Origin of the sequence: Longibacter sp. (assembly GCF_051155795.1) — a bacterium.
Taxonomy (GTDB): Bacteria; Bacteroidota; Rhodothermia; order Rhodothermales; family Salinibacteraceae; genus Longibacter.
In genome coordinates, this window is the sequence record NZ_DAXETW010000116.1 from 1 (window position 1) to 41,475 (window position 41,475).

Annotated in this window: 31 protein-coding genes and 1 pseudogene; 14 read left to right on the plus strand and 18 right to left on the minus strand. The window is 63.5% G+C overall.

Features of this window, described 5'->3' with window-relative positions; translation table 11 throughout:
• Positions 1–76: 76 nt before the first annotated feature.
• Positions 77–1,050, plus strand: a pseudogene (locus tag ACFCU0_RS11885) (IS3 family transposase); the annotation flags it as partial.
• 550 nt (positions 1,051–1,600) lie between these two features.
• On the opposite strand, the gene pckA reads toward ACFCU0_RS11885, so the two are convergent.
• The 4 genes from pckA to ACFCU0_RS11905 form a co-directional block, all read right to left on the minus strand.
• Positions 1,601–3,199, minus strand: coding sequence for a phosphoenolpyruvate carboxykinase (ATP) (gene pckA, locus ACFCU0_RS11890; RefSeq protein WP_434973893.1), 1,599 nt, complete (start codon positions 3,197–3,199; stop codon positions 1,601–1,603).
• A 385-nt stretch (positions 3,200–3,584) separates the two neighbouring features.
• Positions 3,585–9,272: an MG2 domain-containing protein gene (locus ACFCU0_RS11895; RefSeq protein ID WP_434973894.1), complete on the minus strand. Its 5,688-nt coding sequence runs from the start codon at positions 9,270–9,272 to the stop codon at positions 3,585–3,587.
• A gap of 270 nt (positions 9,273–9,542) precedes the next feature.
• On the minus strand, positions 9,543–12,050 hold the full coding sequence (gene pbpC, locus ACFCU0_RS11900) for a penicillin-binding protein 1C (protein WP_434973923.1): 2,508 nt from the start codon (positions 12,048–12,050) through the stop codon (positions 9,543–9,545).
• Between the two features lie 52 nt (positions 12,051–12,102).
• Positions 12,103–12,936 carry a 7-carboxy-7-deazaguanine synthase QueE gene (locus tag ACFCU0_RS11905; protein ID WP_434973895.1) on the minus strand — a complete coding sequence of 278 codons (834 nt, stop codon included), beginning with the start codon at positions 12,934–12,936 and terminating at the stop codon, positions 12,103–12,105.
• Positions 12,937–13,145: 209 nt separating this feature from the next.
• On the opposite strand from ACFCU0_RS11905, the gene queF reads away from it, so the two are divergent.
• Positions 13,146–13,646, plus strand: coding sequence for a preQ(1) synthase (queF, locus tag ACFCU0_RS11910; RefSeq protein WP_434973896.1), 501 nt, complete (start codon positions 13,146–13,148; stop codon positions 13,644–13,646).
• Positions 13,647–13,685: 39 nt separating this feature from the next.
• On the opposite strand, the gene ACFCU0_RS11915 is transcribed toward queF, so the two are convergent.
• The 5 genes from ACFCU0_RS11915 to ACFCU0_RS11935 all read right to left on the minus strand — a co-directional run bounded on the left by ACFCU0_RS11915 (position 13,686) and on the right by ACFCU0_RS11935 (position 20,758).
• On the minus strand, positions 13,686–14,426 hold the full coding sequence (locus ACFCU0_RS11915) for a hypothetical protein (protein WP_434973897.1): 741 nt from the start codon (positions 14,424–14,426) through the stop codon (positions 13,686–13,688).
• A gap of 109 nt (positions 14,427–14,535) precedes the next feature.
• On the minus strand, positions 14,536–16,377 hold the full coding sequence (locus tag ACFCU0_RS11920) for an FG-GAP repeat domain-containing protein (protein ID WP_434973898.1): 1,842 nt from the start codon (positions 16,375–16,377) through the stop codon (positions 14,536–14,538).
• 49 nt (positions 16,378–16,426) lie between these two features.
• A complete protein-coding gene (locus ACFCU0_RS11925) occupies positions 16,427–17,563 on the minus strand; it encodes a YncE family protein (protein WP_434973899.1) in 1,137 nt (378 codons plus the stop codon).
• Between the two features lie 102 nt (positions 17,564–17,665).
• Positions 17,666–20,032, minus strand: coding sequence for a choice-of-anchor B family protein (locus tag ACFCU0_RS11930; protein ID WP_434973900.1), 2,367 nt, complete (start codon positions 20,030–20,032; stop codon positions 17,666–17,668).
• A gap of 531 nt (positions 20,033–20,563) precedes the next feature.
• Entirely contained in the window at positions 20,564–20,758 is a 195-nt protein-coding gene (locus tag ACFCU0_RS11935) for a type II toxin-antitoxin system Phd/YefM family antitoxin (RefSeq protein ID WP_434973901.1), read from the minus strand.
• A gap of 557 nt (positions 20,759–21,315) precedes the next feature.
• Between ACFCU0_RS11935 and ACFCU0_RS11940 the strand changes: the two genes are divergently transcribed.
• Positions 21,316–21,564: a type II toxin-antitoxin system Phd/YefM family antitoxin gene (locus tag ACFCU0_RS11940; protein ID WP_434973902.1), complete on the plus strand. Its 249-nt coding sequence runs from the start codon at positions 21,316–21,318 to the stop codon at positions 21,562–21,564.
• Positions 21,565–21,687: 123 nt separating this feature from the next.
• On the opposite strand, the gene ACFCU0_RS11945 is transcribed toward ACFCU0_RS11940, so the two are convergent.
• Positions 21,688–21,849: a hypothetical protein gene (locus tag ACFCU0_RS11945; protein ID WP_434973903.1), complete on the minus strand. Its 162-nt coding sequence runs from the start codon at positions 21,847–21,849 to the stop codon at positions 21,688–21,690.
• Between the two features lie 31 nt (positions 21,850–21,880).
• On the opposite strand from ACFCU0_RS11945, the gene ACFCU0_RS11950 reads away from it, so the two are divergent.
• A complete protein-coding gene (locus ACFCU0_RS11950) occupies positions 21,881–23,869 on the plus strand; it encodes a PAS domain S-box protein (protein ID WP_434973904.1) in 1,989 nt (662 codons plus the stop codon).
• 15 nt (positions 23,870–23,884) lie between these two features.
• Here ACFCU0_RS11950 and ACFCU0_RS11955 read toward each other — a convergent pair whose 3' ends face one another.
• From ACFCU0_RS11955 to ACFCU0_RS11970, 4 genes are all read right to left on the minus strand, one after another.
• The gene (locus tag ACFCU0_RS11955) at positions 23,885–24,244 is read right to left on the minus strand and encodes a DoxX family protein (RefSeq protein WP_434973905.1); all 360 of its coding nucleotides are present in this window, start codon (positions 24,242–24,244) and stop codon (positions 23,885–23,887) included.
• Positions 24,245–24,386: 142 nt separating this feature from the next.
• On the minus strand, positions 24,387–25,325 hold the full coding sequence (locus ACFCU0_RS11960; protein ID WP_434973906.1) for a zinc metalloprotease HtpX: 939 nt from the start codon (positions 25,323–25,325) through the stop codon (positions 24,387–24,389).
• Between the two features lie 117 nt (positions 25,326–25,442).
• Positions 25,443–26,126 carry an SAM-dependent methyltransferase gene (locus ACFCU0_RS11965; protein ID WP_434973907.1) on the minus strand — a complete coding sequence of 228 codons (684 nt, stop codon included), beginning with the start codon at positions 26,124–26,126 and terminating at the stop codon, positions 25,443–25,445.
• A 356-nt stretch (positions 26,127–26,482) separates the two neighbouring features.
• Positions 26,483–26,764 (minus strand): hypothetical protein, encoded by a 282-nt coding sequence (locus ACFCU0_RS11970; RefSeq protein ID WP_434973908.1) that lies wholly within the window; start codon positions 26,762–26,764, stop codon positions 26,483–26,485.
• A gap of 224 nt (positions 26,765–26,988) precedes the next feature.
• Between ACFCU0_RS11970 and ACFCU0_RS11975 the strand changes: the two genes are divergently transcribed.
• The gene (locus ACFCU0_RS11975; RefSeq protein WP_434973909.1) at positions 26,989–28,020 is read left to right on the plus strand and encodes a peptidylprolyl isomerase; all 1,032 of its coding nucleotides are present in this window, start codon (positions 26,989–26,991) and stop codon (positions 28,018–28,020) included.
• A gap of 42 nt (positions 28,021–28,062) precedes the next feature.
• Here the strand turns inward: ACFCU0_RS11975 and ACFCU0_RS11980 are convergent, their stop codons facing one another.
• Positions 28,063–28,353: a DUF3817 domain-containing protein gene (locus ACFCU0_RS11980; RefSeq protein WP_434973910.1), complete on the minus strand. Its 291-nt coding sequence runs from the start codon at positions 28,351–28,353 to the stop codon at positions 28,063–28,065.
• A gap of 72 nt (positions 28,354–28,425) precedes the next feature.
• The gene (locus ACFCU0_RS11985) at positions 28,426–29,595 is read right to left on the minus strand and encodes an alkaline phosphatase D family protein (protein WP_434973911.1); all 1,170 of its coding nucleotides are present in this window, start codon (positions 29,593–29,595) and stop codon (positions 28,426–28,428) included.
• A gap of 353 nt (positions 29,596–29,948) precedes the next feature.
• Between ACFCU0_RS11985 and ACFCU0_RS11990 the strand changes: the two genes are divergently transcribed.
• Complete coding sequence (locus ACFCU0_RS11990) at positions 29,949–30,737, plus strand: hypothetical protein (protein ID WP_434973912.1); 789 nt, start codon at positions 29,949–29,951, stop codon at positions 30,735–30,737.
• Positions 30,738–30,891: 154 nt separating this feature from the next.
• Here ACFCU0_RS11990 and ACFCU0_RS11995 read toward each other — a convergent pair whose 3' ends face one another.
• Entirely contained in the window at positions 30,892–31,740 is an 849-nt protein-coding gene (locus tag ACFCU0_RS11995; protein WP_434973913.1) for a hypothetical protein, read from the minus strand.
• Between the two features lie 563 nt (positions 31,741–32,303).
• On the opposite strand from ACFCU0_RS11995, the gene ACFCU0_RS12000 reads away from it, so the two are divergent.
• The 3 genes from ACFCU0_RS12000 (at position 32,304) to ACFCU0_RS12010 (ending at position 35,314) form a co-directional block, all read left to right on the plus strand.
• The gene (locus ACFCU0_RS12000; RefSeq protein WP_434973914.1) at positions 32,304–32,498 is read left to right on the plus strand and encodes a type II toxin-antitoxin system prevent-host-death family antitoxin; all 195 of its coding nucleotides are present in this window, start codon (positions 32,304–32,306) and stop codon (positions 32,496–32,498) included.
• A gap of 401 nt (positions 32,499–32,899) precedes the next feature.
• A complete protein-coding gene (locus ACFCU0_RS12005) occupies positions 32,900–34,909 on the plus strand; it encodes a PAS domain-containing sensor histidine kinase (RefSeq protein WP_434973915.1) in 2,010 nt (669 codons plus the stop codon).
• A gap of 186 nt (positions 34,910–35,095) precedes the next feature.
• The gene (locus tag ACFCU0_RS12010) at positions 35,096–35,314 is read left to right on the plus strand and encodes a hypothetical protein (RefSeq protein WP_434973916.1); all 219 of its coding nucleotides are present in this window, start codon (positions 35,096–35,098) and stop codon (positions 35,312–35,314) included.
• 22 nt (positions 35,315–35,336) lie between these two features.
• Here ACFCU0_RS12010 and ACFCU0_RS12015 read toward each other — a convergent pair whose 3' ends face one another.
• The gene (locus tag ACFCU0_RS12015; RefSeq protein WP_434973917.1) at positions 35,337–36,404 is read right to left on the minus strand and encodes a PA0069 family radical SAM protein; all 1,068 of its coding nucleotides are present in this window, start codon (positions 36,402–36,404) and stop codon (positions 35,337–35,339) included.
• A 296-nt stretch (positions 36,405–36,700) separates the two neighbouring features.
• On the opposite strand from ACFCU0_RS12015, the gene ACFCU0_RS12020 reads away from it, so the two are divergent.
• From ACFCU0_RS12020 to ACFCU0_RS12040, 5 genes are all read left to right on the plus strand, one after another.
• Positions 36,701–37,093 (plus strand): hypothetical protein, encoded by a 393-nt coding sequence (locus tag ACFCU0_RS12020; RefSeq protein WP_434973918.1) that lies wholly within the window; start codon positions 36,701–36,703, stop codon positions 37,091–37,093.
• 82 nt (positions 37,094–37,175) lie between these two features.
• Positions 37,176–38,255: an endonuclease/exonuclease/phosphatase family protein gene (locus ACFCU0_RS12025; RefSeq protein ID WP_434973919.1), complete on the plus strand. Its 1,080-nt coding sequence runs from the start codon at positions 37,176–37,178 to the stop codon at positions 38,253–38,255.
• Positions 38,256–38,347: 92 nt separating this feature from the next.
• Positions 38,348–39,082 (plus strand): hypothetical protein, encoded by a 735-nt coding sequence (locus tag ACFCU0_RS12030; protein WP_434973920.1) that lies wholly within the window; start codon positions 38,348–38,350, stop codon positions 39,080–39,082.
• A 289-nt stretch (positions 39,083–39,371) separates the two neighbouring features.
• A complete protein-coding gene (locus tag ACFCU0_RS12035; RefSeq protein ID WP_434973921.1) occupies positions 39,372–40,115 on the plus strand; it encodes a M48 family metallopeptidase in 744 nt (247 codons plus the stop codon).
• A gap of 283 nt (positions 40,116–40,398) precedes the next feature.
• Positions 40,399–41,475 (plus strand): hypothetical protein (locus tag ACFCU0_RS12040; RefSeq protein ID WP_434973922.1); only part of this gene is annotated, 1,077 nt, incomplete at its 3' end.

Sequence of the window (41,475 nt, forward strand, 5' to 3'; positions counted from 1 at the left end):
GGGGGCGGGTCTGTCATGGTACCGTCCTGAATTAGGTTTACAGGGAGTGAGACGTTAAACCGAACAGGAGACAAAGATGGCTGAGCGTACGTACAGACGGTATTCGTTAGCCTTCAAGCGCGAGATCGTCCGTCGGGTCGAGTCGGGAGAACTGTCCATCGGTCATGCCCGGCGGCGCTACGGCATTGGGGGTTCGTCGACGGTGCAGCGCTGGCTAAAGACGTACGGCACCAGGGAGCAGGGATGAGCCGTCAGGCCTACTACCAGGGCCGAGTGCGACGGCGGGAACGCGATGAGCGAGAGGCGAAGGCGTTGGAAGTGGTTCGCAACGAGCGCCGCCTGCAAAAGCGTCTGGGCACGCGGAAGCTCTATGAGATGTATTATGAGGTCTTTCGAAAGCTGCTGCTCGGCCGAGATGCTCTCTTCGACCTGTTGCGGCGCACGAAGCTGCTTGTGCGGCCGCGCCGGAGGCGCCACAGCACGACCCACTCCGACCATGGGATGAGGGCTGCCCCCAACCTCGTGGCCGGCCACCAGCCGCCGGGACGGCCCAACGAAGTGTGGGCCTCCGACATCACCTACGTTCGCACGGGTGAGCGCCACTGCTACGCGGCCTTGGTTACTGACTGCTACTCGCGCAAGATCGTGGGCTTTGATCTCTCCGATAGCTTATCGGTCGAGGGCAGCCTGCGAGCGCTACGGCAGGCACTGCGGGCCCGCCGAGGGCAGCAAAGCGAGCCACAGCAAAGCGAGCCGATCCGGCCGCTGATTCATCACAGCGACCGGGGCGTACAGTACACCTGTGGCGCCTACACGACCGCCCTGAGCAGAGCCAACACATTGTCCTCGATGACCTCTCGGGGCAATCCATATGAGAATCCGTTGGCAGAGCGGATCAATGGGATTTTAAAGGACGAGTATGGTCTTGGAGACACATTTGCGGACGTAAGGCAAGCGAAGAACGCTCTCCGCGAGGCAGTGCAGCTCTACGACGAGCACCGCCCTCACAACAGTCTCGGCAAGCGAACACCGGCGATGGCCCATGCCGGGGAAACCGGATGCTATACCCCGCCAGAGGCAGAGATTTATGGAAACGCATTTTGGGACTTGACACATATCATATCCGCCGATCAATGCAACAAAAAACGCCCCGCCGACGAGCGTCGGCGAGGCGTTGCATCCCCCCGGCGTCGGATGGTCGCCTGTGTCCCGAAGAACGACAAGCGAGCCAATCCGAGCGCCGGTTTCACCCCCTTCGGTGAAAGTCAATGTTGTGGTTGGCCTGCGTTGAAGGGTGTCAGGGCCACCATGTGTACATCCCCGGGAGCAGTAACGAGACCGTTAGTAGACTACGCTGTAGCATGTAGAAAATCCACGGAGATGTAGAGCGACCGGGGCGGTACGTTCGGACGAGTGGTGCATGCGCCATCGGTGCACGCTGAAGTCCGCGCGTCTGCGTTGCCGGTACACCTGCGGTTCCTCTTAGGGGTGGCGCGTAAGCCCGGGGACGGCGTGAGCGAAAAATGCCCGGCGCCGCCGGAACGGGCGACGCCGGGCACGGGCGATGGGTCGGATCACCGCTGCGTCGTTCGAGCCTTGCTTAGACGCTTGCCGGCTCCAGGGTGGGGCCTGCTGCAGCGATTTCTGCATCGGCGACCTCTTCGTACTGCTTGAAGTGATCCCGGAAGAGCCCGACCAGTTTCTGGGCTTGTTCGTCATAGGCCTCGACGTCGTCCCACGTCTTGCGCGGCTGCAGGATGTTGTCGGGCACGTCAGGGCAATGGAGCGGCACCTGGAAGCCGAAGACCGGGTCCTGCGTCATATCGACGTCCGTCAGCGCACCGTCGTGAATGGCGTCGATGATGGACCGGGTGTGAGGTAGCGGCATCCTGTGGCCAGTCCCATACGGGCCACCGGTGATACCCGTGTTGACGAGCCATGCTTCCGAGCCGTGCTCGCGCATCTTCTCTGCCAGCATCTCTGCGTATACGCTCGGATGCCAGACGAGGAACGCGGCGCCGAACGCAGCGCTGAATGTTGCCTTCGGCTCGGTCACGCCCATTTCCGTGCCCGCCACCTTCGCCGTGTAGCCGCTGATGAAGTGATACATCGCCTGCTCGGGCGTCAGTTTGGCCACTGGCGGCATGACGCCAAACGCGTCGTACGTCAGGAAGATGATGTTGTCCGGGTGGTCGCCCATCGCCGGGATCTTCGCGTTTGGAATGTACTCCAGCGGGTATGACGCCCGCGTGTTCTGTGTAATCGACGTGTCGGAGTAAGCGACCGCGCGCGTCCCCGGGTCGACGACTACGTTTTCCAGGACCGTGCCGTAGCGGATGGCCTGGTAGATCTCCGGCTCCTTCTCCGCCGATAGGTCGATGGCCTTGGCGTAGCAGCCTCCCTCAATGTTGAAGACACCCTCGTCGCTCCAGCAATGTTCGTCGTCACCGATGAGCATCCGGTTCGGGTCGGCCGAGAGAGTTGTTTTTCCCGTGCCCGACAGGCCAAAGAAAAGCGACACGTCGCCGTCGTCGCCCTCGTTGGCGGAGCAGTGCATCGACAGCACACCGCGCTTGGGCATGAGGTAATGCATCACGGTGAAGATGCCTTTCTTCATTTCCCCGGCGTACTCCGTACCGAGAATCACCATCTCGCTGTCTTCAAACGAGACGTCGACGCTTGTTTTCGACGTCATATGCTGCGTTTGCCGGTTGGCGGGAAACTGGCCGGCGTTGTAGATCACGAAGTCCGGCTCGCCGAAGTCGGCCAGTTCCTCCCGGGTCGGGCGGATCAGCATGTTATGCATGAAGAGCGCGTGGTACGGCCGGGAGCAGATGATGCGCGCCTTCAGGCGGTGCTTCGGGTCCCACCCGGCAAACCCGTCGATCACGTATAACCGGTTGCGCGTGTTAAGGTAGTCCTGCGCCCGTTCGCGGTTGATCTGAAACGTGTGGGTGTCGATTTCCATGTTGATCGGCCCCCACCAGATATCGTCTTCGCTTTCCGGGTGGCGAACGATGCGCTTATCGGCGGGACTGCGGCCCGTCTTTTCGCCGGATTCAATGCGAAGCGCCCCGGTCCGCGTAATGCGAGCGGACGGGTCGACACGTACCGCTTCTTCGTAAAGTTCGGCAGGCGTCGCGTTGCGGAGGACGTCGTCGACGTCGATGCCGTGTGCAGAAAGATTAATGTCAGACATAAAGACTGTCCCTGTCAGAAGGGTCGATCGGTCGGGTGGAAACGGTGAGTAATGAGGTCCGTCAGGCGGCGAGCCCGGAGCGGAGAAAGCGGTCAGAGCGGTGAATTGAGGGCGGCATGTAAATAGCGGCGATGCGTGCGGGTTTGTGCAGACCGGTAGATGCAGCGCGGCGTTCGACCCGTTGATCGGGGCTTCGGACGGGCAGCATCCATCTGTCAATATGCGACTCCGAAGGGAAGATCGGCATCGGTTGGCACACGGTATATCGTGTGGGGTCAAGCCCTACAGTGGAGAGTCTAAAATGCGGGCGGAAGTGTCAAGGGTCAGGCCGAGATGCAACGTGCGAAATTAGAGCATGGACGTTCGAATCGCGCGCTTCCGCCGATTACCGTTCGGCCTGCGCAGGTAGGTCGGCCACCGTCATGGTGCTGGTGGCGGTTCGTCCCCGGGTTTCGGGCGCGTACATCATTTCGGCTTCGGCGGGTGGATGCGTGTACGTGCCGCGGGTGGTCGCACGGGCGACGTACGTATAGGCATGTTCGCCCTGGCGGAGATAGTCGGCGAAGAGCAGAACACGATCATCGCGCGTCTCGGTGTGGTTGAACGATCCCCACCAGCGGTCGGTGCCCATCTCTGCATTGTCCGTCACGTCCTCTCGCGTCGTCGCAAAATCGGCGTTGATGGGTTCGAGTCCTGCCGGTAGCGCATCGTCGACGACGACGTAGTTTCTTGCCGTGGGGGTGGTCAGGCGAAGGCGGACCCGGACGAGTTGGCCCGGCGACAGCCTGATGCGGTCGCGGCCGGTGGTCATCCATTCGCCCACGGGCGTCCCGCTGTTGTCCAGCCGCTGGATTCGGCGTTCGACCACCATCCCCTGGTCGCTCGCCTCGACGGGCTCGGCGGTATAGGTCTGCAGCCGGAGCGAGTAGTAGACTCTACCCTCCCCGTCCTTCGCCACGGTGACTGGTACCTCACGGCCGGACGGCATGGCGTCGAGGCCGACCGTATCCGTTGCAACGTCCAGGCTCCGCCCCTGGAAGGATCTCTCGAGGACGGTCTGCCCGGCCAGCTTGACCTGCGCGCTGAAGTCGGGCGTCGTCGTTTCGTACGCGTCGAAGTACACCCGAAGCGCGTCCACGGCCGCCGCATTGTCCTGGGTCGATGCCCAGTGTCCGTTCTGCCGTTCGCGCATCAGGTAGCGAACCATCCGTTCGGCGACCGGCTGGAAATCATCGCTGGCATCGCTTTCGATCAGCGCCGTGAGGCCGAACGCAGTGGCGCGAACATCACTGGAGAAGATCCACCGGTAGTCATCCCGGTCCGGGGCGTCGAGGTAGGCCCGTGTCGCTTCCACGCGAATGCGGTTCCGGAGGCGATCCGCGATCGACGGCTCGAAGCGCGAGAGGGCATCATGGTCGGCCGTTATGATCGCCCGCAACAGGAAGCTGAGCCCCTCCGGCGAGGCGGGTGGATCGGAGGCGAGCGCGTCAATTTCTCCTTCCAGCACTCGTCCGTGCCGGGCAAGCGCGTACAGCATCTGAGCCCGCGTCGTTTTCCACACGGCGGCGGAGTAGTAGTCTGGGCGGTCGCTCGGATTGCGAACGTACTGCTCGACGGCCGCCAGCGTCTTCTCGGTCAGCGACGACGGGGTCCTGTATCCGGCCTCCCGGGCGTCCGCCAGGGCCAGAAGCACGTACCCTGTGACGAACGGGTTGTCGTGCCGGCTTCCTTGCCAGAGCGAAAACCCGTCGCCGGTCCAGAAGGATCGGAGCGACTGGAGCCACGTCTGGATGGCTTCATTGCGGTCGCCATCGACGACGTCCAGGTCGAATGCGTCGACGACATCGTTGGCCAGTAGCAACGGCCGGATACGCGACGTCGTCTGCTCCAGGCAGCCATACGGATAGTCGAAGAGGTGTTCGATGGCTCCGTCCAGGCCGACGAGTGCGGTGCTCGACAGCTTCACGCTGAACTGGCCTGCTCCGGGCAGGGCGTTGGCGGGAAGGACGATCGCCTCATCCTGACGCGTCTCCGTGGAGGAAAACGTCCCATCCGCCAGCTTCGTCCGCGGGAGTTGAATGGGGAGTGTGGTGCGGAAGGCATCCGTCTCGCCGTTCAGCGACGCGCGGAAGCGTACCGAGGCCTGACCGGGATTCCGTGCGGTCCAGTCGAATCGCACTTCGCGGGTGGCACCGGCTGGAAGCTCAACGGTCCGCGTCGCATCCCCGGTGAGCGTGATGCCGCCCTCGGGGTCGGCGGTCACCTCCACGGTCCCGCCGGTGTCGGTTCGGTTGGAGACGAGCACGCCCGCCTCGAAGTCGTCGCCCAACCGGGCAAACCGAGGCATCGCTTGCTTCAACACGAGCGGTTTGGTCACGACGATGTTGGCCTGACCCTTGCCGAACGACTGGTCGCGCGACGCGGCGGCGGCCATCAGGCGGAAGGTGGTCAGGCTCTCCGGCAGATCAAACGTGACCTCCGCGCGGCCGCTGCCGTCCGTCTGGATCGACGGTGCCCAGTGCGCGAGGGGCCGAAAGTCCGTACGAACGACGTTCTGTCCCATGCCGCCGCCCCCGCCGGGGTCTTCAGCTTTCTGTCCATAGTTTCGCTGTTCGACCATCTCAGCGCGGAGCTCGCTCGTGGTTACGTTCAGGGGGCGCGGACCGTAGAACGTCCCGAAGGGATCGGGGAGTGAGTAGCCGATCAGGTCGAGCACACCGGCATCCGCTGCGGAGAATGTGATCTCGCCCGGCACGCCGTTCCCGGAGGCGTCGGTCAACCGGAGGTCCACGGTGATCTCTTCCCCGGGCCGGTACTGCGTTTCCTCTGGCGAGACGTCCACGCGGAGGTGCTTCTCGTCGGCGTCGACGCGAAGGCTTGTGTACCCGATCTTGAACCCGGGCGCGCCGGGGTCGCTCGTCTTCTGCGGGGGCGCCGTTCGCCCGCTCAGGAGGATAACGCTCACGTAAATGTTGGGCAGGTGCGCGTCCGTAATCGGGAGGTCGATTTGCGGCGCCGTCTTGTCGATGTCGATCACGCGGCTGGACAGGATGCCTTCCCGTTCGACCGTCACGAGTGCGCGGGCCTTCTCGTACGGGGACTGGACGAGCAGGCGCGCGGTTTCACCCGGCGTGTAGGTTTCCTTGTCCGGGGTCAAGGTGATGCGATCGTCGTCGTCACGGCGCCAGGCGACGTAGCCCCGGCCCGTGGCGTACGCATGGGTGTCGCTCCGGATCGTGTTGCCGCGCAGGTCCCGAGCACGGGCACGGATCTCGTACCGCCCTCCGCGCGGAAGAACCATGCTCATGCGTCGCGCTTCGGACGCGGAGGTCGTAATGTCGGTGCTGTAGACGACGTTTTCCGTCTTCTCGCTACGCCAGCGAAGACGGCCGTCGGCTCCGACCTCCTGCACGCTGTTCCACTGCACATGTACGACCTCGATCGTGACGTCCTTCCCGCCGACAGGCGAGCCGGCCGGGTCCGTCGTGATGACGTCAACGGAGAAGGTGGTGTCGCGGGAGAGGTCGAGGAAGGTCGTTTCGGGTTTGAGGCCGACGTAAAACAGGCCGGGATGCATCGTCGACGCGGCCTCGGCGCTCATGGTCTGATCCGTCGGGCTCGTCACAGTACCGCTCCACGTCAGGCGCACCGGGCTCCCCTCGCTATTTCCTTCGAGTTGCTTGCGGACGGTGACGACACCGGTCGAGTCGAGCGGCCCTTCCCCTCGGGTGATGGTGCCGTACTGTCGCGCGGCCGTCGGGCCGAACTGATACGCGGGGTAGCCGGGCGGCGTGTAGCGCGTGTCGCTCATCGACAGGCGGTACTCGGCCGGCTGCCCTTCCATGCTGGCCCCGAACAGGTAGCGCCCGGCGATGGTGCCCTCGAAAAAGTCCCCCGCAACGTACTGTAGGGACGACGTTGTGGCATCCACGTCCAGGGTGGCGCGTCGGAAGTCCTCGACGCGGAAGGACCCGTACTCGATCGTCTCGTCGTCGTGCCGGAGGCGAACCGTGTAGCGACCCCTCGGGGCGTCCGGCGGAAGGTCCCACGACAGATCGAACGCACCCATCCGGTCGGGCGTGAACGTCTCCGTCAACACGTCTTCGTTCCGGGGGTCGCTGATCTGCACCTCGATGGCATCCGACAGGTTGGCCCAGGCGCCGTCCGTTTTCTGGCGGGCCATCGCCTTGAGGTGGACGGTCTCTCCGACCTTGTACAGGCCCCGGTCGGAAAAAACGAGCGCCTTCTCCGTTTGTGCGTCCGGGCCGAGGTCGTAGTTGATGCCGAAGCGATACGGCTCCACACCGCTGTCGAATCGGCTGCTGGTCACGGCCACGTCGCCGCCGTGCTCGACGATGACGAACTGCTCCGGTGCACGGTAGTCGGACGACTTCGGGATGCCCAGGGCCCACCATCCCGGTGTCTGTGCCCGCCCGTTTGCGTCCGTCGTACCGCTCCACAGCACGTCGTTGTCCGGCCCGCGGATCTCAACCGATGCACCGCGTATCGGGGTGGCGTCATTCAGTCGCGTGACGAAGATCAGGTTCTGATGCGGGCTGAACTTCCCCGTGACGCCGAGCGAAGTGACCTGAGCAAGGGCTTCGTAATCCATGTCGTAGTCCGAGTCCGGGCGGTCCCAGCGCACGTTGATGCCCACCAGCCCGGTGCTGTCGGCGAGCATGGAGTCGAGACGCATGGGAACCACCGAGGGCGCATTGCGCGGAAGATCGAAGTCCCAGTACCGCGTACGCGGAATGGTTTCCTCGAAGTAGGTTTCCCGTTCACTCCCGTATTGGCGAAACTGGCTCAGGAGGGGCACCACCTCGTCCTTCGAAAACGCCCGCATTCCCACGTCAATGCCGCCGGCGTTCGTGGCGCGGACCGGAATGATCGGGTACTGATCCGATTCGATGACCATCATGCCCTGGTCCATCTGGAGCTGCGGGCGGTACGCACGGGTGCGGAAACGCCGCTGAAACGTGGGCATCTCCTGTCCGAAACCGTCGGTCAGCCCGTCGATCCGGACCTTATAGCTGGTTTCGGCTTCAAACGGCAGCGGCAGCCGGTGAACGGTCGTTTCGTTCTCGGCGCGTGCGTCGAGAGATTCGGGCCAGTCGACCGCCGGCTCAAAGGTGAGGGATTTTTTCAGGTCCCCGAGCGAAACGGGCGTCGAGAAGCCCAGGGTGATGCCGTTGGCTGGATAGAACTGCGCATCAAACCCGCGACCGCCCTGATTCATTTCCGTGATCGATAGGTCGGGGCGAATGCGGAACCGGATGTCTTTCGGTTCAGCGAGCCCGAGCGCCCCGGTCGTCGTCGGCAGTCCCTCGCCGAGCGTGACCTGCACCTCCGTCCCTTTCGGAAGCCGTTGGCCGGGGACGAGGGTGAGCAGCGTGTCGTTGATTTGCTCCAGGCGGTAGGGCGACGGGCGCGTCGAGGTTTCGACGGAAACGAACGGCTCGGCGGCAGACGCGCGGACGGGGAGGGAGAAGGCAAGGTGCACGCTGTCGCCCGGCTCAACGAAGCGCGCTTGATCCCGAGGCCGCGATTCGGTGAGACGCGGCCGCTCCGTTTCGAAGGTCCAGGTGACGGGCGTCCCGAGCGTCTCGTCTTCCAGCGAGGTGATGTCGCCGGCCAGTGTGGCTGTCACCACGGTTGCAGGCGGGAGGTCCTCGGCGGGTTGAAAGACGAGCGTTTGCGTGCCTTCCCAGCGGAGCGAGCCGGGGACGGACGGATCCAGCGTGATGGCGTCGGGGCGAACGTTCGGCTCGGACCCGAGCGCGATCATGGGACGGGAAAACGTGGCGGTGACCGGTGGCCGCGCGGTTGGATTGTGCATGACGCCTGAAGGCGACGTGCTGAGAACGCGGAGCGGTCCGTCCTGCGTAGGCGTGTAGGTCGCGGCCTCGTCCGATCGCGCCGGCATGTCGGCACTCCCCACATCGTACCCCTGCGTCCGGAGGGCCGCCTGCGACACCTCCTCGTTGCTGCCACCGCAGTGCGCAAGCATGAACGCCATCACAAGAACGCAGGCGAAGACGGCGAATCGCGGAAGCACATTCGGGCGCAGCATGGGACACGGGTGAATCGAAAGGGACGGGGAAACCGCACGGCAAACCGTGGGCTGCGCTGCGACGGAAGGGGGTCGCCAATGAGCAACGGACCCGCAGGTAACGTATGAAAACGGGGCCGGTTATCCAACTTGTTGACGCCGATCGTTCGGCAATCGACGGAGCGACGCCCTCCTGCATCGACGCTCCGCCCGCTCGCTGTTCCCCGGCATTTGAACACTCGTGCCTCGCACGAAAACTTCCTATGATCACTATTCCCGGGAGCGCGATTATCAGGGCGCTTCGTTCTGCGCCCAGCCGGCCGTCTCGGGCGTATCGTGAACCGTCACAGCGGCCTGCCGGCTGCGGTATCGCGTCCCGTCGGGGCCGATGGCTCGCAGGTGGATCGTGTGGCGGCCGGGTTCGAGGCGCCACCGGGCGTCCCGGTAATCGCCTTGGATCCGTTCGCCGTCGATGATCCAGTGCACATCGTGCCACGTGCCTGGAGCGGTGCCGCGAAGGTGGACGCGCTGAAAGGAATCGCGGAGGACGGGGTCGAGATGGAAGTTCGCTCCTGAAAGCGGGTAGTGAATGGCAAGGCGGTCGGTGGTGCGCCAGGAAGTTTGTGGAGCCTCACTCCGTGCAGCCTCGTGGGTAATGTCGGGAGGGAGCGGCATCCCGTGTTCGCGCATCCAGGCGTGATATGGCGGCGGATAGACGGTATAGGCGCGTTCACGAAGGTCGTCGGCCGGCGTCGCTTCGGTGGCAAGAAGGCCGGACCGCTCGTCGATGGCGATGCGCCGGTGCACATTGCACGTGTCGCCCGCGGCCGGGGCCGTGCCGGGCAGGAACCATTCGGCGCGCTTCGTTGGGCAGAAGGTGCCGGGACGGCGGCCGCTCGCCGGGCAGATCTCCACGGACTGTAGGCCGGCCGTCGATGGGTCGGGGAAGGCGCCTCCCGGCCCGAGGTGTGACACGACTGCGTGGAAAAGCGGGCCAGCACCCGTAACGCCGCTGATCCGACGCATCGGCGATCCGTCGAAGTTTCCAACCCACACGACGACCGTATAGTCTGGCGTGAAGCCGGCGGTCCAGTTGTCGCGGTAGTCCTTTGAGGTGCCGGTCTTGGCTGCCACGGGAAAGGGGAAGTCGAGCGGTCCGTGGCGGCCGAAGGCTTCGGCGCGGGCGTACGGATCGCTGAGGATGTCTGTGACGATGCGGAGGGCGCCGGGGGAGAGGTTCATCGGACGTGCGGCGTCGCCCGGCACGTGGATCGTGTCTTCATCCGTCGTGCGGGACCACAGCACGGAGCGAAGGCCTGGAAGGGTGCCGCCCCGGGCGATGCCGGCATAGGCACGCGCCAGGTGAAGCGGGCGTACGTCGCCGTTCCCGAGCGTGAGACCGACGCCGTAGTGCTCCGGCTCACGGTCGAGGGAGGTCAGTCCGGCGTTCCGCAGCGTGCGGAGCACGTCTCCCGCACCGAGCTTCTGCGCCACGCGCACCGCGGGGATGTTGTAGCTGTTCGCCAGCGCTTCGCGAAGAGGCGTCGGGCCGTGCAGCGTGCCGTCATAATTGGTCGGCGTAAAGGCACCGCCGGCTCCCGGCACGTTGAGTTCGATGTCTGGGAGGATAGAGGCGGCTGTCTTGAGCCGGGTGTCGAGAGCACGCGCATACACGAACGGCTTCAGCGTGGAGCCCGGCTGGCGGCGCATCCGAACGCCGTCGTTCTGGCCGGCGATGTTGTCGTTCCAGAAATCAGCGCTCCCGACGTATGCGCGGATGGCTCCGGTTCGGTTCTCCAGAATGACGACCGCGGCGTTCGTCACGCGGTCGCCGTCCAGACGCTTCATGTGCGATCGCACCCGCTGCTCCACGGCATGCTGCAGTTTGGCATCGAGCGTGGTGCGGAGTTCGACGGGCGGCGCGCTGCCGGAGCTCGAAGCGCGGCGGTCCGGGTCATCGAGGCCCCGATGCACACGCAGCCATTCGGTGAAGTGCGGAGCGCGAAAGACCTGGCGGGGACGATTCAGATCGAGCGGAAGGGACGCCAGGCGGTCGGCTTCCTCGCGGGTCAGGTCGCCGGCCCGGGCCATGGCATCAAGCACGGACCGCTGGCGCTGGCGGGCCCGATCGAGATGACGAAACGGGTCGTAACGCGACGGGCTCTGGGGAAGGCCGACGAGAAACGCGGATTCAGCCCGCGTCAGGTCGATCGCATGTTTCCCGAAGTAGAGCCGCGCGGCGGACTCGATCCCGTGGGTATGATTCCCATACGACACGCGATTCAGCCATGCGCTCAGAATCCGGTCCTTCGACCATCGAAGGTCAACGCGGACGGCGAGGTGAGCCTCGACGATTTTGTCCCACCATCCTCGCTCCCGGGTGTTGCGGAGGCGTCGGGCAACCTGCATCGTGAGGGTAGATGCCCCGCTGACGACCCGGCCCTCGCGCAGATTCGACCGAAGTGCGCGCAGGACGGCGAGCGGGTCGACGCCGGGATGCCGGTAGAAGCGGCGGTCTTCTGTTGCGATGAGGGCCGCGAGGACGGACGTATCGACGGCGGCGAGCGGCACCGGTCGGCCTCGCCCGTCTGGACGGATCTCGCGGAGTACCTGGCCGGAGCGATCCGTGATCTTGAGACTGACGACCCCGCTCGGGGCATCAGCCGTGGGCGGGAGCGGCCAGGCCAGGGAGAGCATGCCCACAAGCAGGATGCCGAGGACACAGGCTCGGATCGGGTGCCGGCGCAGCGTGTCCCAAGCCTGCCTACTGAGGCGGGGAAAGCGGGCGGCAGCGTCCATCACGAGCGGGATCGGATGTCGATGAGAAAAGGGAAGCTGATGCGTCGCGTGCTCAGTCAACGCCCAGCACCTTGTGAGTTTGCACGCTCACCCGCCAGTTGGGATGGTCGAGTGCGAGGTCGACGGCCAGCTGCATTGCCTCGTCCAGTCGAGGGCCGTCTTCGGGCTGCAACCAGAGAAGCCGTCGCAGCCCGGCGCCCAGTTCGTGACGGGTGGCGCGATCGGCAAACGCTGCGTACGCCTCGGGCCGGTAGTCCGGCACCACCAGCTTTAGCTCGTCGTATCGTTCCACAACCAGCTCATCCTCCGGTAACTTGGGGCTACATACGATCCAGTCCGGCGGGACGACCCGCTGCGCCTCCCCGTCCCAAAACGTATCCTCCAGGCGTATCGTACCGTTCGTCTCGCAGGCGACCTCGAACCCGGCGTCGTGGAGCGCGCGCACGAGCGTCGAATCGAGCTGGAGTAGTGGCTCACCGCCGGTGATGACACAGAAGTCGATGCCGTTCCCGACCGATTGCATTCGGGCGACGAGGTCATCAACCGAATACGTTTCTGCTCCTTCTTTCGTGAAGTCGGTATCGCACCAGAGCGGGCAGTCGGCCCCCGTGCGTTCGGCGTCGCGCTCGCGGTCGTCCTCGTAACCGCTCCACATGTTGCAGCCCACCATCCGCACGAACACGGCCGGCCGGCCCGCCCAGAATCCTTCTCCCTGCACGGTGCGAAAGACTTCCTTGACGTGGTAGGTGGGCGACGGAGTGGTCGAAGAGGACGCGGATGAAGGGGCTACCGCCCCGGATACGACCGGCGCGGTTGATGCCGGCGCGTTTGATCCGGGCACATTGTCGCCTGCCGGCGTGCTGTCGGAGGAGGCGGAAAAGACCATGCGTTGAAGATGGAAGGCGATAGACGAGGTGCGTCGAGCGGCAGCCGCGGTGAAGGGGGACGGAATTCCTTCGCGGCGGCGAACCGGACGGTGCGATCACAGGTTTCTCAACAACATACGTGGATGTCGTCGTAAGATCACGCAGAATGGAGCGTTCCGCCGTCGATGCGCGGCGCCCGTACGTCCTTTCCCGCCAACCCACCGACCCTATGAGTTCCTCGAACGACCGCGATCTGGAAAAGGTCTACCAGGACCTGGAAGAACAGGCCGTCCGGCACACGCGTCTGGCACTCGATCACATGAAGCAATACGGCATCGAGCCGGAAGGGGAGGTGCGACCGTTTCTTCCGCCGTCGGAACGAAATGAGGAGATCAAACGGCTTCCGTACGAGCACGACGCGCGTCAGGTGGTCACGTATGAGACGGAGGCGGGCGAATTTTCTGCGCTCTGCCCGTTCTCCGGACTCCCCGATTTCGGCACGCTCCGCATCGAGTACGTGCCGGGCGACTGGATCGTCGAGCTGAAGAGCCTGAAATACTACATCGTCTCGTGGCGCCAGGTCGGTGCGGCGCAGGAAGACCTGACGCCGATCATTTTCGACGACCTGATGCAACACCTCGACAACCCGGAGTATCTGGTCGTTACCACGGAGTACAACGTGCGCGGGGGCATCAACACCACGTGCACAATCGACTCACGACAGCAATGAGCGGTGTCGCGGACCGGATGCCGCACGCGCGGCATGGCGTTACCACTCCCGCATGTTAGATGCATCCTCAGTGGCTTCCGGTGGAGCGTCCTGCCCCGGGACGGGTTCGTTCGCATCATCCGTCCGGCGAATCACACGGAGGGAACGCCATCCGTTGCCGGTTAGCACAACGGTTTCACGCGCCGTTTCCGTCTGGTTCATCGTCGGGAGAACATCGCGCACGTCCGGGTAATTCTGCTGGATGTCGTCGCGCCGGGCCCAGTCTTCGAGGTCGGTGCGCTGGTAGGCGTACTGAACTTCGGCGAGAGGCTGCTGTGCCGGTTGGCGAAGGGCGAAGATCGTGTCGATGCGCGTAACTTCCGGCGTGGCGTAGCAGAGGGCAGACCGCCATCCCCGAAACTGGTAGACGGTCTGCACCGACTTCTGCCCGTCGTCGGTGAGCGTGAACGTGTTCTTGACGAGCCCGCGGTCGTCGACGACGCGGTTCGAGGCCACGAGGCCGGCGTCTTCCAGCGTTAGAAACTGACGAACGGCTACCGTCGGGCGCGTCGTATCCGGCTCAATGAGCGTGACGGGGAATGTTTCCCCCTGCGACAGCGCCTGTGGATTGATGCACGCGTCGTTGAACGACATCAGTGACTCCTCGATGGCGTCCTCGGCTGCGCTCTCGGACGGCATGGGACGGCCGCTTTCGTCGGTGGTGGTTTCGGCGCCGGAGCAGGCGACGAAGAGACCGGCAAGCAGCACGGCGCAGAACAGCGCGGAGGGGCGAATGATCATAGATCTCGGGGCGTTCGACGGACGAGGGTCTTCTCAAGGGTATCACCACGCCCCGAGAAGAACAAGTCCGGGGAACCGTTCAACGGTCACACGCTCCCCGTTCGGGGAGTCACCGTCCCCGCCAGAAGAGGAGTCCGCCGCCATCCCCGCCGCTCAGAAGGTCCGCCGTGCCGTCGCCGGTGAGGTCTGCCCGGAACGGAGCGGTCAGCTTCGGCGCATCGACCGGCAGCGGTCCATCGTCCCGGAACGTGCCGTCACCCATACCGCGGTAGACGGTGATACCGGCCAGCTCGGAGCCGACCAGCAGATCCAGCCGGCCGTCACCGTCGAGATCCGTCAGGTGCGGAGTGCTGCGCGCCTTGACCGACACGCCGGGGAGGTCTTCCGTGACCAGGACGAAGTTCGGGTCGGACGGCGTGCCCTCGTTCCGGAAGTGGTTAATCGTCCCGGAGCCTTCACCGACGAGCAGGTCCAGATCGCCGTCCCCGTCGAGGTCGCCGAGGGTCGGGACGGCGTTGCTGCCGCGAGGGATGCTGGCGATCGGGCTTTCCCGAATCGAGAAGTTGCCTCCTTCATTTTCGGCGTAAAACAGGTCGCCGGTCCAGGTGCCGAGGACGAGATCGGGATCGCCGTCCCCGTCCAGGTCGCCCAGTGCCGGGGCATACCGGTAGGCGTCCGGCAGGTCGAGCATGCCGCGCATCTGGAACGCGGGGGCCGACGCGGAGCCTACGTTTTCCAGCCTTCGTACCTGCGACGACACGCCGGTCGACGGCTCGATCTTGTTCGAGAGCAGCAGGTCAAGGTCGCCGTCCCCGTCGATGTCCCCGGCCGCCCCGACGCTTTCGTTTCCGACGTCGATGCCGCCGACGTACTGCCGTGACTGCAGGTCGTACCGATCCCCTTCGTGTTCGTAAAAGTACAGGTTGTCGACGAGGGTTGTCGTGGCGTCGTAGGCGCCGCCCAGAACGCCCACCAGCAGGTCGAGGTCGCCGTCGCCCCCGGTATCACCGAGGGTTGGTGCGTTGTAGCCGCTGGTGCTCATCGGGTTTTCCGGGGGGAACGGGCGCGGGGTGCTGCGCAGGTCCGGGGCCTCGCAGACGGCGCCCCGGTTCTCAATCAGCAACAGGCCGGGCTCGAAGAAGTCGCCCCAGAAGAGGTCGAGGTCCCCGTCCTGGTCCGGATCGGCGAAGGCAAGCGTGTTGGCTCCGTGCAGCGTGCCGATCTGGTTGACGATCTCGATGTCCTCGTACTTTTCGGTCACGAGGTCGAATGACGGCATGTTGCCAGGCTGCATCGGTGCGGCGGCCTCGTACCGATCGACCGTCCCATCCAGTCGCCCGAGAAACAGGTCCAGCCGGTCGTTGCAGTCTACGTCCGCGACCGTCGGGATATTCTGCCGGTCAGAGAAGATCGGCTCTCCGTCGGTCGTCTTGAGCGTGTCCGCCACGAGGGAGAAGTCCGGTTGGCCGTCCGTGCCCGTGTTTTCGTACAGCCGGATGTAGCTGAAGGGCTGTTCGGCAAGCAGGTCGTGATCGCCGTCTCCGTCCAGGTCTGCAAAGCGAAACCACTCGCCGATGTCCAGCTCGCGGTAGTGATCCGTGCGCCAGACCAGCCGGGTGCTGTCGCCGTCGACGGCCGTGCGTTCGAAGAACCGCAGTTCGTTGGTGTCCTCCTGAAGGAAGAGGTCCTGGTCGCCGTCGCCGTCGATGTCGACGAGCTGTGGGCGCGGAACGTTCAGGCCGCCCAGGAAGGGATGCGCGATGGCCCGGCCGTTCGTGTCGGCCACCGGAAAGGGCGACACGTCCCGCGTGAACGTCTCGTCCGGCTGCTCGCCGTCCCCGGAGGGGGCGACGCCCTGTGGCCCGCACCCGGCAACCAGCCCGGCAGTGATCAGGATCGAGACGGCGAGCAGGATGGGGCGTGCGGGACGGGGCAATGCCGGGAGCATCATAAACCGGAGAAAGGGGACGGAATCGATCGAGGGAGGCGATGCGGCGCGCTTACGGCGCGACCGGCAGGGAGGAGGCGGTTTGCCCGCCGAATGTGCCGATGCCCGTCGGATTCCGGCCCGTCTCGATCACATTCACAATCTCTCGCGAGTCGGTATCGATAATGACGACGGTGCCGATCTTCGGGTCATCGCCGGTCGGCGTGTAGGCACCGTTCTGATTGTTGTTCGTGACAAAGAGGAAGCGGCCGCCCGGGGAAAGGGCCGAGCCGTGCGGCTGGGAAAGGCCGGTACCGGTGATGCGGTGAATCTCCTCACGCTCTTCGATGTCAATGACCGACACCGCGTCGGCGCCTTTGAGCGGCACGTAGGCCGTCTGGCCGTCCGGCGAAAGGACCGGGTGCCACGGCATGCTGCCAACGTCGAGCGTGTCCGTCACGGTGATGTTCGCCGGGTCGGACGTGTCGAAAAACAAGACCTGTCCGGTTACCTGTCCGCCGCCGATCAGCAGGCTACCGTCGGGGGTGGCGGCGAACTGGACGAGGGTCTGATTGTCGCCGCCGAGACGCGTGAGCGCCACCTCGCGGGAGTCCGCATCCAGCGACAACATCTGATTGGTGGCGAGACTCGCGACGAAGGCGCGTCGACCGTCAGCCGACGTCGTCAGCGCATGCGGGCGGGGGAAGAAGGTGTCCACCATGTCCGTCGTCATATCCGTGCGATTGACGACGCCCAGGCTCTTCGGCGGGTTGACCGCGCTCATCGATCGGCCGACGAAGAGGAGATCCCCCTCCGGTTGGACGGCGAGCATGCCCGGGGTTTCCATCGTCACGCGGCCGACGATCTCATTCTCCGGTGTCAGCTTCAACACGGTATTCTCCGCGATCAGGGACAGGTACCAGAACGATCCGTCCGGTTCGGCGACGGCGTGGTGCGGCTTGGCGTTGGCGGAGAAGCCGAGAGCCTGCAGGTCGACGGTTTCGATAACCTCGCGGGTCGTCGCGTCAATGACCGTTACGGTCGCAGATCCCTGGTTGCAAACGTAGATGCGGGGGCTAACGTCGGTTGCGGCCGCGTCCTCCGCGTCGGGCTGTTGGTCAGCGGTGGAGCTCGGCTGTGCCGTGGCACATCCAACGGCCACGAGAAGAACAGCCATCAGTACGGCGGCAAACGAAAGAAGTCGAGTCATGATCAGAGGAATTCGTCGTGGATGAAACAAAAAATACCGGCGGCAGCGATCATCGCGCCGCCGGCAGGTCCAGCAGGAGAGGTCAGGACCGGAGTGAGGCGATTAAAGACCTTGCTCCGACCGTTTCAGGATGAACAGGCCTTCGTTCATGCTGGTGACGACGATCGTGCCGCTGTCGAAGAACGGGTAATTGCTCCACGACCCGCCGAAGCCGGGGCCGTTGTCCCCGAACGGAACCGTGTCGAAGTGCCCGATCTCCACCGGCTCGGTCCGATTGCTGATGTCGATGAGCCGGAGGCCGCTCTGGTAGTTGGACTGGTACATCACGTCGCCGATGATGTACAGGTTGTGGTCCGACGACCGCTCAGGAAGGAGAAACTCGTTGACGAGTTGCGGGTCGTCGAGGTCCGACACGTCCCAGACGAGGGTCCGTGTGTTGTCGACCAGTCCATTGATCTCGTCCAGCTCATCGTTCACGTAGTAGTACTGGTGCTCGGCGTCGAGCCAGCCCTGGTGGACGTACGCGTGATCGGGGTAGGAGCCGGTCGAGATGGCGGTCGGATCGTCCTTATCGCTCACATCAGCAATGCTGATCGCGGTCTCGTTGGCGCCGAAGCAAATCTCTTTGCCCTGGTGCTCTGAGTCGGGGCCGTTGTAGACGACGCACTGCGCATCGTGGGTGTAACCGGTGCCCGTGCGGCCCGTCGAAGGGTCGGCGAAGCATCCCGCGAAGCTGGGCTCGGCCGGCGTGCGGATGTCGACCATGTGGAGGCCGCCGCCGCACGTTTCTCCGCCACCGCCGGCTCCGACGATGTAGGCAAAGCCCGTGTCTTCGTTGATGATGACGTTGTGCGCGCTGTTGACGTTGTCGTAGTGCGCGGTCTGATCGAAGGTGACCGGCATGTTTTCGGCGGCTACGTCGCGCAGCTGGGTCAGGTCGAAGACCTGCATGCCGTGGTTACCCGCGTTGTCGGCGACGACGTACACGTGGTTCTGGTAGACTTTCATGTCGCGCCACACGTTGGCACGCGAGCCTTCGGTCATCGGCAGGTCGCCCACGTAGACCGGGGCGCCGGGATCGGTCACGTCGACGAACGAGGTGCCGTTGAAGCGACCGACGAGGGCGTACTCGCGGCCGGTCTGCGGGTCGGTCCAACCCCAGATGTCGTTCAGGCCGTTTCCGCGGCCCCCGCCGATCTCGTGGACAGGGAGGAATGCGGACATATCGATCTGCTCGCAACTGAAACGCGCGGCCGTTCCGTCTTCGCACCGGACCCGATCCCCCGTCTGCTGGGAGAGTACGTCATAGGGGCCGGGATCGAGGATGGAGGTCATCGACCACGCTCCGTCGGCACCGGCCGTAAAGACAGCCGCGGTGCCCGACCGGTTCACGTCGCCCGGCTGCCCGGCGATCAGCAGCCCCTCGGACGCTGCAAGGGTGGCGCCGAGGCCGATATTGGGCTTGGCGTCGTTGGCGGCAAACCGGCGGACGGAGCCCCACATGTCGCCGTCGCCCTGTTCGAAGCGGTAGAGCGCGCCGGCCCGATCAGAGGCGCCCGGTGCGCTGATCCAAAGGTCGTTGCCGTCGAAGGCGAGTGCGGTCCCGAACGCGTGCGGACTCTCGCCGTCGAACGGGAGCAGGCGGTCACCGGCACGCCAGGTTTCTGCCTCGGCGTCGTATACGAAGGTGTACGCCGCACCGGTGCGGCGTCCCTCACGGGGAGCGCCAACAAGGAGATGGACGACGTCGTCGGCGCTTCGCTGGATCGCGAGAGAGGCGCCGAACTGTGCACCGCGCTGGATCGCGTCCCGCGTCACCTGTCCCGTTTCATTCCAGGCATTCGCTTCCGCATCATAGCGAAACGCATAGACGGTCCCGCTCTGGCTGGCCGGGGCGCCGACGAGAAGATGATTGCCGTTCAGCGCGACGGCCGCGCCGAATTGCGATCCGTCGCGTGCCTCACTGCCGGTGAGGACAGCCGACTCGGCCCATCCGTCTGCGCCGCGTTCGTAGACGAAGGCGCTGCCCGGACCGGTGCCGGTGGCTGCGGACACGACGGCTCTCGAACCGTCAATCGCAACGCGGGTCCCGTAGCCTTCGGTCGTGTCGGAGGGGGCAAGGCGCGCGGACTGCTGCCACGCGCCGTCATTGCCCCGTTCGAAGATATAAGCGGCCTGGCCGCCGGGAGCACCGACGATGAGGCGGTTCTCGCTAACGTCTACGGATGTGCCGAAGCCATCTTCGAGATCACCGTTCTCGGCGCGAAGGAAGGAGGCACGGCTCCAGGTGCCGTCCTCGTCGCGTGAGAACACGTACACGCGCCCGGAATCATGAGGGTGGGACGGGGCGCCGACGAGAACATCGTCTCCGTGAATGGCGAGGTCTGACGAGAACGGTGTCGAGCGCTGAGCGTGACTTTCCGGCACGAACAGCAGTGCCGCAACGAGGGCGAGTAATAACGTGCGCATAGATCAGGGGCACGGGGTTGGAGGAAGGAAGCGGACGCCGGCGCCGGCTGGCGACGGGCAGGTCATCATGACGATGAACGGTCGAGGCGTCGATTTTCGTACCGGGCCGGTGGGCGAATGCCTTCGTCGACCGACAGATCACGTTTCATTCGGAGCTTGGACCGGTCGGACGGGCACGAGGCACGATACATCACGACGCCGACCAAATGCCTCGTCGAGACGAGGGACGGCGGAAATTGATCGGTACATCAATGTCGACAAAGGTATAGCAACACGGTGCCTCCCGGTTCCGCCGCTCATGACGTCAGAACGCGACTAATGACTAATGACGCGCCCGCACGACCGAAAGGAGCATCGATGAAAACGAGTCAACAAAAAAAGGACGCGCCCCAGTGGGAACGCGCCCCTGACGGGAGCGGCACCGACGGCGTGTCGGTAGCACGTGTACCGGTACATACGCGTCCCTACGCTACACACGCGGTCCAGCAAGTCGTTCGTGCGTGTCCGCAGGCAGCGGAAGCGGGCTGCCATCTACAGTTGGTCCAGATTCACTTCTTCCTTGATGGACTTGTACATCTCCCAGGAAATCAGCACGGCGTGCGGCTCATTGTTTTTCTGAATCAATACGCCGGTCTTGGAGTCCCGGACGTGATCAATCAGATCGGACGTCTCGGCCCGCAGCTCTGTGATCGTTGCGACCGAATCGACGCCTTCAGTATGGTACATATCCCTTGGTGGAGTCTTCTATCTGTGGAAACGTGAGAGGGCTCAGCCCTTTACCTTTGTCAACAAACATACACGTGTCATCCTTAAATCGGCGTTTCATGCAGTGAATACAGTGCAGAAAATCACGGCATGATTTGGGAAGAGACCGTGAATCATTGATTCCGGCTTCTAAAACGGCCGTTTCCGGCGATTCAGGGGCCTGATTGCCGTGATCGGCAAAATCTCCGTTCGGATACGTTGCTGTTCCCTGCCGGTCGGTCGAAGGGCGTGACTACCGCCAGGTCCCGGTGCCGGTCGGCCGTGATCGCGGGAGATCGACCATCCGGTACGCGGGGAAGCACCGGCCCCTGGTCGGACCGTTGGACTCGGGCAGACATCACCTACCCGATGCGGGTCCCGGTAGGCGCTCGCGCCGGTCGGTATGCCTTCCCTTTCTTTCGAACCCGCGCCAGTCACGACGGGGTGGCGTGGCCGACGTCTTACTCGATCATTAACTAAAGGCGTAGTCTATGACGACACAATAAAAGTTGACTCCTCCTGATTATATATCTATATTTATGATATCTAGCGGGGAAGCGCTCGCCATTCTTCCACTCAAGCAGCGGTCGACCATGTACAAGACGGAAGGTGTAGACGCCATTGCGACCATTACCGAGGTTCGGAGCCAGACCTCCGAACTCATTGATCAGGTACAGGGAAGCAAGCGCGGAATCATGATTCAGCGGAATAACGATCCTCAGGCCGTCCTGATCTCGTGGGATCTGTATAAGAAGATAAAGGACCGGGTGGATCTCCAGAATCTCTGATGTACCCGGTAGATCGTCTCGGCCGTGGTGAAGTCCCGTCATCCCGCTCATCCCCGATGGGCGGGATGTCTCAGTTCGTACCGTTTTGGCGGTGTTGAAATCAGAGCGGACGCCTGTTTCTGCTCACCGCCCGTCCTTTCCAGCAATCCGGAACCGTTGTAGCGGTCCCTTCGTCCCGTTTTCATTCCCGTTGAGGATTTTCTGTCCAACCCGTCGGGTGGGTGCGTCTGCAGGCTGCTGCAGCTCCGTGATTCCGTTGCGCGGCTTGTAAGACGAGACTCCCATGACCGGACACGTTTCGACCTGTGATCTCCCGATGGTCTCCAATTTTCCCGACCCATTGGACGATAACTCCCTTTACCGCCTGCAGAGCGCGGCGATGGACCAGGCAGGGGAGGCAATGATCTTGCTGGAAGATCCGTCCAGAGATCGCCGCGGGCGCCGGGTTGTTTCCGTCAATCGGGCCTTCACGGAGATGACCGGGTACGATGCGTCCGAGGTGATCGGCGAAACGCTGTTTCTTCTCAAAGGGCCGGACACGAATCAAGAGGCTCTGGACCGGATTGCGCGGGCAATGGGTCGTGGCGAGCGCGTGACGGAGGACATCCTGAACTACCGACGTGACGGATCGACCTTCTGGGCGCACTGCACCATCGCACCCGTGCAGGTGGCGGCTGCAGGTCCGGCGTACTGGGTGTCCGTGCAACGGGACATTACCTCGGAGCGGGAGGCCCATGCACGCGCACGGAATAGCGAAGCCCGGTACCGGGCGCTCGTGGATAGTTTTCCAAGCGGCGCCATCTTCCTGTTTAACCGCGATCTGACGGTGGAACTCGCCGGTGGCGAGGCGCTTCGCGCTGTGGGCTTGAATCCACCCGACGTCATCGGCCGTCCCGTCCGCCACCTTGCCCCGGATTCCGCAGATGCCGAACTCCGGAAGGCGTACCGGGCTGCTCTGGGCGGCCAAGCAAGCTGTCACGAAATCAAGTACCGGGGACGAATCTACGAAACGCAACTCGTGCCGGTACGGGCCGAGGGCGGTCGGGTAAGCGCCGGGATGGTCGTCTCGGTCGACGTGACGGAGCGACGCCGCGCAAAACGGCAGCTTGAGGATAGCGAGACCCGCTATCGGATGGTGGCGGAGAACATGCGCGATCTCGTATGCCTGCACCGCCTGGACGGTAGCATCGAGTGGGTCAGCCCATCCGTTCACCAGCTCACCGGCTACCCGCCGGCGGACTTCCGGCGGCTCGATCTGAGCGACATCGTTCACCCTGCCGACCTCGACCAGTTATGGACGGAAGCGTACGCGCCGGTCCTGGCCGGCGCCTCCGGGGCGCGCGGTACGTTTCGAATGCAGCGACGCCACGGCGGCTCGATCTGGTTCGAAACGCTGACCCGTCCCGTGACCGACGACGATGGCCGCGTGGTCAAGCTCCTCACCACGTCGCGGGACGTGACGGAACGAAAGTCGTTTGAGGACCGGCTCGTTCGGGCCAAAGAGCACGCGGAAACGATGAATCGCCTCAAATCAGCGTTTCTTGCCAACATGAGCCACGAGATCCGGACGCCCCTCACAAACGTGATCGGATTTGCCGACATCCTGGCCAATGAGGTCCCGGACCCACAGCGCCCCTTCGTGCAGCACATCCAGCGGGGAGGCCGACGGCTTCTCCACACGCTGAATTCCGTCCTGGATCATGCCCAGCTGGAGAGTGAAACCGTTCGCGTCCGTCCGAGCCCCGTCGACGTCGCCGAACTGGTGGAGGAGGCGGCGTCCTTCTTTCGCCCGCAGGCCGAACAGCACGGGCTGAATATCGCGATCGACCTTCCGGATACCTCTATCGTGGTCTACAGTGACCCCGGCGCACTGGAGCGGGTCGTAAACAACCTTCTCTCGAATGCCCTGAAGTTTACTCCGTCCGGGCGAGTGTCCGTTTCCCTTCGCCTTCATGAGGGCTCCGGGAAAACGCGGGACGCACCGCGCGGCCGCAGGCACTCGTCGACCGGGGATGCGGCCGCGAAACGCGACGGGCGCATCACCGCCGGGAGTGCCGATCCGTCGTCGCTCCCGGTCGAGATTGCCGTTCAAGATACCGGCGTCGGGATCGATGAGGCCTTTCTCCCGCACCTCTTTACACCGTTCGAGCAGGAGTCCACTGGCTACAGCCGCTCATTTGAAGGAACGGGCCTCGGTCTGAGCATCTCCGCCCGCCTCGTCGAGATGATCGGCGGCGCCATTACGGTCGACACAGAGAAGGGTGTTGGGAGCACGTTCCGCGTGTTTCTGCCGCGGTCCATGTGATCTGATCGGTCAGCCTCAAGGACGGCAGGCGGCGACGTACACCCATGCGATCAGGACGAATTGAAGCGGCAGCCGCGCCCAGAGGCTCCATTCAGGAATGCGGCCGAAGGCATCCGGGTTGAGCGCCATGTGGATGTTGGCAGGAAAGACGGCCAGAAGCAGGAGGATCAGACCCCATCCTGCCCAGAACCGGACTTGCGGGAACAGCACGCCGATGCCGCCAGCAATTTCAAACGCTCCGCTGATATATACGAGCGCCATCGAGGCCGGCAGGTAGGGTGGAACGATTCTGGCAAACATGGCAGGCCAGATGAAGTGCGCTATCCCCGCGGCGGTGAACATGGCGGCGAGGGCGATAATCGAAAGCGACGGCATGAGTCGAGGGCGGGTGTACGCAGAGGGCGATCATCCACCGCTAACCGATGCACGTCGTCGAGGCTCCGGCTCCCGACCGGTCAACCGCAACACACGGCCAACTGGAGGCAAAAAATGGTGCAGCGACCGATCCCGGGGGTGGCTACGCGACGGACACGCGTCGTCCGGTGGCGCCGTGGGGGGCGCGAGCACGGAGGGCGGCGATCCGCTCGTTCATCGGCGGGTGGGTCGAGAACAGCCGGGTAAACCGCTGGCCTCCGGTGAGCGGGTTGACGATGCAGAGGTGTGCCGTTTCCTGTCGCATGCTACGAGACGGGACGCGCTGTGCCGCAAACTCGAGTCGTTCCAGCGCGCCGATGAGTCCGGCCGGTGAGCCGGTGAGGTCCACGGCGCGACGATCGGCTTCGTACTCCCTGGCGCGGGAGACCGCCATCTGAACCACAGCCGCCGCGATCGGGGTCACCAGTCCCGCTACGAGCAACGGCAGAAGCCCGGGCGCGTCCTCGTCACTGGGGGAAAAAATGGTCGACCATTGCGCCATGTTGATCAATGTCATAATCGCGCCGGCGAGGGAGGCAGTAATCGTCATAGTGAGCGTGTCGCGATGCTTGATGTGCGCGATTTCATGCGCGATCACGGCCTCGATTTCTTGCGGTGAAAGCAGGTCGAGAAGTCCCTGGTTGACGGCGACGACGCCTCGTTCTGGGTTTCGGCCGGTTGCGAACGCGTTGGGCTGGGGATCCCGGATCAGGTACAGTGCGGGAACGGGGATGCCGGCGTTGCGAGCAAGCCGGCGCGTCATCGCGTGCAGGTCGGGTGCCTGGCGGGGATCCAGCGGTTCCGCTCCGGTCATGCGCAGCACGATCCGGTCGCTGAACCAGTAGGAGCCAACATTCATGGCGACGGCAAGGCCGAGAGCGACGATCATTCCGCCGGTTCCGCCGAGCCAGCCGCCAATCGCTACGAAGCAAAGGGTGAGTACGGTCAGTAAAACGCCAACTTTCAGCGTATTCATCGGCATGGAGAAACGGTCGAGGGTCTGCTCGATCGATAGAAGAAACCGGTCAGGGCTCGTTGCCATCACATCAGGGAAATCTATCCGCGGCAGACGTCCCGCTCGGAATGCCCCGTTTTACGCCGGCGGCAGCGGGGGTTTCAGCTCCTCTGCCGGTTCAAAACCGATGTTACAACCGTGAAGCTACCGGCCGGAAGGAGCCGCCCCCGGCTCGGAGGTGGACTCTGACGTCGAAGGCAGCGGAACGGATGTGGAGTCCCGGATCGTCCAGAGGTGAATGACGTGATCCGGGCCGAGGCGCTCGCTTCGGTCCGGCGGCCAGATGGTATCGCCGTAGTTGTGGGAAACGACGCGATCGCCGGGATCCATCTCCCGCCGGATTTTGGGGAGCAGCTTCTCGATTACCTCGGGCAACAGGTAAATGGAAAGGACTGTCGCCTCCCTCAGGTCGGTGTCGAACAAGTTGGCCCGGAAAAAATCGACGCGGTCCGTGACGCCAGCGAGGCGGGCGTAGGAGCGAGATTGCTCGACCAGTTCCGGAACGATCTCAATGCCGACACCGCGTGCCCCGTATTGCTGGGCGGCGGTGATCACCATCCTTCCATCACCGCTGCCGAGATCGTAGACGACGTCATCCTCCCCGACATTCGCCATCTCCAGCATTCGCTCCACGACCTTCTGCGGGGTGGCGACATACGGTACGTCCGTCGTGTAGGGCGTCCCCGGACTGTAGACGGAGTCAACCGGCATCGGGCGATTCGCCTCCTGATCCGCGGTACAGCCGCCGATGGCCGCAAAAATGGTCAGGACGAATGTAGCGAGCGCGAGGGCTGGAATCGCTGATCGGGGTCGGCACGGTCGGGTCATGGGGCAGCGTGGCGGTGAGTGGGGAGGGGCCGGGTTGCAACCGGACGATCAATGGTCAGCGTACGTCGCGGGCCGGCCTCCGTTCGTCGTTTGGCCTGAACCCGTCCGTGATTCCCGAATTCGACGCCCGTGCTGTTCGTCCTGGCGGGCACAACCCCCTTCGGGTGGAATAGGCACGAAGGAGCATGACGCTTGTCGGGTGTCATCCGGAATCGGTAGCATTCAGCGCGACGTGGCGCCCGCGTGGTGGTTAATGACGGATCCGTGGTCGGTGCATGAAAAAAGCCGGCCCGAGACGGCCGGCTTTTCTCTGCTCTCTTGACCGGGGAGGCGGCTCCCGGCGCGCTGCGTTCCTCTCACGAGGGCATCATCTCCGCCTCTTCGGACAGCTCCCGTTCGATGTCCGCACCCGTTTCCCGATCATAGGCCGGTGCGTTAAAGGCGTCGTGACGCGGCGAGGAGAAATCGATATCGTGTGCGGACGGGGGGACAAAGTCCGGAGCGTCCGACGTCGACGCCTCGGAGCGTCCGCGGAGCGCGACGTAGAAGAACGTCGCGAAGAGCCCGGACGTGACGAGGAAACAGACGATTCCAAAGGCCAGCGCAAGCGGATGTAGGTCGTAATCGATTGTAGGCATGGTACCTGCTCGGGTGGTGGGACGAGTCCATGTGGGGAAAATCCGCGTGGGGATAAAACGTAACGCGTGCTCCCGTCCATGAAGTTGCCGGTCTGTCACTGGATTACACCGGATCGGGAGGCCTGGATGACAGAGTGACCATCGAATGCTCCCGGCTGGAGAAACACCGTCGCGCACCTGTCGTGCCACGCGAACCGATGTCTCCACTTGTCTCCCCGCCGATCATGATCCGTTTCGCATCCGTCCCATCCTTTCTCTTCGGCGTTCTCGCCGTCCTCCTGTGTAGCGCCGGTGCAGTCCACGCGCAGACCCCCGGGACGGTCGCTATGGACGGTAACCTGCCGTTTACCGTCGGGGAGCCCGTAGCCGACTCGTCGACCGCACTGATTCTGACGTACGGTGCCGCGACGCGGACGGTCGGTGCGGAGGCCTACGACCGTGCGCTGCAGTCCGTTACGCAGGGACGCCCGATTCCGCCGGGGCAGGAAACGGCGGTGCACCGCCAGGCTGTGCTCGGACAGGCGATCCGAATGACGACGAGCCACGCCGACGAGATTCAGCGCATCAGCGTCGACACCGCAGCGGTAGGCGAACAGTACCGTCAGCAGCAGGCACGATTCGCGGACAGCACCGCCTTTGCGGATGCGCTGTCGCAGGCAGGCCTGTCCCCCGACTCCCTGCGCTCGATGATTGCAGCGAGCCTGCGGATGAGCGCCTATCGCGACTCCGTGTCGCAAACCCTCGACGCGCCTCCGGCCGACACCGTCACGGCCTATGCGCAGGACCAGGGGACGGTTGGAGCGCGACACATCCTGCTTCAGATCGAGCCCGGCGCAACATCGGCGGTCGAAGACTCGCTCCAGTCCCTCGCCGCATCATTGATCGATAGCGTGCAGGCCGGTGCTGACTTTGCGCGACTCGCCGAGACGTACAGCGACGGTCCGACCGGCGCTCGCGGGGGCGACCTCGGCACGTTCACGCGGGACCGGATGGTGGAGCCCTTCGCCGACGCAGCCTTTTCGATGGAAGACAGCTCCGACGTGTATCCGGAGCCGGTCCGGACCGAGTACGGCTTTCACGTCATCCAGCTCACAGAGGCGCCCGCACCGCTGGAAACGGAGGAGGCGAAGACCGCCCTCATGGAGGAGCGCGTGCAGGAGGCGTTTCGGAACGAGATCGAGCGTCTCATGAAAAACGTGACGGTACGCATGAACCCGGAGATCATCCCAATCACAGAAGCTGATCTGCGGCGCTAACGTACAGTCCGCCATAGACCGACTGTCCCGTCGATAATCGTCCTACGCGGGGATGCGCTGGCGGATGTAGTGGTCGAAGACGAACGCGCCGAACGGGATGACCGAGGCGATGAAGGCCATCACGCATTGCTTAAACGTCATCGTGTCGCGCAAATAGACGATCGCCAGCAGCACCATGAAGACGACGAAGAGGAGGCCATGTGCGGAGCCGACGATGCTCACGGCCTCGGGCATGCCGTACATGTATTTCATCGGCATCGCGACGAAAAGGAGCAGGAGGTAGGAAATCCCTTCGATGATGGCGCTCATGCGCCAGGCGAAGAAAAGCGACATGACAGGAGAGGTCGAGAAGGGGCAGGTCGATCGCGAAGATCTTGGGTCGGACACGGGTATAACGACCTGCACTTACCGGGCGGTCCCCTCCTCCGGCGCGTCGCGGGAAATTTTCGCAGCGGGTTCGAAATTCTGACGTTCCCCATCCCCCGTGGCATCCTGCGCGTGCAGGGTGTGGAGGTCGACGCGGTGTTCGAGGAGGACCTCGTTGTCGCGTCCCCGCAGTTCGAGCACGACGTGCGGCGTGGGCGCGTCGAAGGCAACGTCGATCCGGCCGAAGTGGAGCACCTCGACCAGCGAGCCGAGTCGGTGCCGGTTGGTTTCGCCCGGTGCAGGCGTAGCATGGGTCATGCCGCTCGCCGTCAACTCATAGAGCGGATACCCAACGGCGTCGTCATGCCGGGACAGCTCACCGCGGTGGCGATCGCCACTGATGAGGATCACGCCGGGGGTGCCGCTCCGGCGGATCGTGTCGAAGAGCCGCTCCCGCTCGGCCGGCACATCTGCCCATTTTTCCCAGCGATGCTCCGTTCCGACGGCCTGGATGCTGGTACCGATAAGGGTTAGCTCCGCGTCGGAGGTGCGAAGCTCCCGTTCCAGCCACTGCCACTGCTCCTCCCCGAGAAGGCTGGCGGTGGTGTCGGGGAGGTAGAGCCGCTCGGGTGTATTGACCCGGGTCAGCGGATCCCGGTGGTAGCGCGTGTCGAGCAGAATAACCTTCACCCTTTGATCCGGGGGGCCGTACGTGTGCGCAGCGTAAACGCCTGCCCGGTCGCGACGCGGATCGTCGCCCGGCACGTCCAGGAAGTCAAGGAAGAGCTGCTGACTGCTGTCCCGTTTGGCGTAGGTCCGATCCCCGTCGTTCACGCCGTAGTCGTGATCGTCCCACGTGCCGATCACGATCGTCGACTCCCGCAGTGCCGTGTAGCCCGGACGGCGGCGTTGCCGCTCGTAGTCGGAGCGCATCTTCGACATGTCTTCCGTGTCGGCGTAGATGTTGTCGCCAAGCCAGATCCAGAGATCGGGCTTCCCGGCACGGATCGGCTCCCAGAGCAGTTGCGGCCGGTTCTGGTCGTTGCACGATCCGAAGGCGATCCGTTGCACGGTCGGTCCGGCCGTGCTATCATCCGCGGCCTCCGCGGTGGGCTTCTCGGCGGAATCTGGGGACGAGCAGCCGGCGACGCCGATCAGCAGGGAAAGCAGGAGGACGATCAGGACGCGGTACGCCGAAGCAAGGGGCATCGGTCAAGACGTTCGTTCACGATCAAGGCCGGTACGGGGACGCTACGGGTGCCCGGTAAGGTCCGGTGCGATACGGATTTGGTGTGCGAGTGCGTTATCGCAGACGAGCGTATGCTTGCGTTCCATCCCCGATCGACGCCCGGTTTGTCCGCATCGCCCGGGGAAGTACGCTCTTCCTACCGGTCGGGGCAAACACCTAACATGCTATTGTGTACATCGTAGTTGTATACGAGGGCGGTGATGTCCGTGTGCACCGCCTACAAACGACGTGTCCCGGCGCGAGCCGAAGCGCTCCGTGATTCCGATGCGTTTCTCCCTTCCATTGCACCTGCCTTAAGATGACAATCTCAACCATGCGATCCTGGTCTACCACCCTGTTGCGCCGGTCTTTGTTGGTGTTTTTCTGTGCCGGTCTTCTCGTGACCGGCACGACCACGCCCGCGACGGCGCAGGATGCCGCCTCCATTATCAGCGATGTTCGTTCGAACTACATTGAGATGTTCGACGGCGTCGACAATTACGTCATGGAGACGGATATGCACACGACGTATTACAAGCGAGACGCGACCGGCGGCCCGCTCGCGTTTCAGACATCGACGAAGCTGAAGGGACAGTCCACCCCGATGGGCGGACAGAGCGTCCAGAACCAGTACGAGCAACTCGACCGCGTGGCTGAGCACGGTGAGTACGTGGGAACGGAGACGGTCAACGGCGTCGAATGCTACGTCATTCGCGTTGACGATCCGGCGAAGGTCGATCCCAACATGGCGCCGATGAACGAGCTTCGGTATTTCATCGGTGTGGACGACAGTCACATTCACCGCATGAACATGACGGGGGAAGGTGGCCAGCAGGGTCTGCAGGGAATGACGATGAACCTGAAGGACTACCGGACCGCCGACGGTCTGACGATGCCCTGGATCATGGAAATGCAGGCGGAGATGTCCGAGGCTCAGCGGCAGCAGATGCAGCAGTTGAAGCAGCAAATGGAGCAGATGCCCGAGCAGCAGCGCAAACGCATGGAGCAGATGATGGGCGACCAGATGAAGCGAATGGAGGCGATGGCCGGCGGGGAGCCGATGGTCATTCGCGTGCAGAGCATCGCGGTCAACACGGACCTGCCCGACGGCATCTTCGAATAGAGCCATCGGCTCACCAGAGCTGCTCGTCCCGTCCGGGCGAATGTGTCGTCCGGTTTACCAAGACCAACCGCACCCCCTCGTCTCTCACCAGGAGGCGGGGGGGTGCGGTCGTGTACCGGGTGGCGCGCCGGTATTACAGGGGGGCGAGGGCGGGCTAGAAGCGGTACGCGAATCGGAGAACGGGGGCGAGCGAGAGGTCTTCCTCCAGCACTGGATTAAAGAACACATCTGCCTCCACGGCCACGTCGGCGGAGAAACGGTCGCCGTAGAATCGAAAGCCGTTCGTGGTGAGTACGCGCGTCGTCTCGTTTTCGAAGGTGGCGGTCTGTACGCGTCCGGAGGAGGTGAAGCCGAACAGCAGGAAGCGTTCGCGGTAACCCGGCAAGATGTTGGTTTCCGTGATCAACTTCATCCATGGGAACAGGCGGACCTGTCCGGCGGCAAGGATGTCGAGATACGACGTGGTGATGGAATTAACCTCTCCGCCTTCTGCGATGAGCGGAACGCCGAGGCCCGCCGTCAGGCTCGCTCGATCGGATCCGGTCGTGAGAAGCAGCCGCGGGTGCATTTCCAGAGACCAGTCGTGTCCGCCGAAGAAAGCGTCCGATTTCGTAATGACGGCGGTCGCGTCGAGCGACACGTCGACGGATTGCTGCCGGTGAATCCGCAGGCTGGGCCGAATCTGGATGGCGAGATCGGGATAAAAATCCTCGGAGGGGGCCGCGAAGGCACCGATCTCGAGGCTGGCGTCATCCGTCAAGCCGACGCCGACCTGGGGAAAGAGGAGATTCGTCAGGGACACGTACACGTCGCCATCGCCGATCGGCCGGGCCGTGGGGCGGAGGAAGTTACGGTTTACCTGCGGATCGTCAGAGGCGTCGAGCGTATCGGTATTGACAGATGTAGATTGTGCTGCAATCGGTTCAGGATGACCGATGGTTGCAAGCGTCATCAAGGCGGCCAGTAAAACAGGATAGACGGACGTGCGAAAGACGTTGAGCATGTTTGAGTTGTAAAATATAGTTTGACTCCGCGCACATAGATGGCCGCATCTTGACGCCTATGCGTAACACCGGATTCTGATGGATACGAGGTCGCGCCCGGAGGCGGATTCCACCGCGTCCGCGTCGCGCGTCCGTTTACTGTCATAGAATGTCGGGTCGGCCAGCACAGATCGAATGGTCGCACCTGTTGAGGCCGCATCGATCCGCAGGAGGTGGCCTCTCGGTCTCTGCCTGAGGTCTGACCCATGTAAGCCGCACGGGATAGGCACCGGCGATGGCCGGGGATACTGCGCAGGCACGCACTCCGGCGAGATGCGACGGCTCCTTGAGGCGTGATACGGCCATTTATCCCGTCAGCGAAACTTGAATCGTCGTTCGACACGACAAATGAGTAGCGAAATGCGCTCAGGAAGCGGACTGCGCGATCTGTAGAGAGATGTACGTGAAAAATTAAATACTCATGTAGGGTGCGGGGATCAGTGTTTATTTCTTTTTGTCACTTTTTGTATGTTGCCGTCACACGCAGGCACATGCCCCGTTCCCCACATAGAATCCGTATACGATGTACCAGACTGAAGGTGTTGACGCCATCGCTACCGTCACCGAGATCCGCATGGAGACGGCGGCTCTGATTGACGCGGTAAATAAGAGTTCTCGCGGCATCGCGATTCAGCGAAATAATACGCCCGAAGCCGTTCTCATTTCATGGGATCTGTACCGGAAACTTTCGAAGGCCGTCGACTTCGACGAGTTGTAGGCCCACCGGACGTTTCTTCGCGCCGCCTCTGTGCCCTTTCTGTACGTCCGTCCGACTGATTTCGGCCGGGTGTTATGGAAAGGGCACGACTATATCCGGGCGTGATGGCACCGGGACGAGAACACGGGGAGAAGGTGTGCACGAGGCGTTCCCGCTGAACCGGACTCGGTTCACGGAAGGCGAGAGGCGGGATTGTGGCAAGGGCTCTTGTCGCATATTTCTTTTTGGAATGCTTGTTGATGATACAGTCTACAGTATGATCGGCCAGATCCGATCTGCTGCCTCCGACGGCGCTGCTGTGTTCTGTGGATCAAACGCGCGTCCTCGCCCCCGCTTGGAGTAGTACGCGTGACGGTTTTCCCCGCGGCCGTCCATGTGTTGTGCCATCCCCCTTCGATCGTATGGTTTCCGTACCCCCTTCCTCGCCCCCGGCGGGGCCGACACCCTCGGCCCCTGAACCGGTCCGCGATACATCTGCGCCCCCGGATGACCGGTTGCAGCGCGTCGTGCGGCTGGCGGTACACGCCGCCGGAGCGACCGGTGCGGCGCTCGCCGACGGCAACCGGCAGATCGTTGCCTCGCAGGGCATCCCGCCGAATGTCCGATCCCACCTCCCAGAGATGGTTCAGGGCGGCGGACCATGCTACCTGCGTCGAGGGACCGGCGGGGTTACGTCCACCGTCGATGAGTGCACGGATTGTTTGTCCACCATCACGTTGCCGGATGGAGTCGATGCCATGGCGTTCATCCCGATCCCGAGAGACATCCAGTCCGGTCGCGACGGGGAGCTGGCTGGCATGCTTTGCCTCACGTATGAGGCCGTCGGTGACGCGTGGATGGAGCAGGCCGCGCGGGCTGAAGATGTTGCCGCCCTGGCGGGGGCGCCGCTGGCACGCTGCTCTCTGCCGGCCGTGCAGGCAGGCGAATCGCCGACGATCAAGCACGACGACCTGCCGGCCCTCTTCGACGATGCGCCTCTTCTCTGCTGTACGCTTGACGCATCGGGCCACATGCTGCACGTAAACTCGGAGCTGGAGGCCCTCTCCGGCTATCAGCGTGAAGACCTTCCCGATGCACGCGCCTTCGTCGAGGTCCTGTTTCCGGACCCGGCGGTTCGCCAGCGCGCGGTCGACTTCGTGAAGGTCGCGCCCCCCCGGTGGATCACGCTGGAGATGCACACGGCTGCAGGGGAGACCGTTACGACGCAGTGGACGTGCGTCGTGCTTCCTGGAGGACGGCGGCTCGCTCTCGGGTTCGATGATACGGAGCGCGAGTCCTACGAGGAGGCCCTGCGTGCAGAGCGTGACCGCCTGGCAACTCTGTTTCGGAATCTGCCAACGCCGGTCGTGCACGGCATCCCGCAGGAAGACACCTTCGTGGTTCAGACCCTGAATCCGGCGTTCGAAGCGGTCTTCGACATCTCAGCCGAGGAGCTCGAGCAGGGCGACCTTCACGACGCCATCGTTCCGCGGCACGAGCGCGAACACGCCGCGGCGATCAACCGCACCCTCGTCGACGAATCCACCGTCCGCGCGGAGGTGCGCCGCATCGCCGGTGGGGAAGAACGCGACTTTCGGGTCCGGGCCGCCCTTCAGCCGGGGAGCACGGATGCGGAGAGCGAGGCCTACGCCATTTACACGGATATCACCGATCATAAGGCGTATGAACGAAAGCTGCGAGACGCCAAGGAGCGGGCCGAGGAGGCTGCGCGTCTGAAGTCTGCCATGCTGGCGAACATGAGCCACGAGGTTCGAACGCCGCTGACCGCAATCATAGGCTTCGCCGAAATTCTCCGGAACGCGCTCGACGACGAGAATGCTCGATTTGCCGAGACCATTCGTCGGAGCAGCCATCGCCTCATGGAGACGCTGGACTCCGTGCTCGAGTTGTCGAAGCTCGACGCGGGTGCCTACTCGCTCCGCCGCACGGAGGTAAACGTCTCCGATAACGTGCGCGAGACCGTCGAGATGATGACGCCCATGGCCGAGAAGGCCGGCGTGTCGCTGGCCGTCGAAACGCCGGAGGCTGACGTCCGCGGACGGCTGGATCCAGGGGCGATCAACCGGATCGTGACCAATCTTATCAGCAACGCGATCAAGTTTACCCCGGAAGCGGGAGCCGTCGATGTGAGGGTCACCTTCTCGGCGGAGGAGGCCGGTACCTCCGTATCGGCGGTGCACATTACCGTTCGGGACACCGGCGTCGGCATCGACCCGTCGTTCATTCCGCACCTCTTCGACGCGTTTCGGCAGGAATCAGACGGGGTCGGCCGAACCCACGAGGGCGCCGGCCTCGGTCTCGCCATCACGAAGCGGCTCGCAGAGATGATGGGCGGCACGATCGACGTCGAAAGCGAAAAAGGCGTTGGCACACGCTTTACCGTCGTGCTCCCGCTTGCGGAGCGGGTGTAGGTGGTCATGCCGTTCGAGGACGCGGGTGCCGTGTATAGCGCATACGCACCGAATGCGCGTCGTTGACCGTCCATCGGGCCGGGATAGACATACAAACTCGTTCCATCTTGCCGCGCAAACCCCCGAACGACGGTCGGTCACGGGTCGTAGGCGCGGCACATTATCTTCTGGCAAGATAGAGCGCTCGTGATGAAAAAGATCGGCATTGGACTCGTTATCCTCGGCATCGTCGGCTTCCTGCTTTCCAGTGTGTCATTCAGCACGCAGGAAACGGTGGTCGATGCGGGCCCGGTTGAAGTAGAGAAAGAGGAAGAACAGAGCATTCCGGTCCCCTCATATGCGGCCGGTGCACTGGTTGTCGTCGGGGGCGTGTTGATCGTGGTCGACTGGCAACGAAACGGCTGATCGTCGCACATCCGCCGCGGACTCAGGCGTCGAACAGGGACATCTGCCCGCCGGACAGGGGACGAAAGTGCTTCGTGGACAGCGTCGGAAGCCCGTTTTCCAGCCCGGCCGACCGTCGCGCGCTATGGAAGAGCTGGCGCAAGACCGACGCCCATTCCCCCTGTCCGCGGAAGCGGCGGCCGAAGGTCGAGTCGTTCAGTTTGCCGTCGCGCAACTCTCGCAGGCGCCCGAGGATGCGGGACTTCCGTTCGGGGACGTGTTCATCGATCCAGTCCTCGAATACCTCGGCAACGGCTCCTGGCAGCCGGAGAAGGACATAGCTCGCCGATCGGGCCCCGTTCTCCGAAGCCGCAGACAGAATCCGTGGCATCTCTTCGTCGTTCAACCCGGGAATCACCGGAGCGAGCAGAATGCCGACGGGCACGCCTGCCTCGGACAGCGTGCGAATGGTTTTGAGCCGAAGCGACGGGCGGGCCGCACGCGGCTCGAGGTTGCCGGAAAGCGCGTCGTCAACGCTGGTAAGCGAAATCGCGACGTTGACCAGATTGCGCTCCGCCAGTTGGGAGAGCAAGTCGACGTCCCGCCGGATGAGCGCGGACTTGGTGACGATCGAGACCGGATGTCTATGACGCAGGAAAATGTTCAGGCATTCGCGCGTGATCTCAAGGTCTCGCTCGACCGGCTGGTACGGATCCGTGTTGCCGGAGAGAGAAACGGGTTGCGGCGTCCACGATGGCTTCTGAAAGGTCTCCGCAAGCCGCTCCGGCGCCTCGGTCTTGACGAAGATCTTCGATTCAAAGTCAATCCCCGCCGAGAGGCCCCAGTATTCGTGTGAGGGCCGGGCATAGCAGTACGGACACCCGTGCTCGCAGCCCTTGTACGGGTTGAGCGAGTAGTCGAACGGGATGTCGGGGCTGTCATTCTTCGACAGGATGCTTTTCGTCGGGTCGACGAAGAACTTCGTATCGATGCTCCGTCGCTCCTCCTTGTCCAGGTCGCCCGGGTTGAGGTCGACATGAAGCGGCTCGAAGCGATTCGGCAGGTTGCGGCGCGCGCCACGTCCACTGCGCCACGGCATCTCGTCGTTCATCGCCGGTCGTTCGTTCGTGAAGCGGTTGTCGAATACCACGGTTGATCCCCAACATACGGTATGTGTGGAATATGTTCAACCGAAAAAACCCCGTTTCTGGAAGCTATGGTGCCTGGTGAATGGGTACGTTGGGGATCGCTCGTGTATCTACAGTGCGACGCGTCGGTCCGTCGAACCAGGCGGGTCGCCTGCACATCTACCGTACCGCCATCTCCGCACGAATCTTGATGATTATGGATATTTCTCGCTTCCCTTCACGCTCACTCTGTTGGGCCGCTCTTCTGTTCGCTGTCACATTGACGATCTCTGCGTGCAGTCTGACCGGGAGCGATGAGTCCCCAGGCGACGGGATCGAATTCCGAGTCGAGGCTGAGTCCAGTGCTCCGGGAGACTCGGTGCTGATTCAGATGCACAATCGCACCGAGTCCACGAACTACGGGATCAACCTTTGTCTCTCCACGCTCGAGCGGCGGGCGGGCGTCCGGTGGGTTGCCGTCGACCAGGGCCGTGCCTGTTTCCTCGCGCTCTACGGACTGCCAGCGGGGGATACCGCGGGCTTCAGAGCGTATCTGCCGGACACGCTCTCCTCGAGGGGGACGCACCGTTTCACGACGACGGTGGAGCGACAGCGTGACAACCGGCGGTTCGACGTGTCCACGAACACCTTCGTGATCGAGTCGGACGACTGACGATCCGTCCCGCGCGGAAACATCCATACCGGGATCGGTTTCACCCGGCGTCGATGGATGTTCTCAACCGAAGCCAAGCCGCGTGAGTTACGTCTGGACCGTGTTGCAGGTCGCCACCGTGATGCTGGGCCTGTCAATGGCTGGTGGCACGGCGCTGAGTCTGAGTCGCCACCCCCACTGGTTCGTGCGCGGGTGGGACTTTCCCCGGCCGCTGATCGCAGGCCTGGCGGCCCTGTCGGGTAGCATCTACGCGCTCGCCTTTTACGACGGAGGAACATGGGACGTCGCCTTTCTCGTCGTGACCGGTGGCGCGATCGCCTGGCAGCTCCGCCGCATTGCTCCGTACCTGCCGCTCGTTCAGGCCCCGGTCGAGTGGGCCCGGCAGCCCCGCCCGGACAGTGCAATCCGGATCGTCACGTCGAACGTAATGCAGGACAACGACCAGTTTCAAACCTGGCTCGACGTCGTCCGTGGGGCGGACCCGGATCTCATCCTTGCGATGGAAGTGGACGAGGTGTGGGAGGAGGCACTTCTCGCCCTCCGCGATGAGTACCCGCACATCGTGTCCCAGCCGCAGGATAACTTCTACGGCATGATGATCCTGTCGCGCCTGCCGCTGATGGAGCCGGAGGTACGTACGGTCGTGGAAGATGACATTCCCTCCGTGCGAACAGGCGTCAAGTTGCGAAACGGAACGGCCGTTCACTTTTTCGGCGTGCACCCGCGCCCGCCGGAGCCGATCCGCGACAACCACGCGGAGGAACGCGATGCGGAGGTCGTGCTTCTGGGGCAGGAAATCAACGTGACGGACGGCGACCATCCGACCATTGTGGCCGGCGACTTCAATGACGTCGCCTGGTCGCATACCACGGACCTGTTCGTGCAGCTTAGTGGCCTGCTGGACCCACGTCAGGGGCGTGGCATCTACAACACGTTTCATGCGAACTGGCCCCTCTTCCGGTTTCCCCTGGATCACATCTTCCACTCGAATCACTTCAAGCTCGTCGATCTGAGTGTCCTCGACCACGTCGGCTCGGACCACTTTCCGGTATACACCGAACTGCAATACGAGTGGGGGGCATCGGAGGACCAGCCGGAACCGGAACCGACGACCGCACACGTCGAGGAGGCGCGTGACAAGGTTCAGCGTGCGACGGGGTGACGACCGGCGGGCCGTTCACAACATCCGCTCAACTTGCCCATGGGCTCCCTGTTAGGTGCGTCGAACTGTATACTTACAAGGAGCCAAATGTCATGAGTACGACCGCACATCGCCTTTTCGCTGCTCTACTCGCCGCAGCCATCCTGTTTGCCGGATGCCAGGACCCCGGGGACGACACCGAAGAACCTGGAGAAATGACGGAGGAAAACGTCTCGGCCGAGGTCGAAGAGTTTGAAAATGACCTGAACGACGCGTTGCAGTCAGCAGAGTCGGACATCGAAGCCCTCGATAACCGGCTGAGCGAAGCCGGAGAAGAAGCCGAGGCCGAATTCTCCGAGGAAATGGGGGAAATCCGGCAGCAGCGCGATTCGCTTCGTAGCCAGATGCAGCAACTCGAGGAGGCGAGTGAAGAGGAGGCGTCAGAACTCCGCGCCAACATGCGGGAGACGCGCCGCGACCTGAACCGCCGTCTGGACCGCGTCGCACTTGAAGCGGCGGAAGAGCAAGACGAGTTCGTCCGCGCAGCGAATGAGCGGATGGACCGGCTGGACGCGCAACTCGAAGAGCTGAAACAAGACGCGGAAGCCGCAGGCGACGAGGTCAGCCAGGAAACGCAGGAGGAAATCCAGGAACTCGAACAGCGTCGTGACGCTCTGCAGGAAGACCTTGCAGCGGCAGAAAACGCGACGGAAGAAGAGTTCGCCGAGATGCGTTCCGAGCTGGTCGACGGCATCACGGAGACGCGCGCAGAAACAGCGCAGGCGCTTGACAACCTCGAAACGAGCATCGAGCCCGATCGCGAAATGAGAGATACGCCTTCCGAATAACATCCTGTGTGATCGATCCGTCCGGCGTTTTGACGGACACTGCACTTGCGCGACCTCTCGCTTTTCCGGCGGGAGGTCGCTCTTTTTGCCGGTATGCGCCCGCGGGCCGAATCCACCGACCGGAGTCGTTCATGCCGCTGTATCCTTACACCGACCGGAGACGATCGCATGCCCGCCGTGACGCGTCCGGCTGCACCGGCGACGGCGTCCCATTCAGTTTCTCGTACTTTGTAGCTGGTTCTTCGTAGCTTCCGGCATCCCGTGGTATCCGAAACAGATCCCCTGATTCGTGGCTCCCTCCTCATCATCCGTCGTTTCGCTAGATGGTCGCGAGGTGCCGTACACCGTACGGCGGAGCCGGCGAGCGACGCGTATTCGCATCAAGGCCAATCTGAAAGGCATCACCGTCGTCTTGCCGCACCGTTCGTCGGCCGATCCGGCGGCGATACTTCGGCGGAAGGCGTCGTGGGTCCGGCGCCACCTCGACGAGATCGAGCAGCTGCGGTCCAGGATTCCCAACCGGACCTTCGCGCCCGGCGCCCGCTTCCCCCTGCTCGGTCGAGATCGCGTCGTCCGCGTCGCGTCGGTGGACCGATCCCGCGTCACGGGGCCGTCGCTCACCAGCGGGGATGCGTTCTTGCTGAGCCGGAAACGCGTCGCGGAAACGTCCATCCGGAAGGAACTCGAAAAACTCTATCGTGAGTCGGCGCGTGAGCACTACGCCGCACGGGCACAGCACTTCGGGGCGGTGATGGGCGTGTCCTACGATTCGCTCCAGATTCGCAACCAGAAGACGCGGTGGGGAAGCTACTCGCCACGCACCGGAACGCTGAGCATGAATTACCGCCTCCTCATGGCGCCGCCGTCGATTGTCGACTACGTCATCATTCACGAGCTGGCGCATGTCCGTCATGCAGATCATAGCCCGCGATTCTGGCGGGTGGTCGAGCAGTATGATCCGGCGTATCGGGAGAAGGAAACGTGGCTGGACGAGCATGGCCCCACGCTGATTTTTGACGGCCGACACCTCTGAAAGGCGCCGATTCAGCAGCCGTGTGCGTTTCCAGCGGGAGTACGTGCGTCCATGGCGCACGCCGGAATGAGCAAAAACACCGCAGGGATGTGCGTCGTGGGAGCGATATTTCATGTCAGCTGTCCGGCACGTCTGCGCCGGGCACGGGAGGCATCTCTTCGCTCCGTTGGCTTTCCCGGAAACGTACTCAGGCTTTATGTTTGGTCTTTCTCCTTCGCCCTTCGTACGCCGTCCCGGGCGTTTTTCCGGCAAACGTGGTGTAGCCGGAGAGGTACCGATGTGCTTGCTCTCACTTCTGCTCGTGTTGGGTCTGGCGATGCCCGTTTCAGCCGCTGTCTCCGCGGAGGCTCGTCACCCTGACGTGGAAGATGTTACGCCGGACGCGGATGACGACGTTCAGGCTTCCGGTGAGGTTGTTCTCACGCTCCGTCGTGCCGTTCGTGGGCCTGGGCAGCCTCCCTACACCGGGCAGTTGTTGCCGGCGGGGACGATTGTCGTTGTGTACCAGGAATACGGCAATCGCCCGCACACGCTGGACCGGCAGGGGTACCCGACCCGGGACGTGCTCGTGCAGCAGATTGTCGGCACGGTTCAGCGCATAGCAGAGCGCGGACGAGGGAGTCGCGTGCAGGTCGACACGCTGACGGGGCTCGGGCAGACGCGACGCCGATACGAAGCGACCGGAGACCGCGACGGTGGCGTGTCACCCTCGACATTCATTACCTACGTCGTCGCAGAGCTACCAAATGGCGACCTCTACGAGAGCTACGTGAATGCAGGACCGGCCGGGTTTCTTCCGGGGTTCGACGCGGTATGGAGCGGCCGCATGACGATGGGACCGGTGCCGTCCCCGGCAGTGGAGGCGACTCGCCGGATGATCGACGCCGTTCGGTCCCCGGTCGATGTCCCGGCCCTGGCGTCGGCCGCCCTGAGCGCTGTTCTGCAGCGGGTGCCGCAGATTCAGCCGGACGTGGTGGAAACGCTCATCCCGCCGCTCGTCGGAGGAGCGCCGCTGGACGAGGCGTCGCCTACACCGGAGGCGCCGCTGTCGATGACGCCACAGGCGACGGACGGGGACGCACAGTTCCGGCGTCATGCGCAGACGCCCGCACCCGCCGCGTCCGTTCAGGATGAGCCAGTCGTGGAGCGTAGCACGCGCGTTGCCGCTGCGATCCTGAACCGAGGCGATGCGGACCGGCAAGACGCACCGGACCGGATGGCGCCTCCCGATGTAAGCGGAGACCAACAGTTGCGGCCAGCGGCTGTGGGGGGAGAGGTGGTTTCCGATCAAAGGACGGACGCCGCTTCCGCCCCTCCGGAATCGATGCCGGCGCGTTCAAATGACGAGACGCCTGGAGAC

Bases quoted from the DNA above. Each gene is read 5' to 3' on its own strand.
- ACFCU0_RS11970 (WP_434973908.1), bottom strand. From the start codon at position 26,764: ATGCCTACAATCGATTACGACCTACATCCGCTTGCGCTGGCCTTTGGA.
- ACFCU0_RS11945 (WP_434973903.1), bottom strand. From the start codon at position 21,849: ATGGGAGTCTCGTCTTACAAGCCGCGCAACGGAATCACGGAGCTGCAG.
- ACFCU0_RS11905 (WP_434973895.1), bottom strand. From the start codon at position 12,936: ATGGTCTTTTCCGCCTCCTCCGACAGCACGCCGGCAGGCGACAATGTG.
- ACFCU0_RS11990 (WP_434973912.1), top strand. From the start codon at position 29,949: ATGCGATCCTGGTCTACCACCCTGTTGCGCCGGTCTTTGTTGGTGTTT.
- ACFCU0_RS11920 (WP_434973898.1), bottom strand. From the start codon at position 16,377: ATGATGCTCCCGGCATTGCCCCGTCCCGCACGCCCCATCCTGCTCGCC.
- ACFCU0_RS11935 (WP_434973901.1), bottom strand. From the start codon at position 20,758: ATGTACCATACTGAAGGCGTCGATTCGGTCGCAACGATCACAGAGCTG.
- queF (WP_434973896.1), top strand. From the start codon at position 13,146: ATGAGTTCCTCGAACGACCGCGATCTGGAAAAGGTCTACCAGGACCTG.
- ACFCU0_RS11985 (WP_434973911.1), bottom strand. From the start codon at position 29,595: ATGCCCCTTGCTTCGGCGTACCGCGTCCTGATCGTCCTCCTGCTTTCC.
- ACFCU0_RS11895 (WP_434973894.1), bottom strand. From the start codon at position 9,272: ATGCTGCGCCCGAATGTGCTTCCGCGATTCGCCGTCTTCGCCTGCGTT.
- ACFCU0_RS11995 (WP_434973913.1), bottom strand. From the start codon at position 31,740: ATGCTCAACGTCTTTCGCACGTCCGTCTATCCTGTTTTACTGGCCGCC.
- pckA (WP_434973893.1), bottom strand. From the start codon at position 3,199: ATGTCTGACATTAATCTTTCTGCACACGGCATCGACGTCGACGACGTC.
- ACFCU0_RS11965 (WP_434973907.1), bottom strand. From the start codon at position 26,126: ATGACCCGACCGTGCCGACCCCGATCAGCGATTCCAGCCCTCGCGCTC.
- ACFCU0_RS11960 (WP_434973906.1), bottom strand. From the start codon at position 25,325: ATGGCAACGAGCCCTGACCGGTTTCTTCTATCGATCGAGCAGACCCTC.
- ACFCU0_RS11940 (WP_434973902.1), top strand. From the start codon at position 21,316: ATGATATCTAGCGGGGAAGCGCTCGCCATTCTTCCACTCAAGCAGCGG.
- ACFCU0_RS11975 (WP_434973909.1), top strand. From the start codon at position 26,989: ATGATCCGTTTCGCATCCGTCCCATCCTTTCTCTTCGGCGTTCTCGCC.
- ACFCU0_RS11925 (WP_434973899.1), bottom strand. From the start codon at position 17,563: ATGACTCGACTTCTTTCGTTTGCCGCCGTACTGATGGCTGTTCTTCTC.
- ACFCU0_RS12030 (WP_434973920.1), top strand. From the start codon at position 38,348: ATGAGTACGACCGCACATCGCCTTTTCGCTGCTCTACTCGCCGCAGCC.
- ACFCU0_RS11915 (WP_434973897.1), bottom strand. From the start codon at position 14,426: ATGATCATTCGCCCCTCCGCGCTGTTCTGCGCCGTGCTGCTTGCCGGT.
- ACFCU0_RS11955 (WP_434973905.1), bottom strand. From the start codon at position 24,244: ATGCCGTCGCTTTCGATTATCGCCCTCGCCGCCATGTTCACCGCCGCG.
- ACFCU0_RS11980 (WP_434973910.1), bottom strand. From the start codon at position 28,353: ATGTCGCTTTTCTTCGCCTGGCGCATGAGCGCCATCATCGAAGGGATT.
- ACFCU0_RS12015 (WP_434973917.1), bottom strand. From the start codon at position 36,404: ATGAACGACGAGATGCCGTGGCGCAGTGGACGTGGCGCGCGCCGCAAC.
- ACFCU0_RS11930 (WP_434973900.1), bottom strand. From the start codon at position 20,032: ATGCGCACGTTATTACTCGCCCTCGTTGCGGCACTGCTGTTCGTGCCG.
- pbpC (WP_434973923.1), bottom strand. From the start codon at position 12,050: ATGGACGCTGCCGCCCGCTTTCCCCGCCTCAGTAGGCAGGCTTGGGAC.
- ACFCU0_RS12005 (WP_434973915.1), top strand. From the start codon at position 32,900: ATGGTTTCCGTACCCCCTTCCTCGCCCCCGGCGGGGCCGACACCCTCG.
- ACFCU0_RS12000 (WP_434973914.1), top strand. From the start codon at position 32,304: ATGTACCAGACTGAAGGTGTTGACGCCATCGCTACCGTCACCGAGATC.
- ACFCU0_RS11950 (WP_434973904.1), top strand. From the start codon at position 21,881: ATGGTCTCCAATTTTCCCGACCCATTGGACGATAACTCCCTTTACCGC.